The 54,203-nt window shown below is 73.2% G+C and carries 56 protein-coding genes; 26 read left to right on the plus strand and 30 right to left on the minus strand.

What is annotated here, in order from left to right; all coding sequences use genetic code 11:
• Window positions 1-107 precede the first annotated feature (107 nt).
• From AB0B29_RS31160 to AB0B29_RS31170, 3 genes are all read right to left on the minus strand, one after another.
• Entirely contained in the window at window positions 108-1,046 is a 939-nt protein-coding gene (locus AB0B29_RS31160) for a hypothetical protein (protein ID WP_362244960.1), read from the minus strand.
• A 178-nt stretch (window positions 1,047-1,224) separates the two neighbouring features.
• Entirely contained in the window at window positions 1,225-1,710 is a 486-nt protein-coding gene (locus AB0B29_RS31165; protein WP_362244962.1) for a DUF4913 domain-containing protein, read from the minus strand.
• A gap of 43 nt (window positions 1,711-1,753) precedes the next feature.
• A complete protein-coding gene (locus AB0B29_RS31170; RefSeq protein WP_362244964.1) occupies window positions 1,754-2,788 on the minus strand; it encodes a C40 family peptidase in 1,035 nt (344 codons plus the stop codon).
• 134 nt (window positions 2,789-2,922) lie between these two features.
• On the opposite strand from AB0B29_RS31170, the gene AB0B29_RS31175 reads away from it, so the two are divergent.
• Both AB0B29_RS31175 and AB0B29_RS31180 read left to right on the plus strand, forming a co-directional pair.
• Entirely contained in the window at window positions 2,923-3,315 is a 393-nt protein-coding gene (locus tag AB0B29_RS31175; protein WP_362244966.1) for a hypothetical protein, read from the plus strand.
• Window positions 3,312-4,589: a DUF418 domain-containing protein gene (locus AB0B29_RS31180; protein WP_362244968.1), complete on the plus strand. Its 1,278-nt coding sequence runs from the start codon at window positions 3,312-3,314 to the stop codon at window positions 4,587-4,589. The genes AB0B29_RS31175 and AB0B29_RS31180 overlap by 4 nt, the downstream gene beginning before the upstream one ends.
• Here AB0B29_RS31180 and AB0B29_RS31185 read toward each other — a convergent pair.
• The 8 genes from AB0B29_RS31185 to AB0B29_RS31220 all read right to left on the minus strand — a co-directional run bounded on the left by AB0B29_RS31185 (window position 4,495) and on the right by AB0B29_RS31220 (window position 12,990).
• On the minus strand, window positions 4,495-6,300 hold the full coding sequence (locus AB0B29_RS31185) for a type IV secretory system conjugative DNA transfer family protein (RefSeq protein ID WP_436845921.1): 1,806 nt from the start codon (window positions 6,298-6,300) through the stop codon (window positions 4,495-4,497). The two genes, AB0B29_RS31180 and AB0B29_RS31185, sit on opposite strands and share 95 nt — an antisense overlap.
• Complete coding sequence (locus AB0B29_RS31190; protein WP_436845930.1) at window positions 6,297-7,802, minus strand: ATP/GTP-binding protein; 1,506 nt, start codon at window positions 7,800-7,802, stop codon at window positions 6,297-6,299. Before AB0B29_RS31190 ends, AB0B29_RS31185 begins: the two co-directional genes overlap by 4 nt.
• A 308-nt stretch (window positions 7,803-8,110) precedes the next feature.
• Window positions 8,111-9,604 (minus strand): SCO6880 family protein, encoded by a 1,494-nt coding sequence (locus AB0B29_RS31195; RefSeq protein WP_362244972.1) that lies wholly within the window; start codon window positions 9,602-9,604, stop codon window positions 8,111-8,113.
• Window positions 9,605-9,789: 185 nt separating this feature from the next.
• Complete coding sequence (locus tag AB0B29_RS31200; RefSeq protein ID WP_362244973.1) at window positions 9,790-11,013, minus strand: hypothetical protein; 1,224 nt, start codon at window positions 11,011-11,013, stop codon at window positions 9,790-9,792.
• 1 nt (window position 11,014) lies between these two features.
• On the minus strand, window positions 11,015-11,851 hold the full coding sequence (locus AB0B29_RS31205) for a hypothetical protein (protein ID WP_362244975.1): 837 nt from the start codon (window positions 11,849-11,851) through the stop codon (window positions 11,015-11,017).
• Window positions 11,852-11,874: 23 nt separating this feature from the next.
• On the minus strand, window positions 11,875-12,159 hold the full coding sequence (locus AB0B29_RS31210; protein WP_362244977.1) for a hypothetical protein: 285 nt from the start codon (window positions 12,157-12,159) through the stop codon (window positions 11,875-11,877).
• 85 nt (window positions 12,160-12,244) lie between these two features.
• A complete protein-coding gene (locus tag AB0B29_RS31215; protein ID WP_362244979.1) occupies window positions 12,245-12,535 on the minus strand; it encodes a hypothetical protein in 291 nt (96 codons plus the stop codon).
• Entirely contained in the window at window positions 12,532-12,990 is a 459-nt protein-coding gene (locus AB0B29_RS31220) for a DUF6668 family protein (protein WP_362244981.1), read from the minus strand. Before AB0B29_RS31220 ends, AB0B29_RS31215 begins: the two co-directional genes overlap by 4 nt.
• 557 nt (window positions 12,991-13,547) lie before the next feature.
• Here AB0B29_RS31220 and AB0B29_RS31225 point away from each other — a divergent pair.
• From AB0B29_RS31225 to AB0B29_RS31235, 3 genes are all read left to right on the plus strand, one after another.
• Window positions 13,548-14,384, plus strand: coding sequence for a transglycosylase SLT domain-containing protein (locus tag AB0B29_RS31225; protein ID WP_362244983.1), 837 nt, complete (start codon window positions 13,548-13,550; stop codon window positions 14,382-14,384).
• Window positions 14,385-14,405: 21 nt separating this feature from the next.
• On the plus strand, window positions 14,406-15,317 hold the full coding sequence (locus tag AB0B29_RS31230; RefSeq protein WP_362244985.1) for a hypothetical protein: 912 nt from the start codon (window positions 14,406-14,408) through the stop codon (window positions 15,315-15,317).
• 142 nt (window positions 15,318-15,459) lie between these two features.
• A complete protein-coding gene (locus AB0B29_RS31235; RefSeq protein ID WP_362244987.1) occupies window positions 15,460-16,005 on the plus strand; it encodes a sigma-70 family RNA polymerase sigma factor in 546 nt (181 codons plus the stop codon).
• Window positions 16,006-16,058: 53 nt separating this feature from the next.
• Here the strand turns inward: AB0B29_RS31235 and AB0B29_RS31240 are convergent, their stop codons facing one another.
• The 5 genes from AB0B29_RS31240 to AB0B29_RS31260 all read right to left on the minus strand — a co-directional run bounded on the left by AB0B29_RS31240 (window position 16,059) and on the right by AB0B29_RS31260 (window position 20,066).
• Complete coding sequence (locus tag AB0B29_RS31240) at window positions 16,059-16,484, minus strand: acyl-CoA thioesterase (RefSeq protein ID WP_362244989.1); 426 nt, start codon at window positions 16,482-16,484, stop codon at window positions 16,059-16,061.
• A gap of 79 nt (window positions 16,485-16,563) precedes the next feature.
• On the minus strand, window positions 16,564-17,199 hold the full coding sequence (locus AB0B29_RS31245) for a hypothetical protein (protein ID WP_362244991.1): 636 nt from the start codon (window positions 17,197-17,199) through the stop codon (window positions 16,564-16,566).
• Window positions 17,200-17,259: 60 nt separating this feature from the next.
• The gene (locus tag AB0B29_RS31250; protein ID WP_362244993.1) at window positions 17,260-18,153 is read right to left on the minus strand and encodes a cytochrome c oxidase assembly protein; all 894 of its coding nucleotides are present in this window, start codon (window positions 18,151-18,153) and stop codon (window positions 17,260-17,262) included.
• Window positions 18,153-18,716 carry a DUF2243 domain-containing protein gene (locus AB0B29_RS31255; protein ID WP_362244995.1) on the minus strand — a complete coding sequence of 188 codons (564 nt, stop codon included), beginning with the start codon at window positions 18,714-18,716 and terminating at the stop codon, window positions 18,153-18,155. The genes AB0B29_RS31250 and AB0B29_RS31255 overlap by 1 nt, the downstream gene beginning before the upstream one ends.
• Window positions 18,717-18,857: 141 nt before the next feature.
• The gene (locus AB0B29_RS31260; RefSeq protein WP_362244997.1) at window positions 18,858-20,066 is read right to left on the minus strand and encodes a pyridoxal phosphate-dependent aminotransferase; all 1,209 of its coding nucleotides are present in this window, start codon (window positions 20,064-20,066) and stop codon (window positions 18,858-18,860) included.
• Between the two features lie 85 nt (window positions 20,067-20,151).
• On the opposite strand from AB0B29_RS31260, the gene AB0B29_RS31265 reads away from it, so the two are divergent.
• Window positions 20,152-20,808, plus strand: coding sequence for a winged helix-turn-helix transcriptional regulator (locus AB0B29_RS31265; RefSeq protein ID WP_362244999.1), 657 nt, complete (start codon window positions 20,152-20,154; stop codon window positions 20,806-20,808).
• 52 nt (window positions 20,809-20,860) lie between these two features.
• On the opposite strand, the gene AB0B29_RS31270 is transcribed toward AB0B29_RS31265, so the two are convergent.
• From AB0B29_RS31270 to AB0B29_RS31280, 3 genes are read right to left on the minus strand one after another with little or no spacing between them, the layout of a single operon-like run.
• Window positions 20,861-21,652 carry a hypothetical protein gene (locus tag AB0B29_RS31270; RefSeq protein WP_362245001.1) on the minus strand — a complete coding sequence of 264 codons (792 nt, stop codon included), beginning with the start codon at window positions 21,650-21,652 and terminating at the stop codon, window positions 20,861-20,863.
• The gene (locus AB0B29_RS31275; protein ID WP_362245003.1) at window positions 21,652-22,917 is read right to left on the minus strand and encodes a VWA domain-containing protein; all 1,266 of its coding nucleotides are present in this window, start codon (window positions 22,915-22,917) and stop codon (window positions 21,652-21,654) included. Before AB0B29_RS31275 ends, AB0B29_RS31270 begins: the two co-directional genes overlap by 1 nt.
• Window positions 22,918-22,961: 44 nt before the next feature.
• Window positions 22,962-24,455: an IucA/IucC family protein gene (locus AB0B29_RS31280; protein WP_362245005.1), complete on the minus strand. Its 1,494-nt coding sequence runs from the start codon at window positions 24,453-24,455 to the stop codon at window positions 22,962-22,964.
• A gap of 101 nt (window positions 24,456-24,556) precedes the next feature.
• Here AB0B29_RS31280 and AB0B29_RS31285 point away from each other — a divergent pair, with 101 nt between their 5' ends.
• Together AB0B29_RS31285 and AB0B29_RS31290 are read left to right on the plus strand one after the other, a co-directional pair.
• On the plus strand, window positions 24,557-26,092 hold the full coding sequence (locus AB0B29_RS31285; RefSeq protein ID WP_436845923.1) for an IucA/IucC family protein: 1,536 nt from the start codon (window positions 24,557-24,559) through the stop codon (window positions 26,090-26,092).
• 68 nt (window positions 26,093-26,160) lie between these two features.
• The gene (locus tag AB0B29_RS31290) at window positions 26,161-26,532 is read left to right on the plus strand and encodes a (2Fe-2S) ferredoxin domain-containing protein (protein WP_362245007.1); all 372 of its coding nucleotides are present in this window, start codon (window positions 26,161-26,163) and stop codon (window positions 26,530-26,532) included.
• 87 nt (window positions 26,533-26,619) lie between these two features.
• Here AB0B29_RS31290 and AB0B29_RS31295 read toward each other — a convergent pair whose 3' ends face one another.
• The 3 genes from AB0B29_RS31295 to AB0B29_RS31305 form a co-directional block, all read right to left on the minus strand.
• On the minus strand, window positions 26,620-27,039 hold the full coding sequence (locus AB0B29_RS31295; protein WP_362245009.1) for a universal stress protein: 420 nt from the start codon (window positions 27,037-27,039) through the stop codon (window positions 26,620-26,622).
• Between the two features lie 2 nt (window positions 27,040-27,041).
• The gene (locus AB0B29_RS31300) at window positions 27,042-28,541 is read right to left on the minus strand and encodes an APC family permease (protein ID WP_362245011.1); all 1,500 of its coding nucleotides are present in this window, start codon (window positions 28,539-28,541) and stop codon (window positions 27,042-27,044) included.
• Window positions 28,542-28,853: 312 nt separating this feature from the next.
• Window positions 28,854-29,654, minus strand: coding sequence for an AfsR/SARP family transcriptional regulator (locus AB0B29_RS31305; RefSeq protein WP_362245013.1), 801 nt, complete (start codon window positions 29,652-29,654; stop codon window positions 28,854-28,856).
• Window positions 29,655-30,032: 378 nt separating this feature from the next.
• Here AB0B29_RS31305 and AB0B29_RS31310 point away from each other — a divergent pair, with 378 nt between their 5' ends.
• From AB0B29_RS31310 to AB0B29_RS31335, 6 genes are all read left to right on the plus strand, one after another.
• Window positions 30,033-30,902, plus strand: coding sequence for an alpha/beta fold hydrolase (locus AB0B29_RS31310; protein ID WP_362245015.1), 870 nt, complete (start codon window positions 30,033-30,035; stop codon window positions 30,900-30,902).
• Window positions 30,899-32,179, plus strand: coding sequence for an NAD(P)/FAD-dependent oxidoreductase (locus tag AB0B29_RS31315; protein WP_362245017.1), 1,281 nt, complete (start codon window positions 30,899-30,901; stop codon window positions 32,177-32,179). Before AB0B29_RS31310 ends, AB0B29_RS31315 begins: the two co-directional genes overlap by 4 nt.
• Before the next feature lie 83 nt (window positions 32,180-32,262).
• Window positions 32,263-32,538 (plus strand): acyl carrier protein, encoded by a 276-nt coding sequence (locus AB0B29_RS31320; RefSeq protein ID WP_362245019.1) that lies wholly within the window; start codon window positions 32,263-32,265, stop codon window positions 32,536-32,538.
• A complete protein-coding gene (locus AB0B29_RS31325; protein WP_362245021.1) occupies window positions 32,531-33,754 on the plus strand; it encodes a beta-ketoacyl-[acyl-carrier-protein] synthase family protein in 1,224 nt (407 codons plus the stop codon). Before AB0B29_RS31320 ends, AB0B29_RS31325 begins: the two co-directional genes overlap by 8 nt.
• Complete coding sequence (locus AB0B29_RS31330; protein ID WP_362245023.1) at window positions 33,751-34,893, plus strand: beta-ketoacyl synthase N-terminal-like domain-containing protein; 1,143 nt, start codon at window positions 33,751-33,753, stop codon at window positions 34,891-34,893. The genes AB0B29_RS31325 and AB0B29_RS31330 overlap by 4 nt, the downstream gene beginning before the upstream one ends.
• 102 nt (window positions 34,894-34,995) lie before the next feature.
• Entirely contained in the window at window positions 34,996-35,592 is a 597-nt protein-coding gene (locus tag AB0B29_RS31335) for an RNA polymerase sigma factor (RefSeq protein WP_362245025.1), read from the plus strand.
• A 131-nt stretch (window positions 35,593-35,723) separates the two neighbouring features.
• Here the strand turns inward: AB0B29_RS31335 and AB0B29_RS31340 are convergent, their stop codons facing one another.
• The 4 genes from AB0B29_RS31340 to AB0B29_RS31355 all read right to left on the minus strand — a co-directional run bounded on the left by AB0B29_RS31340 (window position 35,724) and on the right by AB0B29_RS31355 (window position 38,113).
• Entirely contained in the window at window positions 35,724-35,900 is a 177-nt protein-coding gene (locus AB0B29_RS31340) for a hypothetical protein (protein WP_362245027.1), read from the minus strand.
• Window positions 35,901-35,911: 11 nt separating this feature from the next.
• Window positions 35,912-36,622, minus strand: coding sequence for a 4'-phosphopantetheinyl transferase family protein (locus AB0B29_RS31345; RefSeq protein WP_362245029.1), 711 nt, complete (start codon window positions 36,620-36,622; stop codon window positions 35,912-35,914).
• Entirely contained in the window at window positions 36,619-37,365 is a 747-nt protein-coding gene (fabG, locus tag AB0B29_RS31350) for a 3-oxoacyl-ACP reductase FabG (protein WP_362245321.1), read from the minus strand. The genes AB0B29_RS31345 and fabG overlap by 4 nt, the downstream gene beginning before the upstream one ends.
• Before the next feature lie 172 nt (window positions 37,366-37,537).
• A complete protein-coding gene (locus AB0B29_RS31355) occupies window positions 37,538-38,113 on the minus strand; it encodes a TetR/AcrR family transcriptional regulator (protein ID WP_362245031.1) in 576 nt (191 codons plus the stop codon).
• Between the two features lie 463 nt (window positions 38,114-38,576).
• On the opposite strand from AB0B29_RS31355, the gene AB0B29_RS31360 reads away from it, so the two are divergent.
• From AB0B29_RS31360 to AB0B29_RS31400, 9 genes are all read left to right on the plus strand, one after another.
• Window positions 38,577-39,068 (plus strand): ester cyclase, encoded by a 492-nt coding sequence (locus AB0B29_RS31360; RefSeq protein ID WP_362245033.1) that lies wholly within the window; start codon window positions 38,577-38,579, stop codon window positions 39,066-39,068.
• Between the two features lie 42 nt (window positions 39,069-39,110).
• Entirely contained in the window at window positions 39,111-40,175 is a 1,065-nt protein-coding gene (locus tag AB0B29_RS31365; RefSeq protein ID WP_362245035.1) for a 3-oxoacyl-[acyl-carrier-protein] synthase III C-terminal domain-containing protein, read from the plus strand.
• A gap of 46 nt (window positions 40,176-40,221) precedes the next feature.
• On the plus strand, window positions 40,222-41,337 hold the full coding sequence (locus AB0B29_RS31370; protein ID WP_362245037.1) for an AMP-binding protein: 1,116 nt from the start codon (window positions 40,222-40,224) through the stop codon (window positions 41,335-41,337).
• Window positions 41,338-41,339: 2 nt separating this feature from the next.
• Complete coding sequence (locus AB0B29_RS31375; protein WP_362245039.1) at window positions 41,340-42,713, plus strand: aldehyde dehydrogenase family protein; 1,374 nt, start codon at window positions 41,340-41,342, stop codon at window positions 42,711-42,713.
• Between the two features lie 49 nt (window positions 42,714-42,762).
• Window positions 42,763-44,193 (plus strand): MFS transporter, encoded by a 1,431-nt coding sequence (locus tag AB0B29_RS31380; protein ID WP_362245041.1) that lies wholly within the window; start codon window positions 42,763-42,765, stop codon window positions 44,191-44,193.
• 12 nt (window positions 44,194-44,205) lie between these two features.
• The gene (locus AB0B29_RS31385) at window positions 44,206-44,637 is read left to right on the plus strand and encodes a hypothetical protein (RefSeq protein WP_362245043.1); all 432 of its coding nucleotides are present in this window, start codon (window positions 44,206-44,208) and stop codon (window positions 44,635-44,637) included.
• 38 nt (window positions 44,638-44,675) lie between these two features.
• The gene (locus AB0B29_RS31390) at window positions 44,676-45,737 is read left to right on the plus strand and encodes a ketoacyl-ACP synthase III family protein (RefSeq protein ID WP_362245045.1); all 1,062 of its coding nucleotides are present in this window, start codon (window positions 44,676-44,678) and stop codon (window positions 45,735-45,737) included.
• Window positions 45,734-46,945 carry a beta-ketoacyl-[acyl-carrier-protein] synthase family protein gene (locus AB0B29_RS31395; protein WP_362245047.1) on the plus strand — a complete coding sequence of 404 codons (1,212 nt, stop codon included), beginning with the start codon at window positions 45,734-45,736 and terminating at the stop codon, window positions 46,943-46,945. The genes AB0B29_RS31390 and AB0B29_RS31395 overlap by 4 nt, the downstream gene beginning before the upstream one ends.
• Before the next feature lie 94 nt (window positions 46,946-47,039).
• On the plus strand, window positions 47,040-47,426 hold the full coding sequence (locus tag AB0B29_RS31400) for a nuclear transport factor 2 family protein (RefSeq protein ID WP_362245049.1): 387 nt from the start codon (window positions 47,040-47,042) through the stop codon (window positions 47,424-47,426).
• A 24-nt stretch (window positions 47,427-47,450) separates the two neighbouring features.
• Here AB0B29_RS31400 and AB0B29_RS31405 read toward each other — a convergent pair whose 3' ends face one another.
• Both AB0B29_RS31405 and AB0B29_RS31410 read right to left on the minus strand, forming a co-directional pair.
• Window positions 47,451-47,999 (minus strand): DUF1360 domain-containing protein, encoded by a 549-nt coding sequence (locus tag AB0B29_RS31405; protein ID WP_362245051.1) that lies wholly within the window; start codon window positions 47,997-47,999, stop codon window positions 47,451-47,453.
• Window positions 47,977-48,909, minus strand: a complete 933-nt coding sequence (locus AB0B29_RS31410) for a Rieske 2Fe-2S domain-containing protein (protein ID WP_362245323.1) — start codon at window positions 48,907-48,909, stop codon at window positions 47,977-47,979. Before AB0B29_RS31410 ends, AB0B29_RS31405 begins: the two co-directional genes overlap by 23 nt.
• Window positions 48,910-49,100: 191 nt before the next feature.
• Here AB0B29_RS31410 and AB0B29_RS31415 point away from each other — a divergent pair, with 191 nt between their 5' ends.
• From AB0B29_RS31415 to AB0B29_RS31425, 3 genes are all read left to right on the plus strand, one after another.
• Window positions 49,101-50,372 (plus strand): cytochrome P450, encoded by a 1,272-nt coding sequence (locus AB0B29_RS31415; protein WP_362245053.1) that lies wholly within the window; start codon window positions 49,101-49,103, stop codon window positions 50,370-50,372.
• A gap of 125 nt (window positions 50,373-50,497) precedes the next feature.
• On the plus strand, window positions 50,498-51,412 hold the full coding sequence (locus AB0B29_RS31420; RefSeq protein ID WP_362245055.1) for a HipA family kinase: 915 nt from the start codon (window positions 50,498-50,500) through the stop codon (window positions 51,410-51,412).
• Complete coding sequence (locus AB0B29_RS31425) at window positions 51,409-51,729, plus strand: SelT/SelW/SelH family protein (RefSeq protein WP_362245057.1); 321 nt, start codon at window positions 51,409-51,411, stop codon at window positions 51,727-51,729. The genes AB0B29_RS31420 and AB0B29_RS31425 overlap by 4 nt, the downstream gene beginning before the upstream one ends.
• A gap of 7 nt (window positions 51,730-51,736) precedes the next feature.
• On the opposite strand, the gene aceB is transcribed toward AB0B29_RS31425, so the two are convergent.
• Window positions 51,737-53,362, minus strand: coding sequence for a malate synthase A (gene aceB, locus AB0B29_RS31430; RefSeq protein ID WP_362245059.1), 1,626 nt, complete (start codon window positions 53,360-53,362; stop codon window positions 51,737-51,739).
• Between the two features lie 208 nt (window positions 53,363-53,570).
• Complete coding sequence (locus AB0B29_RS31435; RefSeq protein WP_362245061.1) at window positions 53,571-54,185, minus strand: nucleotidyltransferase family protein; 615 nt, start codon at window positions 54,183-54,185, stop codon at window positions 53,571-53,573.
• Window positions 54,186-54,203 lie beyond the last annotated feature (18 nt).

Consider the following 54,203-nt stretch of genomic DNA (forward strand, 5'->3'; position numbering starts at 1 on the left):
GCCGGCGTGCACCGGGCCGGCGTGCACCGGGCCGGCGTGCACCGGGCCGGCGTGCACCGGGCCGGCGTGCACCGGGCCGGCGTGCACCGGGCCGGTGGTGCGTGTGCCTAGCGGCCGCGGCCGACCGGCTTCTTGCCCTGGGCCTTCTTGGACACCTGTGCATCCGTGGGCTGCCGGCTGCTGCGGCCGGTGGAGGTGCCGACGGCCGGACTGTAGTTCCCGGCCGGGGCGTTGTTGACCGGTGCGGTGTTGGCCGCAGTGTTGCCGGCGGGTGTGTTGGTGGCCGGCGCCGACAGGGACGAGCTGGAGGACGGCGGCGCCGGGACGGGCGTGAACCCGGGCGGATACTGCCCCGGCTGGTTGCCGAGCACCGGGTTGTGGTGCATCCCGTACATCTCGTAGCCGGGGTCGTCCGCGACCCGGCCCGGGTCGGTGTGGGCATGGTGCACGATGTCGGCCGCCGTGGCCCCGCCGGCCACCCACGAACCCGCTCCGCCGACCATCTTGGTGGTCGCCGACTCCTGGTCGGCCACGGCGGCGTAGGTGTTCAGCGCCGTGGACGCCAGCCGGCCGAGGCTCGCGCTGACCTGGACGGGGTCCACGTGGCCGCCCGCCCGGTGCTGCTGGACCTGGCCGTAGAGCTCGTAGCCGGCCACCCCCGCCTGCGCGGCGATGCCGACGCCGTTCACGATCGTGGCGGCCCGGCCGGACGTGAACTGCGAGGCGCCCTGGACGATCGTCGGCGTGACGTCGACCAGTGCCTTCACGATGCGGGACTTGTTCTCCGCGACCCACGCGGCGGCACTCTTGCTCCACCGCGCGACCTGCCGGCCCTGCGGCTGGTCCGTGTTGACCGCGTAGAACTGCCGGGCTGTCTGGTCGTACACGCCGGTGCCCGCACCGGTGAACAGCGCGGGCGCGTCGTCCGGGACCGCCGCGCTGGAGACCCGGGCCCGCGCCCGCCGTCCGTCGTCGGAGATCCTTACGGACGAGTAGGAACTGGCGTTGGAATTGGCGCTGTCGTCCGAGTGTTCGGATCCTGCCATGTCACCCTTCCTTCCGGGAGGTGAGCGCTCCCTGGGGAGCCTGTGACGGCGCCGGGACCGGCACCGCCGACCGGATGGCTGCACCGATCGCGAACACAACGCGGCAGCGGGGGTGGACGGTTCATCCCCTTCGCCCCGCACGCGCCGCGCCGGACCCGGGCGTTCGCCCGGCGGCCCGTCATGACCACGGGGACGGCGGCGGGGGAGGCGGCGGCGGTCCGAAGGGATCCATGGTCTCGACGGTGGGTGCCGCCTTCGGCCGGTGCATGCCGGGCTTGCAGCCCGCGAACGGGCCCTGCGGGTCGCGCAGGCTGTCCATGACCGACGACAGGTGGTCGCGGTGCCAGACGGCCGGTCCGGTCATGTCGGAGCCGGGCCCGGTCAGATCGCCCCAGGCGAGCCACAGGCCGTGCAACCGGGCCACGGCCTCGGGGTGTTCCCACCAGACGGAGCACCAGGGGGACTGGGAGCTGACCTCCCTGCCGTAGACCGGCAGCAGCACGTGGTGCGTCCACAGGGTCAGTTGGCGCAGCGTCTGCGCGTACGCGGGTCCGTCCAGGTAGAGGATGAAGCGCGGCGGGCTGGGCGACTCCCCGCCGGGTGCGGGGGAGGACGTGTCGGCCCGGCCCCCGGCGGCCGAGGGGGATGTCTGAGTGGTGGACATGGCAATCTCCTGCTGAGGGGTGGACTCGGAGGACCTCGGGTGGTCAGGCGTCGGGCCGCACCACCCCGAGGATCTCCATCGACCCGGCCGGCGCCACGGTCACGTGCCGCCCCGGGCGGGGAGCGTGGATCATCCGGCCGCCTCCGATGTAGAGGGAGACGTGGCTCGCGTCGGCGTTGTAGATGATCAGGTCACCGGGACGCATCCTCGTCACCGGGACGCGGGGCAGCCGCCGCCACTGCTCCTGCGAGGTCCGCGGGATCGGAACACCCGCCTTCAGCCACGCCTGTGAGGTCAGGCCGGAGCAGTCGTAGGAGCCGGGACCCTCGGCGCCCCAGACGTACGGCTTGCCGAGCTCACGCCGGGCGAAGGCGACGGCCTCGCGGCCCGCGGGGCCGCCCTCGGTGCCGGCGTCGTCGAGGACACCCGTGCGCACCCAGTCCGCCTGCGCCTCGTCGGCGGCCCTGCGCTCCAGCGCGGCCAGTTCCCGGCGCTGTGTGCTCTCCAGCCGCGACTCCACCTTCCGGGCCTCGTCGATGCGCGACAGGATCGTCCTGCGGTGGGAGCCGAGGGAACCGCGGTTCCTCCGCAGCCGCCCCAGCTCCGCGCCCGCCGCGTCGCTGCGGGTGCGCAGTTCCTCCTGCGTCGTGGTCAGGCTGCCGACCGTCCGCCGGGTGGCCAGCTGCGCCTGCCGGGCCAGGGACGCGTTGTCCAGCGCGCGTTCCGGATCGCGGGCGAGGGCGAACTGCACTTCGGCGGGGACACCGCCCCCGCGGTACTGGGAGCGGGCCGCCGCCCCGGCCAGTGCGGTCAGACGGCTCAGTTTCCGCTCGGCCGCGGCCACTTGGGCCCGGAGCGTACCGAGGCGCTTCTCCTGCCGGGCGACCCTGCCGTCCAGCGCGTTGTACTTCTCCGTGGCGACCTCCGCCCGGTGGTAGAGGCGGTCGAGTTCGGCGCGCACCTCGGGAAGGGTCTGCGGTTCGGCGCCGGCGGGCGGATGGAGCGTCGCCGTCAGGGCCAGGGCCAGCGTGACGACGGCCGCCGTCCGGCGGCCGTGCGCGCCCGGGTTCTGTGTCATGCGGTTCGTGGCTCCTTCGTGGTCACGGGGGCACCCGCACAACGGACCCGTGCCCCGTGGAGGTTCAAGGACGGTGTGAACCGGGAGGCCCCCGTGGGCCGTTGTGCCCACAGGGCGTCGGCGAAGGGGTTGATGTGAACGCACAGGTGGTGCTGCTCGCGCTGTGCACGGGGCTCGGCCTCGGCTTCCTGCTGGCCGCGGTCCGGGCGCTGGCGACGGCCGCCTCCCTGTGGGCGCGCGGACGGCGCGTGACGGGACGGGTGACGGCGCGCGCGTCGACGGACCGCGGGCGCGGCGGGCTGGTGGTGTTCTCCGACCACCTGGGCAGGGACTTCGTCCTCGATCCCGGGCCGCTCGGGCCGTTCTGCGGAGTGCCGCCGGTCGGCGGCAGCGTGCCGGTCGTGCATGCGCGCGAGCGCCCCGCCCGGGCCAGGCTGTGGACGACCCGGCATCTGCTGGCGCCGTCGTTCGGGTGGTTCCTGTCCGCCACCGTGGCGTTCGGCACCGGGCTCGTGACGGCGGGATGAGCCCGTCCCGCGCCCGGCGGATCGACGAACTCGACGTGCTGCGCGGGTTCGCCCTGTCCGGCATCCTGGTGGTCAACGCCCTGCTGATGGCGGGCCCGTACACGGTCTTCGGAGGGGGGCCCGGATCCTCGGGGGCGGACCGCGTCGCAGCGTGGGCGGTGACCGCCCTGGTCACGGCCAAGTTCTACGTCCTGTTCTCCTTCCTCTTCGGCTACAGCTTCGCCCTCCAGGCCCGGTCCGCGCGCCGGGCCGGTGCCGCCTTCGCGCCCCGTCACCTGCGGCGCACGGCGGGCCTGTTCGTCCTGGGCGCGGCGCACGCGGTCCTGCTGTACCCCGGGGACGTCCTGACGACGTACGCCGTCCTCGCTCTCGTGCTGTACGGGCTGAGCGGGCTCGGCGTCCGGGCGCTGCTGCGGGTGGCGGCCGCCCTGCTGCTGCTCCTGGCGGCCCTGCTGCTCGGGTACGGGCTGCTGACCGTCGCCCTCACCGAATCGGTCACCGCCACCTCCTGCACACCCGGGGACGCCGCGCGGGCCGCCGCCTACCGGGGTGACGCCGCCTCGGTTGTGGGCACGCATCTGCGTGACCTGCCGGCCGCGCTCGGCGCCGATCTGCTGTACGCGCCCGCGATGCTGGCCGCGTTCCTGGGCGGGCTGGCCGCGGCGAAGTCCCGGCTGGCCGAGCGACGCGGAAAGGACCGCGCGTGGCTGCGGCGGACCGCCCTGCGCCTGCTCCCGCTCGGTCTCGGCGGTGCCGTGGTCGCCGCCTGCTGCGCGAGCGGGCCGCTGGACGGCCGCTGGTTCCTCGTCGGGCAGGCGGTCACCGTCCTGACCGCCCCGGCGCTCGCCGCGTCGTACGCCTGCGGTCTGCTTCTGCTGCTCACGGGCCGGACCAAAACCCGCCGGCGGGCGGTGGCCGGTGTGCTCTCCGCCGCGGGGCGCACGGCCCTCACCCACTACCTCACCCAGTCACTCGTCCTCGCCTGCGTCTTCTCCGGGTACGGACTGGGCCTGTACGACCGGGCCGGCACGGTCACGGTCCTGACCGGCTGCGTCCTGCTCTACGCCGCCCAGCTCGCGCTCGGCGCACGGCTGTCGGCGCGGACGCGGTACGGGCCGGCCGAGTGGGTGCTGCGCGCCGTGACGCTGGCCCGGCGCCCCGAAGGCCCGCCGCGGACGGTCACGAAACCCGCTTGGACAGCGGCACCCCCCGCGTCCCGGCCGGACCCGCGGCGGAGCGCGGAGCCGGGAGACGGCGTGCGGCCCGCTCCGTGATGGCCGCCGTCTCCGCCTTGGCCGCCGCCGAGATCCCCGCCGTGCCGGGCTCCTTGTACCAGGGGCGCAGCCGGATCAGCGCGGGCTTGACGCCGGTGGCGAGCAGCAGGGCCGTGCCCTTGGGCAGAGCACGGATGCGGTCCGGCGGCAGGACGGCCTCCTGGCGGTAGGAGTACGACCGGGACGTGCCCTCCTTGCCGCGCGAGACGGTGGGGGTGCGGACGTCGTGCTGGCCGACGAGCGTGGAGATCTTCTGCACGAAGTCGGCGTCGTCCAGACCCGCGCCGAGGAGTTTGACCGTCGCCGCGCTCCACAGCGCGTCCATGCCGACCTCGCCCCAGACCCGGGCACCCTGGCGGTAACTCTGCAGCAGCGTGACGACGTTGATGCCACGGGAGCCGAAGTGCGAGTACAGGTCGGGCAGATCGGAGATGCGGCAGACGTTGGCCGCCTCGTCGAGGACCGCGGTCAGCGGCGGATCCAGCCGGCCGCCCATGCGCTCGGCGGCGACCACCCCGGCCCGCATCGTCGCGTCAGCGAGCCCGGCGATCACGCCGGCCGCGGAACCGCCGCCGTCCTTGGAGAGCAGGTAGAGCGTGTCCCGGCCGAGGACATGCAGGTCGGGGCGGAACTCCGGCAGCCGCGGGTCGGGCGAGACCCAGGCGAGGATCTCCGGGTCGAGCAGGCAGGAGACCGTCTGGCGGGCGGTCTCGTAGATGCCGTCCCGGGTCTCGACCGCACCGCGGACGGTGCCCTGCAACTGCTCGGCCATCGCCACGAGCCCGGCGTCGCGCAGCAGGTCGACCGGGGTGCGGTCGGCGGGGTCGGCGAGCCAGCCGAGCAGTTCGGGCAGATGGGTCCCGCTGCGGGCCGCCGCCAGGAAGAGCGCGGTGAGGGTGTTCTGGGCGGCCGAGATCCAGAAGTCCTTCTTCGCCGTGTCGTCGTTGACGGACGCCACGAAGTGACCGGCCATGCGGCGGGCGCCCTCGATGGTGTGGCACTCGCCGAGCAGGTCCCACCACAGGGCCCGCGGGGTGTGCGCGATCCCCTGCGGGTCGAACGTCCAGACCGTGCCCGCCTTCTCGCGTTCGGCGCGGGTGACGGCGTACACGTCCGACTTGTTGGACGTGAGCAGGACCGCGCCCTGGGCGCGCAGCACCCGGGGGACCGCGATGCCGGTGGACTTGCCGGCCCGCGGCGCCATCAGGTCGAGCTCCACGTCCTCGTGACTGCTGCGCAACTCCGGCCCGTTCGGCATGAGGTCGCCCAGGAGGTTGCCGGTCTCGTCCGGGTGGAGCCGGTCACGGCCCTCCAGGGTGGGACGCAGTTCGCGGGCGCGGGCCTCGATGCCCCTGGGGCACATCCCGGCGAGTTCACGCCGCCCGGCCAGGCCCTTGGTGCGGCCGGCCCGGCCCAGCAGAGAGCGCGTCAGCAGGGCGGCGGGCAGGGCGAGGAGCGTCAGCAGCCCGAGCATGCCTCCGTAGAGCGCCGCGGCCGGTGTCCCGGGCCACAGGCCGCCGGGCCCGCCGGTGACCAGCCGCGTCACGGTGGACAGGGCGAACGGCGGGCCCTGCCAGCCGTTGCCCGTCAGCCCCGACCCGAGGGTCCCGCCGGACCAGACGACGGTGAACATGACCAGACCGGTCCCGGCGAGCGCCACGATCGCCCACGGCAGCTGCTCGTGCGCGCTGCCGGTGCCCGGAGCCCTCACGCGCCCCACCTCCCCGCGTCGCCCCCGGGCGCCGGGCCCTCGGGCGGGCCGGGCAGCGCGTACGCCCCCTCCCGGGCGGCCCGGGCCACCTGCGCGGCGGTGTGGGCGAGTTCCTGCTCGACGGCCCGCTCGACGGTCTGCTCGTTCGCCGTCCACCGGGTGTTGGTGTCGTGCAGCCTGCGTTCGGCGTCGGTGATCGCGACCTTGATCGGGATGCCGGGGCGCCCGCCGACCTTGATGAGGAAACGGCCCCGGCCGGGTGGCTCCTCGTGCTCACCCGAGACCCCCCAGCCGGGCGGGGACGACCACGACGACACGAGCTCGATCTCGCGCCGGGACAGCCCCACCACCTTGCCGAGGTCCTCCATCTCCGCCTTCGGCAGCCCCGCGCACACCACCATGCCCGCCCGCTCCACGAACCCGCGGGCCTTGGCCCGGTCCGCGTCGGTGCCGAGGGCCTCGGCGTCCTTGAGCGTGTGGGTGATCTTGGCGTCCCCCAGACCGAGGGAGCGGTTCAGCCGTGTCAGCGCGTCGATGCGGTCGACGATGCCGGACGCGGCGCGCAGCGGGCGCCACAACTCGTCGAGCACCGTGAAGAACCAGCGCCGCGGCTCCAGACCGGCGTCCGCGAGCGCGTGCGAGGCGGCCACCGTGCCCAGCCCGTCGGACCAGGCGGCGAGCATCGCGGCGGCGGTCAGCTGGGTGTCGGCCTCACCGATGCCCGAGATGTCGATGCACACCGCCGGTGCGGCCGGGTCGATGCGCGTGGAGGTCTCGGAGGCGAACGTGTCGCCCAGCGGACCGTCGAGGATGCCCAGCAGGGAGCGGTGCAGCGGGTCGACGGCGTCCCGGTAGCGGGCGTCGTCGCCCCGGTCGAGGGTGACCGCGCGCACCCGGTCGGGGCCCTCGGCGAGCACCCTGAGCACGTCCGGCAGCAGCACCGTACGGCCCTGCGGGGTACGTTCGCGCAGGTGGTGCAGGACCGCGGAGAGCACCGACTGCTCGTGGTCGTCCATCGGCCGGCCGCGCACGATGGTGATCAGCGCGGCCACCATGTTCAGCACCCGGCCGTGCGTCTCGGCCTTCAGCACCTCGCCCGCCTCGCCGCCGATCCGGGCCGCCGCCGCGCCCATGGCGCCCGGGTCGAGGACGTTGATGCCACCCCGGCCGCGGCCGATGGAGATCACCTGGCCGCCCAGGGCGCGGACCGTGTCGGCGTAGTCGGGCTTGAGGTCACCGAGGACCAGCGGGACGACCCCGGTGGCGGACAGACCGATCAGCATGCGGTTGACGAGCGTGGACTTGCCCAGGCCCGGCATGCCGAGCATGAACAGCGAGGGGTTGGAGATGTAGCGGGCCCGGGTGAACCAGTTCAACGGGTCGCCGCAGACCGTCGCCCCGGTGAACAGGTGCTGCCCCAGCGGCACGCCCGTCATGGGCGAGCCGGAACCCGCGGCGAACGGCCACATGCCGCACGCCTGCACGGTGGTGGCCCGCCACATGGTCGGCGGGTCCAGGTAACCGACCCGCCCGCCCCCGGGCCCGTACCAGCCACGCGGCGGCACGAACAGCTCGCGCGCCCGCGAACCCCCGCTCCCCTTCCGGCCCTTGGGGTTCTTCCCGCCCTTCGGGGCCTTCCGGCCCGTGCGGCCCCCGCTCCGCCCGCCGCCGTCCTCGCCCGCCCCCTCGCCGCGCCCGGGTGCGGCCGGCCGGGCGGCACCCGCTCCTGCGCGCAGCGCGCCCAGTTCCTCGCGCGCCCGCAACTCGGCCAGCCGGTCGGCCTGTTCGGCCCGCCTCTCCTCGCGGCGGCTCACAGCGCCTCCTGCAGTTCGTGGGGGATCAGGGTCTGCTCCCACGGGAGGATCCCGGCGGGCAGCGTGCAGCTGAACGCCGCCGCCTGCATCCGGTCCGCGGGCCGCATCAGCACCCGGGAGGCGGCCGTCAGGTTGCGCACGGTGACGCTCGCGTCGGCGAGCTGCTCCATGGTGTCGACGGTGACCGTCAGCATGAGGGAGAACTCCACGAGCCCGGCGCCCGACGCCTCCTCGGCCGCCGTCTGCTCCGCCGCCCGCATCTCCGAGGCCGCGCGGGCCTGCACCATGCCCCGGCCCGACGTCGCCATGAACTGGGCGCTGCGCCGGTCCGCCTCGACGATCCGGGCCGAGGTGGCCGGGTCGATCGGCCGGTACACCAGAGCGACCCGCTTGCGGCGGGTGCCGGGCGCCGCCTCCAGCATGCCCCGGAGCACCGAGGACCGGACGGTGCCGCGCGGCGCCAGCGTCATCAGCCAGGTCCGGGAGATCCCCGAGTCGTGCTGGTAGCTGCCCACGGTCTCGACGGCGGCCGCGGGGCCGGCGTCCTCCCATTCCAGGCCCGTGCCGCCGTGCCGGGCGCGGGCATCGAGGACGTCGGGGGCGACCGCCGGGTCGTAGGCCACCCGTACGACCTCCGCGATCCGTTCCGCCGACAGCGGGGAGGCCGCTCCGCCGCCCGCCGCCACCAGGCCGCTGAGCAGGCCGGGGATGCGGATGGCGAGGTCGGTGATCACGTCCTCCTTCTTCCGCCGCTGGTTGGCGGGCACGCCGTAGGTGAGGCTGACGTACGTGTGCATCTCGGAGGACGCGGTGGGATACCGCTCGACGACCTCCTCCATCACGGCCCGGGCCGCCGCCGGCGCGTTCGCCCGGATGCGGGGCAGCACCTCGTGGGCGAGCCGGGTGCCGGGGTCGGGGGCCGTCTCCACGATCACCGACGCGCCGCGCAGGCCGGGCTCGTGGGCCAGCCGGGCCAGCCACTCGCCCCACAGCGCGACCCAGACGTCCACCTGGTCGGGGTCGACGAGCGCACCGCCGTCGGGGTCGCAGCCGAGCACGATCGTGTAGAGGTTGCGGCTCGGGTGGTGCAGCACGCCGAAGGGGCGGTCGTAGGCGTCCCGGCCCTCGGTCGCGGTCACCTTGTTGAGCAGGCCCGGCGGACGGAACCGGCCGCCGGGCCGGGCGGACAGCGGCCCGGAGACGTACAGGTGCGCCCCCTTGGCCTTGCGCCGCCGCCAGCCGATGCGCAGGGCCATCAACTGGTAGACGTTGCGGCCGTCCTGGGTGCGGATGGCGAGCGGGACCAGGAGCACCGCGATGGGGGTGAACACCACCATCGCCGCGTACAGCGAGATCAGTGACGCGAGCAGCGTGAGGACGAGCCCGCCGAAGACACCGAAGGTGCCGACGAGACCGAGCGGGCCGAGCCCGGGACGCCGGGGGCGGCGCCAGTTCCCGTAGGTCGGGTGGGTGACGGCTTCCGTGGACATGGGGGTCCGTTTTCCCTTCGTGGAGTGCGCCGGCGTGGTGCGGTGACGGGCCGGGGCACGGGTGGAACGGCTGTGGAGGGCCGGGACCGCCGGGCTCCGCGGGGGGATCGGGAGCCCGGCGGCCGTTCGGGGTGGAGCGGGACGGACGGTCCGGCAGGTACGCAGGACCGTCCGTCCCGCAGGGGTCAGGTGTTGTGCCCCTTGTCCGGGTCGGCACCCTCCAGCGAGCCGGAGGCGGTACGGCCGGCGATCTGTGCCGCCGTCACCGCCGCCCCGACGGCGACACCGACCGGACCGCCCGCCGCCGCGGCGGCCCGGCCCGCGCCCGCGGCCGCCCCGCCCCCGCCGGCACCCCCGCCCGCCCCGGCGCCCGAGGCGCCCGGGCGACCCGCGCCGGGCGCACCCGGCGCGCCGGAGGTTCCGGACGAGCCCTGGGAACCGCCCGAGCCGCCCGAACCGGATGCCCCCGACGCGCCGCGCGGGCCGCTCTGCCCGCCGCCGCCACTGCCGCCGCTGGTTCCGAGCGAGCGGGCCCCGGATGCCAGGGACCCGCCGACCGTGGACATCGCCCCGGACATCGCGGACGCCCCGCCGAGTGCGGCGGTGGCCGGCACGACGAGCTTCAGCAGGGCAGGCAGGGCGACGGCGGACAGCAGCATCACGCCGATACCGGCGATGCGTTCGTTGATGTCGCTGCCGCCGTCCCGACCCGAGCTGATCATGGCCGAACCCGCGTACAGCACCAGCCCGGCCGCCGGTTTGTACAACAGCCAGGCGATCATCCAGCCGAGGTGCTTGCGCCACCAGCCGCCGCCCCAGTCCGTCATCGAGGCGGCGGCGGCCAGCGGAAGCGTGCCCAGCAGCAGGATCATGACGCCGAGGCGGATGTAGAGCAGGATCGTATGGATGATCCCGGCGATCAGCAGCAGGAAGGCGAGCACCAGCAGCAGGAACGACTCGATGCCGTTGCCGTCGGAGCAGGCGCCCACGGCGCTCAGCTGCTTCTCCGCACCCGCGTTGAACAGATAGGTGGAGTAGTCGTCCGACAGGGCGGCGGCGGCCGTGACCACGGTGGTGGCGGCACCCGAGACCAGGACGACCCGCAGGATGCCCTTCAGCGCGGTCGTGCCGGCGTTCCCGCGCCGCTCGATCGCCATCCGGGCCGACGCGAACAACAGCGAGCCGACCGCCAGGTACACCACGATCCACTGGGTCTGGCTGTTGATGTCCTGGGCGGTGGTGGTCCCCGAGAGGGTCGGGATGCCGGTGGTCAGGGCCCCGAACACCGCGATGGCACCCGCGAGTACGGCGTTGGCCACGCCCTCGACGATGGTCCCGATGGGGTCGCCGAGGAAGCTGAAGAAGCCGACCGCGATGTCGACGATGGGATTACCGGTCGGGCACGCCACGTCAAACCCCCCAGATCAGATGGCCGTTGGTTCCCTGGACCGCCTTCACCGGGGTGTGCAGGGCACCGTTGCCGGACGGCTGGACCTTCCAGTCCCCGCCGCTCCAGCGCAGGGCGACCGAGGTCGTGGCGTAGCCCTGACCGGTCTTGAGCAGCAGCTCCACCGTCGCCGCCGAGCCGGAGTAGGCGGGCACCGAGAAACCGGCGTAGGAGGCGGTGGACGAGCCGCCGGACCCGGCGTCCGGGCGGGAGCCGGAGGCGGATCCGCTGTCCGGGCGGGAGCCGGTGTCCGTGGTGCTGCCCGGGGCGTCGTCCCGGACGGTGGACCGCTTGAAGACGAACAGGTCCCGCCCCGGGCCGGCCACCACCTGCTCCTGCGCGATGGTCCGCCAGTCGGGGCCGCTCATGTGCGAGGGAATGATGTGGGCCGCCAGTACGGCCCCGATCGGCGTGTGCGCGAAGCACCACCACACGGGGCCCTGGGTCAGGGTCGGACCGGCCGACGCCGAGACGGGCACGCGCGTCACGCCGAGGGCGCGCCAGTCGACGTCGTCCGGCGGGGCCGTGGGCATGACGGCGCCGTTGCGGTCGTCGGTGCGGCACCCGTCGGGCCGGCCGTCCTTCATGGCCGGGGAACCGGACAGCGGTCCCTTCGACGGCGGGCTGCTCGCGCCGTCGTCCGCGGTGCCCCGGCCCGCCGTCAGGGCGACGATCCCGCTCAGCAGGACGACGACGCCGAGGAACGCCGCCGACACCTGCCAGCCGCGCTGCTTCCAGTACGGCTCCGACGGATCGGACCGGTACCGGCGTTGCTCCCGGTACTCCCTGCGCGTGAACATCTCGATCGTCCCGTCGTCCGTGCCTATTTGAAGACGAAGCCGACCAGCGGACCGGCCGTGGCGACCAGGACGCAGCCGCCGAGCACCATGCCGAGCCGGCTCATGTGTTCGGAACTCTCGCCGCGCTTGAGGGAGATGGCCATCATCGTGCCGGTGATCAGCACCCCGGCGACGCCGGCGGCGGTGCCCGCCCAGGCGGCTATGCCGAGCACGGTGTTGACCTTGGTGGTGAGCGCGCCGGGGGCGTTGCTCTTCGGCTGGGGCACACCGGCGGCGAGCAGGTGGGTGGTTTCGAGGAGCAGGGACATGGGATCTCCGGGTGGTCGGCGCCGCGCGTGAGCGGCGGGCGCGGGGAAGCGGGTGAGTGAGTGGTGCGGAGGGGGTGCCCGGCCCTCAGTGGAGGGACAGGTCACCGAGGAACGCGACGAGCGGACCGGCCGTCGTGGCGAGCAGGCAGGCCAGGGTGACGAAGAAGAAGCCGCGGAAGTACGTGCCGCCCTCGCCCGGTTCGCCGCGCCGCAGCTGGATCGCCATCTGCATGCCGACGATGAGCAGGCCGGCGACGCCCGCGGCCGAGGCGCACCAGGCGAGGACACCGAGGATGGCGCCCGCGTCGGGGCTCGGGGTGTAGGCGGCGAGCCGCCCGCCGAAGGGCAGGGCGCGGCTCGTGAGGGGGGAGGTCATGCTTCGGTTCCTTCGCCGTCTGCGCCCACCAGGTCGGCGAGCACGCTGAGTTGCCGGGGCAGGCGCGCGGGTTGACCGCCCACGCGCCAGGCCGGGATCCACGGCACGCGCTGCACCCGGGCGACCGAGCGGACGACCCGGATGCGGCGCAGCAGGCCGAGGGGGAGCCGCCCGGGGGCGTCGGCGACGAGGACGACACCCAGCAGGTCGATCCCCTGCGGGGCCTTGCCGTCCCGCAGCGCGCCCAACGCCCGTGACACGGCGCGCAGTCCGCGCGCGCTCGTCCGGCCGACCAGCAGGACCCGGCGCGGCTCACCCCGCGCGGGCTCCGGCCAGCGCGCGCCCACGTCGACCCCGCCGAGCGCTTCGGCGAGCGAGGTGGCACCGGCCCCGCCGTGGGCCTTGACCCACGCGATCTCCTCCCGTGACCTCCCGCGCGCCGGGGCACGCCGCACCGGGTCGCCCCAGGGAGCCTCGCCGCCATCGGTGGCCGGGGCGGAGGTCCGCGGAGCGGAGACGGCCGGGCCCCGGCGAGTGGCCCGCCCCGGCGCCGTGCCGGATCCCGGCAGTCGGTCGGGGACCGAGCCCCCGGGGGTGGCCTGCCCCGGCCCTCTGCCAGGCCCCGGTGAGGTGCCCGGCCCCGGCGCGGAACCTGGGCGGGGCGCCCGCGCGGCGTTCGGAGCCGTCGTGGTCGCATGACCCGTCGACGGCGCCGGGCCCTGCCCCGCGCTCGGCGGGACGCCCGTGCCGGAGGTACCGCCGGCGGGGGCCGCCGGCCGTCCGGGCTTCGGTCCCCGGACCCATGACTGGGGGTTCGACGGCGTCGCCTCAGGAGTGCTCATGTGCGGTCAGCCCTCCTTCTCCGCCGGCGCTTCGGCTGTGCTGTGTCATCTGATGTCCACGGGTTTGAACTGAATTGCTCCCGGGCCCGTTTCGATCTCCCGAGCCCGTCGACAGCACAACGGGCCGTCCAGCCGTCGCGGTTCAAGGCAAGAGGAAGAAGGCGGGCCCCATGAGTGCGGGCACGGGAGAAAGCGGGGAGGGCGGCGCCTCCACCGCCGTCCGGAACACCATCGCCGCCGGCACCGGCTGCGGCTGCCTGCTGTCGCCGCTCGCGCTGCTCGGCACCCTGGTCGTGATCGTCATCATCGGCGGCTTCGGCGTCCTGCTGGCGCCGCTCATCGCGTTGATCCTTCTGTTCTCGGGCGGCGGAGACGGTTCCGCCGGTGCGGACGACGCGGACGAGGTGATCGCCGTCTTCAACGGCGACGGTGGCGGTGAGCTGGACTCCTCGACGGTGCCTGAGGACCTGGTGGAGCCGATCGAGGAGGCCGGTGAGCTGTGCGGGGCGGTCGGCCCGGTCGTCATCGCCTCGCAGCTCGAGCGGGAGTCCGGCTTCAACCGGGAACTGGTCGGCGAGAACGGCGAGGAGGGCATCTCCCAACTGCCGCCCGAGGTCTTCGAGAAGTACGGCGAGGACGACGACGACAACGACAAGACCTCCGCCTTCGACGCCGAGGACTCGATCATGGCCCAGGGGCGTCATCTGTGCGATCTGGCCGGTCAGGCCCAGCGGATGATCGACGCGAACGAGGCCACCGGCAGCGTCCTGGACCTCGCGCTGGCCGGCTACCACGTGGGGATGGACGCCGTGCGCGCTGCCAAGGGGGTGCCGCAGACGAACGAGGCGCAGGGCTACGTCCTCGCCGTCCGGGCCCAGTTCGCCAAGTACGCGGGTGTGGCCGCCCCGCCTCCCGGCGCCACACCGGGAGTCACTCCGGGCATCACACCGGGAACGGACCCGGACCCCAGCGCTTCCCCGTCCGCGTCCGCCGCTTCCGGCGTCTGAGCGTCAGGAGGACTCCCAGTCATGACCCGCTTCGCGGTGCGCATCCCGGGTGAGGGACTCGCCGAGATCAACGGCGAGATCCTGGTCGTCGAGGAGGGCGGGTCCGTGCACGAGGCCGTGTTGGACCGCCTGCAACGGCACGCGCAGGAACGCGCCGCCGCGGTCGAGGCCACGGTGAACGACGGCTTCTCGGACGCCCACTTCGTGCTCCAGGTGGCACCCGACGGCTCCAGCCGCCTCCTCGATGCGATGGAGGGGGGTGAGGCGATGAGCCAAGCCCCCGAACCGGCGTCCCCCGTTCCCACCCCCGCCCCCGTTCCCACCCCCGCCTCCGCTCCCGCCTCGGCCTCCGCTCCCGCCTCGGCCCCCGCTCCCGCCCCCGTCTCGGCCGTCGCCGCGGCGGTCGCCCGGGCCAGGGCCGCAGCGACGGCACCCCCCGCACCTCTCCCACCCCCCGTTCCCGCCCCGCCTCCGCAGCCGTCCCGCCCCCTTCCGCCGGAACTCGCCGCCCGGGTCGCGCACATCAACGCGCTGACGGCCACGGGCCGGATCGAGGAGGCGTCCGCCGTGGTGACCGCCCTGCGTGAGGAGCTGACCCGGTCGGCGTGCACGGAGCACCCGGACGCGCTGGAGGCACGGGCCATGGAGGCGTACCTGGCGCACCTGCGCGGAGACCACAGGGAGGCGACCGTCCTGGCCCTCTCGGTGGCCCGGATTCTGTGCGGCGCCGGTGACCCCGGGGCCCCGGCGGCGATCGCACGGGCGGCGGCCGCCTGGCAGCGCCTGGAGGACGGCAGGGCGGCGGTCGTCCACGGCGGCGAACTGCTGCACATGTGGGACCGGTTGCGCGTCGGCGGCCGCCTCGCGCCGGCGGACGAACGACTGGCCCGCCGGGTGCGCGCCCGGGTGGAGTCGCTGTCGGCCCGCGTGTGACCGGACCCGCGATGTACGAGCCGTGGACCGCGCGTCAAACGAGCGTGGAACGCCCCTGACCACACTCCGTCGCACCGGAGGCCCCGATTCCAGCCGACTTGGCGGGACGGGCCGCCCCAAGCGGCAGGAGCAGGAGCACACCATGAACGTGACGGTGATCGGGTCCGCGAGCGCGGTGTCGCCCGAGGAGCGGGCGCTGAGGGACCTCTACCTGGAGCACGGTCCGGCCCTCTACGCGTACGTGCTGCGCATGCTGGGCGGGGACACCCACCGCACGGAGGACGTCCTTCAGGAGACGCTGCTGCGCTGCTGGAACAAGCAGACGCTCGCCGACGGCGAGGGCATGGCCGTACGCCCCTGGATGTTCCGCATCGCGCGCAACATCGTGATCGACGCACACCGGACGAAGATGGCCCGCCCGCAGGAGATAGGCGGCGCCGACTGGCTGGCCGAACTGGGCACCGACGCCGACGACATCGAACGCATGCTGTCGTCCATCGTGCTGCACGACGCCCTGCGGGCCCTGACACCGGCCCACCGCGAGGCCCTGGAGGCCACCTTCTTCGCCGACCGCACCACGCACCAGGCGGCCACCGCGCTGGGCGTCCCCCAGGGCACGGTGAAGTCCCGCGTCTACTACGCCCTGCGTAGCCTCAGAGCGGCCCTGGAGGAACGCGGTGTGCGCTGACCGGCCGGGCCGCGCGACCGCCCGCACGCCCGCAGTGGATGCGGCCCACGGCCCTACGCGAGTCCGAACAGCCCCGGATCCGACGCCAGCTTCTTGAAGACCTCCGCGGGATCCGCGACCAGCCGGCGCTGCTCCAGGTCCAGGATGCCGCCGACCGCCGTGATCTCCGCGGCCACCGTGCCGTCGGCCTTCACGACGGTCTGCTCGATCCGGAACGTCTTGCCGCCGCCCCACTCGAAGGCGCACGTCACCTCGACCTCGTCGCCCGCGAGCAGCTCGCGCTTGTAGCGGATGGTCGTCTCCAGGGCGACCGGGCCCACGCCGCTGCCGATGAGGGCGGACTGGCTGATCCCCGCGGCCTGGAGCAACGACCAGCGGGCGTGCTCCGCGTAGTTCAGATAGACCGCCTGGTTGAGGTGCCCCTGCACGTCCGTCTCGTATCCACGGACGGTCACTGGGACGGAATACGGCTTGCTCACGGCTTCCCCTTCTCGCACCGGATCTCTCCCACCGGACTCTCGTGCACCGCGCACCGATCCACCGATCTTGGCATGCTCATCACGCCCGGCGGGGCGAAGCCAGCAGATACCGTCTCCCGGTGCGCGGCTCACGGTGCTCGCTCACCTGCCAGCCTGCCCCCTCCAGGGTGGCCGCGCAGGCCCGCAGTGCCTCGCCGTCCGGCTCGTGGACGGCGACGGCCTCCGGCTGGGGGGTCTCCCGCACACGATAGCCCCCGCCCTCCTGGCCCGCGGGAGCGTGACCGGCCGCCTCCAGGGCCAGCGCCGCGGCGCGCACCAGATGCGTACGCTCCCAGCCGCACGGCCGGTCCACGTCCCCGCCCGGGTTGGTCATGCGGCGCAGCTCCAGCAGCCCCTGCCAGGCACTGTGCACCTCACGGCGCCGGGCGGGACCGGCCTCGAGAGTGGCCTCCTCGCCGCCGGCGCGTGCGGCGAAGACGCCCGTCGACGCGGGGGCCTGAGCGGACCCGGCCGTCTCGGGCACCTGGGTGATGCCCTGCCGCACCCGGTGCCCTTCCGGAGTCAGGAAGTGATCGTGCGGTGGCCGGGGGTGGCGGAACGCGAGACCCCGCTTCACCAGTGCCGCGAGCTGCGACTCCGTGCCACGCAGCCGCCCGGTGACGGGATCGGCGGCGTCGATGACACGCCGCTGTGCGACGGTCGGCGGTCGGGTCACGGCGTGCTCCTCTCCGGTCTCGGGCAGGCCCGGGGGCTTCACGGCCCACCTGCTCGAAGGCTACGACCCGCCACTGACATCCCGGGCCGGGACGACTCCCCGCCCCACACCCCGCCCCGCCGCACTCCGGCCCGTCGCACCCCGCCCCGCCGCACTCCGGCCCGTCGCGCGCCGGGGCTCGGGCCGCCAGGTGGCGACCAGCGCGGCGGCCAGCAGCAGCTCGGCCAGGTCGCCGCCGTAGTACATGACCTCCGCGCCGCCCTGCACCTGGTCGATCGGCGCGTGGATGTCCACCCAGAAGCCGCCGTACATCAACTGCGCGATCACGGCGTGCGCCGCGATCGCGACGCCGAGGTAGACCAGCCGGGCCCTGACCCCCGGCCGGGCGGGGGCCGGGTCGGGGCCGGCGATGGCGTGGGCGAACAGGCATCCGGAGAGCAGGAAGTGTGCGTGCAGCAGCCAGTGCGCCGCCGGGGCGGCCGTGATCGCGTCGTACAGGGGGGTGAAATACAGCACCGCGAGGCCGCCCGTGGAGAGCGCCAGCGCGACGGCCGGACGGGCGAGCAGGCGGGCGGGCGGACTGTGCAGCACCGCGGTCAGCCGTCGGCCCCCGGTGGCGGGCAGGGTGCGCAGCAGGAGCGTCACGGGAGCGGCCAGGACCAGGGCGAGCGGCGCGTACATGCCGATGAGCAGGTGCTGGACCATGTGCCCGCGGAAGTCCTCGTGGGCGAAGGGGGCCACGGGCGGCAGCAGCGCGATGCCGAGCAGGAGCATCCCGACCAGGAACCAGCCGGTCCGCCACCGGCTCCAGCCGATGACCGGATTGCGGCGGCATGCCCGGCGGACGAGCAGCACGTAGACACCGCATGCGGCGAGCAGCAGCAGCGCCGGCGGCAGCCAGTCCGGGGTGCCGCCGCCCGCCGCGTGCCCGTGCCCGTGCAGATGGTGGCCCATCAGCCGCGCGGGCCCTCATGCCGGCCGGCCGCCGCACCCGGGCCGACGGACCGGCCGCTGCGCCGCAGCAGATGGCCGCCGGCGACCAGCAGGGCGCCCAGGACGAGGAAGCCGATGTCCCACCACACCTGGCCCGCCCCGGCGTGGACGTGGTGGATGCCGAGGACGTGGTGGTCCAGCACGCCCTCCACGAGGTTGAACAGGCCCCAACCGACGAGCATCCAGCCCCACAGCACCCGGGAGGTCCACACCCGCAGCCGGTCGTGGGTGACCCGCGCGTACAGCACGGACAGCCCGAGCAGGACCGCGAGCCAGCACACGGTGTGGAAGACGCCGTCCCACAGGGTGTTCATCTCCAGACCGGAGACGGTGTGGGGGTCGTAGTACTTCACCCCGATGCGGTCCTGGTTGGTGCTGGAGAGCATGTGGTGCCACTGCAGCAACTGGTGCAGCAGGATGCCGTCGGCGAACCCGCCCATCCCGACCCCGAGCACGATGCCGGGCAACCGGAGGTCTGCCGGTCGTGGGGTGCCGACCCGGGCTTCGCCTTGCGTGGTGGCCATCACTCGTCTCCGCTCCTGCCTTGGGGGAAGGACCGAAGACGACGTTCCCTTCTGTACGGCGCTCACGCCCTGCGCTCTGCCCCCATCCGGCTCAAAGACCCTTTCCGGTCCCCGCGCAGGTCGGCGGGAAACGCTCGGCGTCTACTGGCGGTATCCGCCGAGGAACCGCCCGATCCGGCCGATCGCCGCCTCCAGGTCCTCCGCGTGCGGCAGGGTGAGGATGCGGAAGTGGTCCGGTGACGGCCAGTTGAAGCCGGTGCCCTGGACCACCTGGATCTTCTCCCGCAGCAGCAGGTCCAGCACGAACCGTTCGTCGTCGTGGATCCTGTGCACCTTGGGGTCCAGGCGCGGGAAGGCGTACAGCGCGCCCTTCGGCTTCACGCAGGTCACGCCCGGGATCTCGTTGAGCATCCGCCAGGCCACGTCCCGCTGCTCCAGCAGCCGCCCGCCCGGTGCGGTGAGCTCGCGGATGGACTGCCGGCCGCCGAGCGCGGCCTGGATGGCGTACTGCGCGGGCGCGTTGGCGCACAGCCGCATGGAGGCCAGCATGGTGAGGCCCTCCAGGTAGTCCTTGGCGTGCTGCCTCGGGCCCGTCACCACCAGCCAGCCGGAGCGGAAGCCCGCCACGCGGTAGGTCTTGGACAGCCCGCAGAAGGTGAGGACCACCAGGTCGGGGGCGAGCGCGGCGGCCGAGTGGTGCACGGCGGCGTCATAGAGGATCTGGTCGTAGATCTCGTCGGCGAAGACCATGAGGCCGTGCCGCCGGGCGAGGTCGCAGATGCCCTCGACGATCTCCTTGGGGTAGACCGCGCCGGTGGGGTTGTTCGGGTTGATGATCACGACCGCCTTGGTGCGGTCGGTGATCTTCGACGCCATGTCGTCGAGGTCGGGGTACCAGTCGGCCTGCTCGTCGCACAGGTAGTGGACGGCCTTGCCGCCCGCGAGGGTCGTCACCGCCGTCCAGAGGGGGAAGTCCGGGGCGGGGACGAGGATCTCGTCGCCGTCCTCGATGAGCGCCTGGACGGCCATCGACACCAGTTCCGATACGCCGTTGCCGAGGAAGACGTCGTCGACGTCGACCTCCAGGCCGAGCGTCTGGTAGCGCTGGGCGACGGCCCGGCGGGCGGAGAGGATGCCGCGCGAGTCGGTGTAGCCGTGCGCCTGCGGCAGCATCCGGATCATGTCCTGGAGGATCTCGTCCGGGGCCTCGAAGCCGAACAGCGCCGGATTGCCGGTGTTCAGGCGCAGCACGCTGTGCCCCGCCTCCTCCAGTGCGTTGGCGTGCTCGATGACCGGCCCGCGGATCTCGTAACAGACCTCGCTGAGCTTGCTCGACTGCCGGAACTCCATGCGCCGCTCTCCTCTGCCGATCGTGTTGCTTGGTTTTACCAAGTGCGCGCTTGGAAAGTCCAACAACTTGTCTAGACTGCGTCGCATGCCACCTCGCCGAAGCTACGACCAGTACTGCTCCGCAGCCCGCGCGCTCGACGCCGTCGGTGACCGCTGGACCCTGCTGATCGTCCGGGAGCTGCTCGCCGGTCCCCGCCGCTACACCGACCTGCACGCGGACCTGCCCGGCGTCAGCACCGACGTCCTCGCCTCGCGCCTGAAGGACATGGAGCGCGACGGCCTCGCGACCCGGCGCCGGCTGCCGCCGCCGGGGGCGGCGTACGTGTACGAAGTCACGCCTCGTGGGCGTGAGTTGCTGCCCGTGCTGCAGGCGCTGGGGGAGTGGGGGCAGGCCGAACTCGGGGAGCGCCGGCCGACGGACGCGGTCCGGGCCCACTGGTTCGCGCTGCCCCTGCTGCGCCTGCTGGACGGCGAGGGGCTCGTCGAAGTCCGCCTGGAGGAAGGCCTGTTCCATCTGTACGCCGGTGCCGAGGAGGGTCCCGTGTACGGCGACGGGCCCGCCCCGGGGGAGCCGGACGCGCGGCTGGTCCTGGACACCGCCACGTGCACGGCTCTCGGCCGGGGGGAGCTGGGTCTGGCCCGGGCCGTGGGGGAGGGCCGGGTCGAGGTCGGCGGCGAGGGAACCCTGGCCAAGGAGCTGCGGGAGGAAGGAGAGAAGGCCCGCACGGGGCGGGCCTTCTGAGAGCCGATTGATCAGGTGATGACCGATCAGGGGCGGGTCGGATGAGGCCCGGTCAGGCGCCCGGTGGTACCCGGGACGGCCTGCCCGTGCCGCGCGTCAGCGCGTACCCGCCGACACCCGCCAGGGCGGCCAGGACCCCGCCGATCGCGGTCCACACCCACCGGTCCGACCACCAGCCGGACGCCCAGCCGTCCTCGGGTTCGAGACCGGCCAGCACCGCCGCGTCCTCCCGCTCCTCCGCGGGCTTCGAGGCGATTCCCGGCACCAGGGGCTCGGCGAGCGAGCCGTCCACCGCCGCGGATCCGCCGATGTCCTTGGAGTCCACCCGTATCCCGGTGTCGACCGGGAGACCGAGGTCGGCGGTGGCGACGCCGGTGGCCGTCAGCCGGACGTAGTAGGTGCCCGGCAGGGGGTCGTTCGCCCACGTCTCCGACCAGGCCCGGACCGTGCGCAGGACGCAGGCCAGCTTCACGGAGGACGTGTCGGCTGCCGCGGTGCGTGTCTGCGCCCCGTACTGGCAGGCCTGACGGCGGCGCAGACCGTCGTAGACGTCGATCTGCCAGGTCTGCGAAGCGTGGGTCTCCGGCAGCTTCACCGTCGCCTCGACCGTGGGGCGCTGCCCGGTGTCGGCGGGGAACGACCAGTACAGGTAGTCACCCGTGGAGCCGCTCGCCGTGGCCCGCTGCCCCTGCTCGATCTCCGTCGCCGTGCGGAACGACGTGCCGGCCTGCGTGGGTGCCGACGCCTCGTCCTGCGACGGGCTCGGCGAGGCGTCGGCCGCGGCCGGGCCGGCCGCCACTCCGAGGGCGAGCAACGCCGCGCTCAACGCTCGTACCACTCGCATCAGTTGGTCCTCCAGACCGCGACCCGCCAGCGCGACAGCCAGCCCCAGACGAGACCGGCGAGGAAGCCGGTGAGGATCAGCACGCCGAGCAGCCACCAGCCGCGGCCGAGGCCGAAGGCGGCCACGTCGCCCGCCTGGTTCGGGGCGTCCACGACGTCCACCGTCAGCTCCAGCGGCAGACCGGGCGTGGTCTTCACGCCGGAGGCCGCCGAGAAGGAGTGCGAGACGGCGAGGCAGACCGCCTCGGCGGGCGCGTCCTCGTCGTCGCTCTCGGCCTTCGGGTAGCGCAGGCCCGTCGAGATCACGTCGGTGCGGCCGTTGCCCGCCGCCTCGCCGCGCACGATCTCGCGGCCCGTGGACGTCACGGCCCGCATCAGCACGCCGTAGCCGGGGTTCACGGCCCGGTCCGCGGCGACGCTCACCGAGGCGCGCAGCTCCTGACCCGGCCGCACGCCCACCCGGTAGAAGCGCTGCTGCCCGAACTCCTCGCGGTCGGTGTACAGGCCCGACTTCAGCGTCGGCGCAGCGGCGCACCGGTCGGCACCCTCGGCCGCCACCGGCGTCACCACCGGATCCGCCGCCCGGTCCACCAACTGGTTCACCCGGTCGGTGAGTTCGTCCTGGTGCTCGACCGAGGTGTAGGTGCCGCCCGTTGCTTCGGCGATGCAGCTCAGCTGCCGGCTCAGCTTGGCGGTCGGCACCAGGCCCAGGGTGTCGATGGTCAGGCCGATGCCCTTGGCCGCGATCTCGCGGGCCACCTCGCACGGGTCCAGCGGGGCGCAGGTGTCCTCGCCGTCGCTGATCAGCACGATGCGCTTGGAGCCGTCGCCGCCGTCCAGGTCACCGGCCGCCTTCAGCAGGGCCGGGCCGATCGGCGTCCAGCCCGTCGGGGTGAGGGTGGCGACGGCCGTCTTGGCCTCGGTGCGGTCGAGCGGGCCGACCGGGTAGAGCTGCGCGGTGTCCTTGCACCCCGTCTTGCGGTCGTTGCCCGGGTAGTTCGCGCCGAGGGTGCGGATACCGAGTTCGACCTCCTCGGGCGTCGCGTCGAGCACCTCGTTGAACGCCTGCTTCGCGGCGGCCATCCGAGACTGGCCGTCGATGTCCCGGGCCCGCATCGAGCCGCTCACATCGAGGACGAGGTCGACCTTGGGGGCGCCCTGGCCCGTGGGTTCGCCGGCGGCCGCCCCGGCCGGGAAGGCGAGCCCGGCCGTCAGCGCGGCGAGCAGGGCGCAGGCCCCTGCCGCCAGCCGTGTTCTTGTGATCATCGCCGGATCCTATTGATCACCCCGCTCCGGTTCCAAAACGGTCTTCATCGCAAGGGGTTGGGCAGTTCCGCCCACTGGTCCCCGGGCGTCTGCGGCGAGAGCCGCATCAGTGTCAGCGCCTTCGTGGGCAGCGGATCCGCGCACAGCGCCGCGAGGTCGGGGGTGCGCGGCAGGTCCCGTACGGCCGTCTCCAGCGCCGCTCCGAGGGCCGGACCCGACCCGGCCGTGCCGGCCAGTGCGCCCGCCACGAGCGAGCCGAACAGCTTGCGGCGGAGCGCACGTTCGTCGTCCGTGACCATACGGGCGGGCAGTTCGGGCACCGTGATGCCGTGCCGGGCCAGGCGGGCCGGGCTGACGCGGATGTCGGCCAGATCGCGGTAGACCAGCCGCAGCGGCTCTCCCGTCGCGGAGAGGATCACCAGGAGGTTCTGGCCGTGCGCCTCCAGGGCCACGCCCAGCTCCAGCAGCCGCAGCCCGACGGTGAGCGTGAGCCGTGCGAAACCGGCCAGCCAGGCGGGGGAGTGCGTGAGGCCGGTGGTGGCGAGCGCCGCCACCGGCAGGACCCGTTCACCGCTGCCCGCGTACGTCTGCGGCGACTCCCGCAGCACGGCCGCGAAGTCCGGGGAACCGGCCGCCGCCGCACCCAGTGTGCGGGTGACGTGCAGCAGACCGTCCGCACGCGCCGCCGGCGTGCCCGCGAAGTCCGACAGCACCGCCGAGGCGGCGACCGAGGGCAGGGAGATGTCCCGCACCGAGGACGTCAGCCGGGCGCTCAGCGAGGTCTTCACCTGCGGCCCGCCGGGCAGCGCCAGCGTCCGCAGGGACATCAGCGGATGCGCGGGGAGCCGCTCCTCGCAGGTGCGCTTCAGCACATGCGCCGCCTGCCACGGATGCACCGGCAGCACCACCCGCCCCCCGTCCCGCATATCGTCCGGCCACACGCCCGTCACCAGGCACTCCTCCGCCCGCACCGGCACCAGCCCCAGCTCCACGACGGGCCGGTGCTCGGGCCCGTAGGCCAGCTGCTCGGCCACCGAGAAGCCGGGCCTTGACCGGCACGTCGGATGGAAGGGGTGTCCGTCGACGATCCGCTGCTCCCACTCCCAGTCGCTCTCCGGCCACTCCTCCCGGCCCCCCTCCTGCCCCGCCCGCGACAACGCCAACGAGGCGACACTGTGACCGAGTTCGGCGGCGAAGGTGTCGGAGTGCGGTACGGCGAGGTCCGTCATCAGCCGCGCCGGATCCGCGTACGCCGCCTCGTCCAGCCGTACGACGGTGACGTACGCGCCGGTCGCGTACGGATCCGGCCGGGGGCCGTGCAGCCGGCGGCCGTCGGACAGGGACAGCGTCAGACCGTTCCGCGCCTGCTCCCGGCCCGCGACCCAGGGCAGCGGCTCGTGGGCGAGACCGCGCCACAGCCGGGACAGCACGGCCGCCCGCGCGCCGGGCAGGGCGGCCTCGTACCGGGGCACGAGCCCGGGCCGTACCACGGACAGCTCGTCGGCGACCTCGGCCTCGGCGGTGGGGGGACGGTGCACGGGCGGGCTCCTCGGGTACGAATAGGGGCGTCACAGCGGAACGGCGACGACCGACATACTGATCATCTCCGCCCGGCACGCTGGAACGACCATAGGGACGAGTGGAACGCGTGGACCTCATGCCCCCGCCCGCCGACGACGACTCGGCCCACGGTGACGACCCGGCCACCGGAGCCCTCGCCGACGCGTACGCTGCCGTGCCCCTGCTGAACTGCCTGCTGCGGGAGGTCGCCCGGCCGGTGCGCCGGGAGGGCGACCGTCGCGTCCACCGGCTGCCCGGCACGGGCCGGCTGCTGCGGGTGCGCGGAACGCGGCGGCCCGCCGAACCGGAGATCGAGGCCGCGGGCGCCTGGCACCGCGTCGGCCACACCGAGCTGGTCAAGCTCGTCGCCGAGGAGCTGCGCCGGCACACCGGGCTGTCCAACCACGAACTGCCCACCGAGATGCTCGACAGCCGCGACGCCGTGGCCGCCCTGCTCGCTGCCCGGGCCCGGGCCACGCCGCCCGACGATCCCTACCTGCGCTCCGAGCAGTCCCTCCTGACCGGCCACACCCACCACCCGGCCCCCAAGGCGCGCGGGGGCGGCCCCACGGTCCGCTGGCTGCCGTACGCGCCCGAGGCGTACGCCCGTTTCCCTCTCGTGCTGCTCGGCCTGCGCGAGGACACCGTCGTCGAGGAGGGCGACACCTCCGCCCTGGACGGCCTCGGCACGGCCCCGCCCGGCTACCGGCTGCTCCCGGCCCACCCCTGGCAGCTCGAGCTGACCGCGCGGGAGCTCGGCGGAGCCTTCGCGGACGGCAGGCTGATCCGGCTCGGCACCACCGCCTCCGATGCCTGGCCCACGGCCGCGATCCGCACGCTCTACACGCCCGAGCCAGATCTCTTCCTCAAGTTCAGCCTGGACGTGCGCATCACCAACGACATCCGCCGTCTGTGGCGCCACGACCTGCTCGCCCTGCGCAGGACGGACGCGGCCGTGTGCGCCGCCTTCGAGACGTCCGGCGGCCCCTCGGCCTGGCTCGGCGACCGCGGCTACCGCACCGCCGACTTCGCCTTCGAGGCCCTGGCCGTCCTCGTCCGCGACGGCTTCGCCGACCGCCTGCTGCCCGGCGCGGTCCCGGTGCTCGCCGCCGCTCTCGTCGAGGGCTTCGACGGCAGCCCGCTCGACCGCGCCGCCGACCCGGGGGCCTGGTGGGCGGCGTACCTGGCCCAGGTCGTGCCGCCGGTGCTGACGGCGTTCGCCGAGCACGGTGTCGTCATCGAAGCCCATCTGCAGAACACGCTGGTCGCCGTGGACGCCGACGGGCTGCCGGTGCAGGCGCTGTACCGGGACGCCGAGGGCGTGAAGCTGCTGCCGGACGTGACGCGGCAGGCCGGCTGGGAGCGGCTGGTGTACTGCCTGGTCGTCAACCACCTCATCGAGATCGCAGGCGCCCTCACCGAACGGCACCCCGGTTTCGACCCCTGGCCCGCCACCCGGCGCGAACTCGCCCGTCACGACCTCCCCGAGATCCCCGCCCTGCTCACCTCGCCGGCCCTCCCCGCGAAGACCAACCTGCTGCTGCGCTGGACCGGCGCGGACGGTGCCGACGCCCGCTACGGCCCGCTGCCCAACCCGCTCAGGGAAGGGACCTGACGCGCCGGGCCCGGCGTCCGCGTGACATGATCATCGCCACGCGCAGAGGCAGAGAGGGAGGGAGCGGTATGTCCGCGACGCCGAACGCAGGGCTTCCCTGCCGCATCGTCGTCTGCCGGGACTGCTGCTGCGGCACCCGCAAGATCAGAGGCGTCGATCACGCCGCCCAGACCGACCGCCTGCGCGAGGCCGCGCCGGTGCGCGTCTCCGACTGCCTCGACGTCTGCGACCAGGCCAACGTCATCGTCGTCCAGCCCTCCGCCGAGGGCCGGGCCGCCGGAGGCCGTCCGGTGTGGCTGGGCCTGGTCAACGACCCGGCCGCCACCGAGGACGTCGTCTCCTGGGTGCGGGCGGGCGGCCCCGGCGTCGCGCCGGTGCCCGAGATCCTCGACCTGTACGTCTTCAGCCCGCACAAGAAACGCGCCGCCGGCGGCTCATGAAGCAGGGCGTGGGACACGGGCCGCATGACACGGTCCGCCGTATGACATGACACGGGCCGCGCACGAAACGGCCGGCGTGTCAGTGCCTCATGACCGCGTCGCCGGCACACAGAGCACCGGCACGCCGGACAGGTGCAGCAGCTTGTGCGGGGTCGAGCCCAGCAACGCCCCGCGCACCGGGCTCTCGCCCCACGTGCCCACCACGATGACCCGGGCGCCATGACGGGCCGCCGCCTCGATCAGCGCCTGTGCGGGCCGCTCGTCGATGAGCTCCACCGACGTCCGCACCCCGGCCTCGTCGGCCACCCGCAGCGCATGGGCGAGCGCGGTGGAGCCGGCCTCGCGGACGGCCTCGTGATGAGCGCCGTACTCCTCACCCGTGACACCGGGGGCGGCGACGCCGTAGACGATCACCAGTGGTTCGTCGTACGCGGTCGCCACCTCGATGGCGACGCTCAGGGCGCTCAGGGCGCCCGGGGACTCGTCGTAGCCGAGGACCACCGACATCTTCAGGACTCCTTGCCGTCGACGAGCGCCGGGTCGACCACGCTCGGGTGTTCCGACCAGAAGGCGGGCGCCGTCAGCCGCCACACGACCATGAGGACCACGCCGGCGACGACGATGCCGATGCCGATGACGAGCGGCGGGCCGAGCCCGAACCACGAGACGCCGCTGTAGGAGTTCTCGGGGTCGGACATGTCCGCCACGGATTCCACCAGCAGCCACGCCAGCAGCCCCGCACCGATCAGCGGTCCGAGCCCGATCAGGAAGAAGTTGCGGGCGCTGCGGGTCAGCTGGCGGCGGTAGTAGACCGCACAGGCCAGACCCGTGAGCGCGTAGTAGAACGCGATCAGCAGCGACAGGGCGGTGAGGGAGTCGAAGAGGGCGTTCTCGCTGATGTGGAACAGGACGAGGTACCAGACGATGGCGATGGCCGCGACCCACCAGGTGCTCACGTCGGGGGTGCGGAAGCGCGGGTGGATGCGGCCGAACTGCGCGGGCAGCGCGTACCGGCGTGCCATGGACAGCCCGGTGCGCGAGGCCGGGATGATCGTCGTCTGTGTGGAGGCCAGCGCGGACGTCGACACCGCCAGCAGCACCACCCAGTCCCAGTCTCCCATCGCCTCCTCGGCGAGCAGCGCGAAGATGAACTCCTCCTCCGCCGCGTTCTCGGCGAGGTAGGCCGTGCCCGCGTAGGCCACGACCGCGAAGGCGACCGCGACATAGGTCACCAGCAGCAGCACCGTCGACCAGACGGCCGCCTTGCCGGGGGCGGTGGCCGAGTCCTCCACCTCCTCGGTGAGGTTGACCGCGGACTCCCACCCCCAGTAGATGAACACGCCCAGCAGCAGGGACGCGGTCAGGGACGCCCCGCCGGCTCCGAAGGGGTCGAGCCAGCTGAACTCCGGGGAGATGGCGTCGAGGGTGCCGGTGTCGGCGTAGACGCGGTAGAGCGCCACCACGGCGAAGGCGAGCAGACAGGCGACCTGCGCCAGGATGAGGACGTTCTGCACCTTGGCCGACAGCTCGGTGCCGATCACGCAGACGGCCGTCATCACCAGGATGAGCAGCACCGTCAGCAGCTGGCGCACCACGTCGTTGGCGGCCCAGCCGTCCAGGCCGACGGCGAGCAGGAAGAACGTCACGGCCACGTCGGCGAGCGATCCGACGACCAGGACGCCCGTCATCGTGATGGCCCAGCCGCCGAGCCAGCCCGCCCACGGCCCCATGGCCCGGGTGACCCAGGAGAACGTCGTGCCGCAGTCCTGGTCGACCTTGTTGAGGTAGTAGAACGCCGAGGCGATCAGCAGCATGGGCACGAACGACGCGAGCATGACGCCGGGGGCGTAGATGCCGACCAGTGCCACGACGGGGCCGATCACCGCCGCCACGGAGTACGCGGGGGAGGTGGCGTTGAGTCCGATGACCAGCGCGTCGACGAACCCGATCGCGTCGGGCTTCAGACTCACTTCCTCGGGCGGGCCCGGGTCCGTGGTGTCCTTGGCCATGCTCCCTCGCTCCCGTTGTGTGTGCGTCCATACAACAGGCACTTTCGGGGGGCTTTGGCTATTTATGTCCTTTCAGGACTTCATGTCGTTCTCCGGCCGCGGGCGATCGCCGAACGACTCGTCGTCGCCCGCCGGACGGGCGGACCGGGCCGTCCGGAGCGGTGCCCCTACGGCCCGGCACGCCGCGCTCCCGTGACACAGAGCCCCGGCACCCGCCGCCGGATGCACCCGCACCCCGGACGCGTCCACGGCCGGCCGCACTCCCGGACGCGTCCACGGCCGGCCGCGCCCGGGGTGCGGTCTGCCGTGGGCCTACGCCGTCCTGCGGTCCTGCGCGGGAGTCCAGCCGTGGTGGAGGGAGCGGTCCGCGGCGAGGATCGCGCGCTGGAGGGCCTGGATGCCGGGGGAGGGTTCCAGGCCGAGTTCCTTCACGAGCTGGTGGCGCAGATCGCGGTAGACCCGAAGGGCCTGGACGCGCCGCCCGACGCGGTAGAGGGCGAGCATCAGGTGGGCGTGGAGCTGTTCGTTCGTCCGGTCGGCAGCCGCCTGGGCGACCAGCTCACCCAGCAGTTCGTAGTGCCGGCCCAGGCGCAACTCCGCCGCGACGCATCGTTCGTAGGCGGCCTTGCGGCGCTCCTCCAGCTCGGTGCGGCGCAGCTCCAGCAGGGGGCCTGCCTCCAGGTTGGACAGCACCGTGCCCTTCCAGAGCGCGAGGGCGCGCCGGAACTGGGCGGAGGCCGCCACGTCGTCACCCGCGGCCGCGGCCCGGTGCCCGCGCTCGGTCAGCCGCCCGAACTCGTCCTGGTCGCTGCTCCAGGTGTGCGGGGTCAGGATGTATCCGCCCGGCCGGGTCCTGAGGACCGACTTGGGGTCCGTGCCGGGCGCGGCGGCGGTGAGTGTCTCGCGGATCTTGCTGACGTAGGTGTGGATCGCGGCGTTGGCCGTGCGGGGCACGCGGCCGGGCCAGAGCTCGCGTATGCAGTCGTCCAGCGCGACCGTGCGGCCCTTTTCGACGGCCAGCAGGGCGAGCAGCTTGGCGGGCTTGGCCGCGGTGGGCGTGAGTCTTCTGCCCGATATGCGTGCTTCGAATGGTCCGAGAATGCAAATGTCCATGGTGCCCCCCGTTTTGATTAGTGGTTACTTACCACTTAGTCGAGCCTAGAAATCCGCTTGTTGGCTGTCAACGACGATCGGCCGGGTGACCAAGTCTTGACTCTGGCCGCACTGTGGCATTGCCCGCTTCCCGCCCGGGCCGGTTTCCCCGCCCTTGACTCCTTCTTGGCACGGCCGGGTGAACTTCCGGAAAACCACACTCATCTGGCACACCCTTCAAGTGGAGCTGCTGCTTCCGCAGGGGGTTCCAAAGCCGTTCTAAAGCGTGGCTCCACGATCACGCTACGCAACTCCCGCACCGGCGAGCGGACTTCGTAGCTTTGGCCGCGTCCGATCCCGCCGGGACGCCTCCCGGGACCCGCTCTAGGAGTGATGCGAGTGCTGTTGGCAGACCACGGCTCACCGAAAGGTGGGGCATGGCGGCTGGTCACCGAGCGTGTGGTGGGCAGCGAGCCGTTACGCGTGCTGGAGCGGCCCTCGACCTCTCCCGGCGCGCCGGCCCTCGTGCTGGTGCACGGCTTCGAGGACGGCCCCGACACCTGGTCGCCCCTGGCCCGGCGACTCCCCCCGCACCTGCGTCTCTACGCCCTCCAACTGCCCTGGTCCTCCGGTTCGTCCCACCGCTGGGCGGACGAGGGCGGACCGGCTCTCTGGCTGGAAAAGGCCCTTGCCCTGGTGCCGGACCGGCCGGAAACGATCGTCGCCCACTCGTTCGGCGCGACGACCCTGCTGGACCTGCTCGCCCGCCGGCCGGCCTTCCACCAGCCGCCCGCCGTCCTCGTCGCCCCGGTCTACCGGCCGCACGACCGGCCCCTGGACCCGGAGTTCTACGCGGAGGCCCTGCGGCGCTTCCGCGGTGTGCTCGGCGAGGGGCTGCGCGCCCGGCTCGGACGGCGCGCCGCCACCGTGCCCGCGGACATCGTCGAGGCGATGACCGGCAAGGTCCGCGAGCGCGTGGAACCGCAGGGCTTCCTGCAGTTCTACGCCGCCCTCGCCCGCACGGCCGACCTCCCGCTGCACCGGATCACCTCCCCGGTGCGCCTGGTCAGCGGTCAGCACGACCCGTCCGCGCCGCCGGAGGCGGTGCGCGAACTCCTGCGGCGCCTCCCCGCGGCCGAGGCCACGCAGGACCCGTCCTTCGGGCACTTCTGCCAGGTCCAGGCGCCGGAGGCGGTCGCGGCGCACATCGTCGAATTCCTCGGCCGGCTCGGCCTGTACGAGCCCGACACGGAGGCACTCAGCGCATGACCCTGCAGAAACGTTCCTACGACGTCGTCATCAGCGGAGCCAGTATCGCGGGCACCACCGCCGCCATCCTGCTGGCCCGGCGCGGAGCCCGGGTCGCCCTGCTGGAGCGCCGCTCCGACCCCGCCGCCCACAAGGTGCTGTGCACCCACTACCTGCAGCCGTGCGCCTACCCGGTGCTCGCCGACCTCGACCTGATCGGGGAACTGGAGAAGGCGGGCGCGGTACGCAACGAGGCCCGCTGGTACACCCGTTGGGGCTGGATCGAACCCAAGGCGTCCCCCGGCGGCCCGGAGCTGCCGTACGCCTACAACGTGCGGCGCAGCACGCTCGACCCGATGATGCGCGGCCGTGCGGCCGAGACCCCCGGCGTCGACCTGCTGCTCGGGCACGCCGTGACCGGTCTGGTGAAGGAGGACGGCCGTGCGGTGGGCGTGCGCGTCACCCACCGGGACGAGGGCGAGAGCGAGATCCGCGCCCGGCTCGTCGTCGGCGCCGACGGCAAGGACTCGGCCGTCGCCCGGCTCGCGGGCGTGCCCGGCCGCACCCACGTCAACGGCCGCTTCAGCTACTTCGCGCACTTCCGGGACCTCCCGCTCAAGGACGGCATCACCCACTCCTGGTTCCTGGAGCCGGACATGGCCTACGCCATGCCCAACGACGACGGCGTGACGGTGGTCGCCGTCATCCCCGACAAGAAGCGCCTCCCCGCCTTCCGCGACGATCTCGAGGGCAGCTTCCTGCAGTTCGTCCGGGACCTGCCGCAGGCACCGCCGATCGACCTCGCCCAGCGCATCACCAAGATCACCGGCACGGTCAACTACCCCCTGCACAGCAGGCGTCCGACCGCGCCCGGTGTCGCCCTCATCGGCGACGCCGCCCTGTGCGGCGACCCACTCTGGGGCGTCGGCTGCGGCTGGGCCCTGCAGTCCGGGCAGTGGCTCGCCGAGACGGTGGGTGACGCGGTGACCGGACGCGGGGACCTCTCCGCGGCCCTCGACGCCTACCGGCGCCGGCACCGCAAGGCCCTGGCCGGGCACCAGCACCTCGCGGCCGACTACGCCAAGTCCCGTCCGTTCAACCCCTTCGAGCGGCTGATGTTCTCGGCCGCGGCCCGCGACGAGGACATGGCCCGGCACATGCACATGTTCGCCTCCCGCCTCATCGGCCCGCTGCGGTTCCTCAACCCGGTGGCCCTGGCCCGGGCTTCCGCGGTCAACCTCCGCCACCGCGGCACCGCCGCCCGCCCGGCGATGGCCGACGCGGGCCCGCTGCGCTGACCCCCGCCGCCCGCCCGGGCCCGGTCCGTCACGACGCCTTCCGCACGCACCACACCACGCTCCTGTCACGAAAGGCAGCCATCATGACCAGCACCGCTTCCGTCCTCACCGCCGAGCAGGACGCAGTCCTCCGCGCGATCGTCATCGAGGTCCTGGAGCTGGAGCCCGAGGAGCTCACCGACACCAGCAGCTTCATCGACGACCACGACGCCGACTCGCTGCTCGCCATCGAGATCCTCGCCCGCATCGAGAAGGACCTCGGCGTCACCATTCCGCAGGACGACCTGACCGAGATGACCAACCTCGACGGAGTGCGCGCCGTGGTGTCCCGAAGCCTGAAGGAGACCCGCGATGTCTGAGCGCGGCGCACGCCGGGTGGTCGTCACCGGCCTCGGCGCGGTGAGCAGCGCGGGCATCGGAGCGGACGCGTTCACCGCGTCCATCCGGGCCGGGCGACGGACCACCTCTCCCGTACGGTCCTTCGACCCCAGCGGCTTCCCGCACGTCCACGCCGGTGAGGTCCACGACTTCGACCCCCGCCGGTGGCTGGAGCGCATCGACCCCGCGCACTGGGGCCGCAGCGGCCAGTTCGCGGCCTCGGCCGCCCGGCTCGCGGTCCAGGACGCGGGACTGGCCGCCGACGACCTGGCCCGCACCCGGGCCGGCTCGGTGATGGGCACCACGAGCGGCGAGTCCGCCGTCATCGAGGAACTCGTCGGTGCCTGGGCCGCCGACGGCCTCAAGGCCCTGCCATCGGATGTGGTCGGCTCGGTGCCGGCCGGCCGGATCGCCGCCGCCGTCAACAGCGAACTCGGCCTGACCGGTGAGGCGCTGACCCTGGCCACCGCCTGCTCGGCGAGCAACTACGCCCTGGGCTACGCGTTCGACATGGTCGCCGACGGCGACGCCGAGTACATGCTGGCGGGCGGCGCGGACTCGCTCAACCGCTGGGCGCACGCCGGGTTCTACCGGCTCGGCGCCCTCGCCGAGGAGGTCTGCCGCCCCTTCGACGCCGACCGCAGCGGCATCCTCACCGCCGAGGGCGGGGTCGCGCTGCTCCTCGAACCGTACGAGCGGGCCGTGGCGCGCGGCGCCCGGATCTACGCCGAGGTGCTGGGCTACAGCGTGAACTGCGATGCCGAGCACATGGTGCACCCCGACCCGACCAGCATCGCGGCCTGCATCCGCGCGGCCCATCGCAGCGCCGGGGTCGAGCCCGGGCAGATCGACTACATCTGCGCCCACGGCACCGGCACCCGCACCAACGACGCCACCGAAGTCGCCGCCGCGCGCGAGGTGTTCGGGGACCGGCTCCCGCCGATCAGCTCCATCAAGTCCATGATCGGCCACACCATGGGAGCGGCCAGCGGCTTCGGCGCGCTCATCTGCTGCCGGGCGCTGTACGACGGCTTCCTTCCGCCCACCGCGGGTGTGGAGCGCACCGACCCCGACCTCGGCCCGGGCGTCGATCCGATCCCCGGCCGGGCCCGCACGGCACGGCCGCGGATCGTCGAGAACCACGGCTTCGCCTTCGGCGGCAACAACGCCATCACGATCCTCGGGAGGGTCGCATGACCTCGGCCGCAGCCCTTTCGGCCCCCCTGGCCGCCGGCCCGCTGCCGCCGGCCGCGCTCCTCGCCGTCACCGCGGTCGGCGCGGTGAGCGCCGCGGGTATCGGACTGGAGGCACTCGGACGCGCGGTCGCCGAGGGCCTCGCCGGACACGCCGACCCCGCGGGGCTGAGCGAGGAGAGCCTGCCGCCCCGCCCGGTGCGGGTCGTCCCCGATCTGCCGGTGGCCGAGCTGATCGGCCGCAAGGGCACCCGGCATCTGGACCGGACGACCAAACTGGCCCTGGTGGCCTGCCGGTTGACGCTCGACACCTACCCCGGGCAGGCCGGGGAGCGTTCGGGAGTCGTCCTGGGCACCAGCACCGGCAGCATCCGCAGCTCCAGCGAGTTCTCCATGGAGACCCTGCGTCAGGAGCGGCCGTATCTGGTCAACCCCAGCCTCTTCCCGAACACGGTGATGAACTGCGCGGCCGGCCAGCTCGCCATCCGGCACGGACTGCACGGCGTGAACGCCACGATCGCGGGCGGCCATCTCTCCGGCGTCCAGTCCCTCAGGTACGCGCGCAACGCCCTGCGTCAGGGACACGCCGACCGCATCCTGGTCGGCGGCGTGGAGGAGTTCTGCGCGCAGAGCGCCTGGGGCTGGCACCTGTCCGGCGCGCTCGGTGTCGACGCGCCCGTGGGGGAGGGCGCCGCCATGCTGATGGTCGAGCAGGAGGCGACGGCCTCCGACGCCGGCCGTCCGGTGCTCGCCCGGATCCTCGCCTGCGAGACGGGATACGGCGCCCCCGGCCGGCTGGCCGACGCGCTCGCCTCGGTCGTCACCGCTGCCCTGGAGCGCTGCGGCCGGCGGCCCGAGGAGGTCGGCGCGGTGTCGTACGGCGCCACCGGCCTCACGGGGCTGGAGCGCATCGAGGAACGCGCGGTGCGGGCGGCTCTGGGCGGACGGACACCCGGCCGCGGCGTCCGTGTGAAGGAGTCGGTCGGCGAGTGCTTCGGCGCCGCGGGGGTGCTGCAGATCGCCGGACTGCTCGGCGTGTGGCGGCACACCACCGCACCGGCCGGCGAACTCGCCCTGGTCACCGCCGTGGCCCGGGACGGCAACGTCGGCTGCGCGGTCCTGGAGTCGGGCGCCCCCGTCTGACGTACCGCAGATCCCTCGAAGGGTGCCGTGCCGTGGCACGGCACCCCGCCGCCCGGCGAAGGCGGCCTCGTCGCCCGACGGCTGGAAGGAAACACCGCTCCCGTGCCGCGTACCTGTGACGCCCCGCGCACCGCCCCCGCCTCGCCCGCCGAACTCGTCGCCGACTGCCTTTCGGGAGACCAGCGGGCGTGGGCGGCGCTCGTCGAGCAGTACTCACCCCTGGTGTGGACGGTGGCCCGCTCGCACCGCCTCGACCCCACCGACTGCGAGGAGGTGTACCAGCTCACCTGGCTGCGGGTGTACCAGAGTCTGGCCCGGCTGCACTCCCCGCACCGCTTCCCCGCCTGGATCACGACCTGCGCCCGGCGGGAGAGCCTCAGGCAATACCGCAAGGCGGGCCGGTACGTGCCGGTCGGCGACGGCTCGGTCCTGGACCGTCCCGCCGCGGAGCACGGACCCGAGGGTGCCCTGCTCTCGCGGGAGCGCCGCTCCGAGGTCCTCGTCGCACTGTCCGGCCTGCCCGCCCGGGACCGCGCTCTGCTGTCCTTGCTCAGCGCGGACCCCGCGCCCGGCTACGACGAGGTGAGCCGCCGGCTGGGCATCGCCCGCGGCTCCGTGGGGCCGCTGCGAGCCCGCGCCCTGCGCCGCCTCGCCGACCGGCTCAGCGCCCAGGACGCCCCGACCCCCGCGAAGGTGTGACCCCGTCACCGCCTGCGCGGTCTTCGGCCCCGGGGGGCGGCCTGTGCCGGGGCGTGGCGTCCGGGGCCGGCCGGCTCGCCGCAGCCGCGGAACTGATGCCGCCTCGCGGCCGACACCGAGGTGGGACCCCGTCAGGTCTCCCGCATGTCCGGCCCCGGGGGCGGCCTGCGCCGGGGCGTGGCGTCCGGAGCAGCCCAGTTCGCCACCTCCGTCTGCAGGCGCCGCGGGACCTCCCCGACTGCCTGCCGCACCATCGTCGTCAGCCACTCCTCGTCCGCGGAGAGGTCCGGCTCGCCGCCGTGCCGCATCGCGCGCCTCCTCACAGGCGGGTCGTCCTCGCCACCGCCGACACCGTCAGCGTGCCGCTGAGCAACGGGCCCGCAGCACCGTGGCGGACGGCCGCGGCGGCGACGAATCCGCCCGGCGCGTCGAGGTCCAGCAGTGTCCACGCGGGGTCGTCCGAGCCGGGCCGGCCGTCCACGCCGTGGGCGATGCCCGTGCCGAGCCCCTTCAGGTAGGCCTCCTTGCGCACCCACGTCCGCAGGAACGCGCCCGGGCGTTCGGCCTCGGGGAGCGCGTCGAGGACCTGTCGTTCGCCGGGGTGCAGCCAGCCGCCGACGGTCCGCTCGAGTCCCGGCCGGGCCGGTGCCGCCTCCAGATCGACTCCCACGGGGGCGGCCGCGAACGCGTACAGGACGGCGGTTCCGGAATGCGTCATGGAGAACTCCGGGCCGGTACCGCCGCGCACCCGGGGCCGGCCGTGCCCGGCGGCCCCGCAGCGCGGGCACGGCGCACGCTCGAAGACCACCTCGCCGGGACCGGTGCCCAGATATCGGGCGCACAGGAGCCGCAGCCCGGCGTGGGCCAGCACGAAACGGTTCCGGCTCTCCGGCTCGCGCAGCCGCTCGGCGCGCGCCGACTCGGCCGCGTCGAGCACCGAGCCGGCCCGCCCCGGGGACGCGCCCGGCGGCACCGGCAGCCACCACACGTGCAGCTCGCCGGGCCGTGGGCGGGCACGCGCCGGGGTCACAGGGCCACGCCGCCGTCGACCTGGAGGATCTGCCCGGTGATGTAGCCGGCCTTGTCCGACATCAGGAACGCAGTGAGGTCGGCGACTTCCTGCGCGGTGCCGAAGCGGCGCAACGGAACCGCGGCGACGGCCTCCTTGCGCGCCTTGTCGCTCATCTCATCGGTCATGTCGGTGTCGATGAACCCGGGGGCCACGGCGTTGACCCGGACGCCCTGCCGGGCCAGCTCCTTGGCGAGGGTGCGGGTCAGGCTGTTCACTCCGCCCTTGGACGCCGAGTAGTTGGCCTGGGTGGCATGACCGTAGACACCGGCCACGGACGAGATGTTGACGATGACGCCCGCCCGCCGCTTGAGCATGCCGAAGCCGACCGTACGGCAGAAGTGGAAGGTGCCCGTGAGATTGGTGTCGATGACCGCCCCCCAGTCCTCGACCGGCATCATCACCAGATGGCTGTCCCGGACGATGCCCGCGGAGTTCACGAGGCCGTACACGGGCCCGAGTTCGTGCTCCGCCTGCTTGACGAACGTCTCCACGGCCTGGTGGTCGGCGACGTCGCACGGCGCGTGGAAGCAGGCCGCTCCCTGCGCGCGGACGAGTTCGGCCGTCTCCTCCGCGGCGGCGGAACGGCTGCGGCCGCAGAAGGCGATGTCGTACCCCTCGGCGGCGAGCTGGACGGCGACGGCGCGTCCGATGCTGCGCGAGCCCCCCGAGACGATGACGACACGGCGCTGACTGTCCTGCATGGCCACGGTTCCCTCCACGTACGGTTCCCTCGACGGGGCCGCTCAGGCCCCCTGCGGTCCGGTCACCGGGGGACGTCCTGTCAGGGTGTCGTCCCGCCGGCCCCCGTACAGAGGCCGCGGAGAGGGCGGTGGATACACCGCGCGGGCAGGGATGGGCGAAAACCGTGCGCGCTCACGCCTCCGGGTCGGGCACGGTCCCCAGAGCGGCGAAGACCGATGCGTCGATGACGGTGTAGGCGTCCTCCACCCACTGCTCGTCCATACCTGCGGCCGGCTTGGCACCGATCATCGTCAGGTCGTTCAGGAGCAGGCCCAGCGCCATGTAGATCTTCATCTGCACCGGATCCACGCCGGCCCGCTTGGCCAGCTGCTGCCACTGGTCGCCGTAACACTCCCGGACCGCCTCGCGCACCTCGTCGTTGGCGCACGCCGCGAAGGCCTGGACCTGGATCAGCACATCGGGATTGTTCTCCAGGTTCGACCGGTACTGGTTTCCCATCGCCACCAGCGCGTTCACACCGGACAGTCCTTCGGCCGCGTCGAGCATCCGGGCCGTCGACTGCGCGAAGGAAATGCGCACGCACTCGGTGAACAATTTCGTCTTGCTGCCGAATAGCCGGAAAACGTACGGCTGCGTCACACCCGCCGCCTTGGCGATCACATCGACAGGGGTGCCGAAGAGTCCCGTGCGGGAGAACTCCAGCATGGCGACCTCGAGAATCTGGGCTCGTCGCTGCGCTGCTGACATGCGGATTTTTTGCATAGTTCATTGTGTCACATCCGCGCGTACGGCTCCCCGGCTTGGGTCACACGTCGGCACCGGCTCCGCGCCCGGCTCGCCGGCGGGCGGTGGCGCGGACATGTTGGATGCTAGCGCTAACTAACCTGCTGCGTATGAGCTCAAGTACCTGTTCGGAGCGGCTAGTCAGTTGTATGCACCTACTTACTTAGGGGTTGCGGCGAAGGTCGGGCTGGGCTATGGTCGATGCTGCCGGGGGCAGGCCGTCGCCGCCCGCCGGGGTCACACGGCCGCGGCAGGGCGTTCCCGGGAGGCGTGAGCTGGGGGATCGAAATGGCCGACGAGCGTGAATGCGCCGAAATCCCGAGGAATTCACCCCGGAAATCCGTCTTCCCGTCACGAGACGCGCAAGGCGTCATGTGACTTACGCGGCCGTCAACCCGTTCGTGCGATGCGCAGGGGGAGAAGAACGATGCGACCCACACCAGGCTCGGCAGGAAATGAGCCGACCGACCTCGGGCAGAAGATCTGGGAATTCTGGACGGGACTGTGGAACGGCACCGGGGGGTCCGACCCGGCCGATTTCATCGCCGACGACGTGAGCGTGCACCTGCCGGTCTTCGGGATGCCGCCCTCGGCGTCGTTGACCACCCGGGACGACGTCACGCGCTGGATCGAGGGTTTCCGGAGCTGCTACCGCCCGGGCGCACGGTTCGCCGCCGAACTCGGACCCTGGCTCGTCGGCGAGGAGTACGTCGTGGCCCGCTGGCGCTTCACCGGGACATGGCAGGGCGGCGTCCCCGCCACGGCCACCGCACCGCCCGGCACCGAGGTGTCCCTCTGCGGCGTCGACATCCTGCGGCTCGAGAACCGGCGCATCGCCGAGTACTGGCTCAGCGACGACCAGCTCGACCTGTACGGCCAGCTCGGCGCGACGATCCCGGCGGGGGCCCGAGCCCGATGAACACAACGGCCTTCGCAACCGGAGCACGACAGGAGCAGTCGCATGCCGTCGCCGGCTGAGCCGGGCGCCTTCGTGATCGGCAGCGCCGTCGTGCTCCCACCGGCGACGGAGTCCGCCGAGGACGCCGTGCGATCGGGGCGCATCACCGAGTCCGAACGCGAGCGGCTGGGCGTGACGCGGGTCCATGTCGCCGACGAGCCGGCGCCGTTACTCGCCGCGGCGGCGGCACGCGCCGCCGCCACCAGGGCGGGCGCCGCACCCGACCAGGTCGCGCACCTGCTGCACGCCCACACCTACTACCAGGGGCACGACTTCTGGTCTCCCGCCCACTTCGTCGCACACGAGGCCGGGTTCGAGGCCTGCGTCCCGATGTCCGTCGGGCAGATGTGCAACGGCGGAGCCGCCGCACTCGGCATCGCCGTCGAACGGGTCCGCTCCGCGGCCCCCGGAGAACCGGCCCTGAACGTGGTGACCACGGCGGACACCTTCGGCGGAGACGGTTTCGACCGGTGGGCCGGCGACTACGACACCGTGTACGGGGACGGAGCCACCTGCGTGATCCTTTCCCCGCGGGCCGACCGCGGGACCGGGCCCGCCCTCGGCGTACTCGCCCTGGACTCGCGCGCCCGGCCGCAGTTCGAGGCCATGTACCGCGAGGGCGACGCCTTCGGCACCACGCCCCACGCCCTGCGGGCGGCCGTCGACGTGAAGGCCACCAAACGCGCCTTCTTCCAACGCTCAGGCGGGACCGCCGAGTTCCGTGACGCAGCGGTCAAGACCATCGGCGAACTGGTCGCCGGGGTCATCGAACGAGCCGGTGTCCGCATCGGCGACGTGGCCGCGACCATGCTTCCCCGGCTGAGCCCCAAGGTGCTCGACCTCATGTACTCCGAGGCCATCGATCCCCGGCTCGCGCCGACGCTGCACTGCGAGCGCGACACGACCGGCCATCTCGGCGCGGGCGACTTCCTCGCGAACCTGGACCACCTGCGGCGCACCGGCATCGTCGCCGACGGGCAGTACGCCCTCGTCGTCGGGGGCGGCGGCGGCTTCACCTGGTCGGCCGCGCTCGTGCAAAAGCTCGGTCCCTCTGCCCCGCGCCCCTGATCCCCCATCCTCTCCACCCCGCACCACCCTCTTGAAAGGACCCGTGATGTCTGACCCCGGCGCCCGCGACTGGTCGATCCTGGATGTCGATCCGCTGCAGCAGACCGTCACCGATGCCGACGCGTACGTGCGCACGCTCATGCAGTGGCACTTCGGGCCGGAGACGGGGTCGCCGTTCTGGCTGAAGCGCAAGGCCACCCTGGACTTCGACCCGCTCACCGACGTGAAGTCCGCCGACGATCTCGCCCTGTTCCCCAACGTCGTCGACGAGTTCCGCGACATCCCCGCCGAGGAGATCGTCCCGCGTGGCCTCGGCGAGTCGCCGAAGATCGCGGCCGTCTTCGAGAGCGGCGGCACGACGGGCCGGCCCAAGCGGTTCGTCATGTTCGAGGACTGGTTCACCCGCTACCTGGCCTGGGCGGGCCGCAAGGCCGCGTCGGGTCTCGGCGGTTCGGGCATCAACCTGCTCGCCACGACGCCGTCCGGCCCGCACATGATCGGCGAGGTCACCGTCCGGCAGTCGCACGCCCTGGGGGGCAAGCGGTTCAGCATCGACATCGACCCGCGCTGGGTCAAGAAACTCATCGAGCGCGGCCAGACCGACGAGCTGCGCGCCTACGTCGACCACCTCGTCGACCAGACAGCCGACATCCTCGCGACCCAGGACATCGGGATGATCCAGACCATCCCGATCCTGCTGACGAAGATCGCCGAACGTCCCGAACTCGTCGAGCTCGTCCGCTCCAAGGTCAAGCGCATCGCCTGGGGCGGGGCGCACATGGACCCGGACACCCGCGCCATCCTGCGCGAGGAGGTGTTCCCCGGCATTCCGATCGTCGGCGGCTACGGCAGCACGACGATCCTCAGCGTCGCCGTGGAGCGCAAGGAGGAACAGCCCTCGGGCCTCGCGACCTTCGACCCGTTCTCCCCGTACGTGTTCTTCCGGGTCGTCGACCCCGGGACGGGCCTGCCCGTTCCCTACGGCGAGCGCGGGCAGATCGTCATGAACCACATCACCAAGTTCGCGCTCGTCCCCAACAACCTGGAACGCGACACCGCGATCCGGGTCCCGGCCGAGGACGGCCACATCGGTGACGCGGTGGCCGACGTCGCGCCGGTGCAGACCTTCGAGGGCACGCGCGTCACCGAAGGGGTCTACTGACGATGACCGCCTCCGAAGGCACCCCCGTGTTCGCCCACGTCGACGCGATCACCGACGCTGGCGAGTACCGGGCCCGGGTGAGCAAACCGCTCCGCCTGCCGGACGGCCGCGAGATCGGCTCCGTCAGCGAAGTCCCCCGGCTCTACGTCACCCGCGCGTTCGCCCGGCTGGCCCAGGCCCCGGTGCTGCCCTACGCGAGGCGGCTGGAGATGCTCGCCAAAGCGGCCGACCTGTTCGAGAACGCCGTGCTCGAAGGGCAGTCGGTCGACGACTACCTCGACCTGGTGAGCCTGTGCGCCGGAGTGCCGCGCGCCATCGCGCACGCCTCGGTCGCCGCCATCGCCCGGACGCTGCGCGCCCTGCCGGACACCCTCGCGCAGGAGATCCCGCGGGGCGCCGTCACCGACCTCGACGACCCCCGGCTGCGCGAGGGCGCGGCGTACTGGGCGCGCCGAGGGCGGACGCTGGCGGTCCACGCCTCCGGCAACACCCCGGGCGTGCACAGCCTGTGGCCCAGCGCCCTGGCCCTCGGTTACGCGGTGGCGGTCCGGCCGTCGAGCCGCGAGCCGTTCACCCCGCAGCGTCTCGTGCGCGCGTTCCGGGAGGCGGGCCTCACCTCGCACGTGGCCCTGCTGCCCACCGACCACGACGTCGCCGACGTCCTGGTCGAACAGGCCGACCGGGCGCTGGTCTACGGCGGGCAGTCGGTCGTGGACAAGTACGCCGCGAACCCGGCCGTGCTCACCCAGGGGCCCGGACGGTCGAAGACGGTCGTCACCGACGACGTCGACTGGCACGAGCACCTGGACACGATCGCCGCCTCGGTCGCGGGCCTCGGCGGCGCTGCCTGCACCTGCACCACCGCGGTGCTCGTCGAGGGCGACACGGCGACGGCGCACGCCTTCGCCGCCGCGCTCGCCGGCCGGCTCGCCGAGGCCGAGACCGGCAAGCTCCGCATCGAGCTGCCCGAGGAGACGGCCCGTCAACTCGCCGACCACGTCGATCAGGCCGGGAAGGGCACCACCCCCTACGGCCGGGACGACATCGTCGAGACGGTCCGGCCCGGAACGGCGGTGCTGCACCCGGTCGTGCGGGTCGCCCCCGACGCCGGGGCCCCCGTGCTGGGCGTGGAACTGCCCTTCCCCTGCGTCTGGGTCGCGCCGTTCCGCCGGGCCGACGGGATCGCGCCGCTGGCCGGCTCCCTGGTCGTCGCCGCGATCACCGAGGACATGGAGTTCGCGCGGCGGCTGCTCGACGAGCCGGGCATCGCCAACGTCTACCTCGGCTCCCACACCACGACCTGGATGAAGCCCGGGGTGCCGCACGACGGCTACCTGTCCGAACACCTCATGAGGACCAAGGGCGTCATCCGCTGACCTCGCCGCTGTGGAACCCCCCACCCGAACGCGACCGAAAGAACCTGTCATGAGCGCCGACACGCCCACCACCGCCCCCGCCGCCCCGGTGGACACAACGGCCGACCGCCGCCGGGGGATCGTCTTCGCCGTCCTGGCTTGCGGATTCGTGCTGACCAGCCTCGACATGATGATCGTGAACGTCGCCTTCCCGGCGATCGAGCAAGACTTCCCCGGCCACGGCAACGCCGTCCTCAGCTGGACGCTGAACGCCTACACGATCCTCTACGCCGCCGCCCTGATCCCCGCCGGCCGGCTGGCCGACCACCTCGGCCGCAAGCAGACGTTCCTCGGCGGGCTGGTGCTCTTCACCCTCGCCAGCGGACTGTGCGCGCTCGCGCCCACCCTGCCGGTACTCATCGCGGCACGGGCCCTGCAAGCACTCGGTGCCGCCGCCCTCACCCCGACCTCCATGGGCCTGCTGCTGCAGGTGAACCCGCCCGAACTGCAGCAGCGCGCGATCCGCAGCTGGACCGCGGCCGGCGGCATCGCGGCGGCCATGGCACCGGTCGTCGGCGGCCTGCTCGTCCAGTACGACTGGCGGCTGATCTTCCTCATCAACGTGCCCATCGGCGCCCTGGCCGTCGCTGTCGGGGTGCGTGTGCTGCCTTCCTCGGCACGGCGCTCCTCGGCGCCGAGCCCCGATCTGATCGGCGCCCTGGCCGTCGCGCTCTTCGTCGGTGCCCTCGTCTTCGCGCTCGTCGAGGCACCGGACGCCGGATGGGCCTCGGTGACCACGCTGTCGGCCTTCGCCGGCTCGGCCGTGATGCTCGCCGTCGCCGTCGTCCGGAACCTGCGGCACGCCTCGCCGGTCGTCCCGCGCGAACTGCTCACGCTGCCGGTCTACGTCCGGACGAACATCGCGGCGTTCGTCTACAGCGCCGCCTTCGCGGTGATGCTGCTGTCGGTCGTGCTGTGGACCCAGAACGTGCGCGGCTACTCCGCCATCGAGACCGGTCTGGCCATCGCGCCGGGAACCGTGCTGATGCCGCTCTTCGCCATGTTCACCGGGCGGATGGCCCGGAGCATCGGCCTGGCCGGCACCGCGGCTCTGGGCTGCCTCGTACTCGGCCTCGGCATGGTCTGGTGGACGGTCACCGCCCCGACGGACCTGCCCTACGTGGTGGCGATCATGCCCGGTTCCGTACTCACCTCCATCGGCACGATCGTGGCCATGGCGGCGTTCGCCGGCCGGGTCTCCACCACCATCCCGGAGTCCTTCTACGCCTCGGGCTCCGCCGTGCACACCATGGCCAAGCAGATGGGCATCGCGATCGGCGTCGCCCTGCTCCTCGTCATCCACGACAGCGCCACCCACCGCGGGACGTCACCGGTTCCGGCCCTGCGCGAAGCGTGGATCGTCGCCGCCGTCCTCACCGTCGTCGCGGCCGGGACCGCCCTGGCCGGCTCGCGCCGGACGGCCACCACACCCACCGACTAGGGAGAACGTCAGATGCTCACGCTGGACACGTCCGTCGCGGACAAGATCTGGGAAAACTGGCTGCGCATGTGGAACGAGGACTCCGACATCGCCCACGACATCATCTCCCCGGCCGGATACGTGCTGCACCTGCCCGATGCCACGGCCACCATCGACCCGTCCACGATCTCGGGCCCCGCGGAGATGTCGAAATGGGTCGCCGGATTCACCGGCAAATTCGAGGGGCTCCGGTACACGACGGACTTCGGGCCGTTCGTCGACGAGGACGAGCGCCGTTTCGCCTACCGCTGGATCGGCACCGGCAGATGGACCGGGGCCACGGGCTGGCCGCACGACATCCCGGGCCAGGAGGCGATCTTCGTCGGGGTCGACATCTTCCAGGTCGACGAGTCGCTGCAGATCACCGAGTGCTGGTCGCAGGGCGCCGTCACCAGGACGACCTGAGCCCACCCGCAGCCATCCCAGACCACGAGGAGCATCCCATGGCACCGCATTCAGGCACCGCCGAGCCGATCCTCGGTATCCGGGCAGCGCGCTGCTGGTTCCCGGAGAAGACCCGCAGACCCGCCGACGAGGTGCGGATCGGCAACCTCACCCCCGAACAGGCGGCCCGGCAGGGTGACGTCACCCTGCACATCGCCCGCTCGTGGGAGACCGAGTCCGCGCCCGCGATGGCCGTGGCGGCCGGCCGCGCGGCACTGACGGCGTCGGGCGTGCCCGCCGACGGCGTCTCACTGCTGGCCTACGCGTGGACGAACTACCAGGGCAACCCCTTCTTCACGGCCGGACACTGCGTCGCCGAGGGGCTGGGCCTGCCGCGCTCGTGTGCGCCGGTCGGCATCCAACAGGCCTGCAATGGCGCGGCGATGGCCTTCTCCCTGGCCGCCGGCCAGCTGCGGATGGACGAGCACACCCACGCGCTGATCGTCGCGGCGGACCGCTTCGGCGCCCCAGCCGTCGACCACTGGCGCAGCCACATCATGCTGGCCTACGGCGACGGCGCCTCGGCCGCCGTCGTCGGACGGCCCGAACCCGGCGACGCCTTCCACCTCCTGGCCGTCGAGCACGTGGCCGCACCGGAGTTGTGGCGCACCCGCGACGACTACGACGGCTTCGGCCCTCAGCCGGCGCTGGCACCGCCGTACATCAACGCGATGCCCACCGAGAAGTTCTCCGACGAGGGCGGACGGCCCCGGCTGCGCGCGGTGTCCCACGCGTGCATCACCGAGGCCGTGGACACCGCCCTGGAACGCGCCCGGCTGGCGCCCGGCGACCCGCGGATCGCCCGGGTGCTCGCGCCGCGGCTCAGCGACAAGGTGCGCGAGCTGATGATCGGGCCGATCGAGGAGAAGTACAGCGACCGGATCGTCTGCCACTACGCCGCCTCGGGCCACCTCGGCGCGGGCGACTTCCTCGCCAACATCGCCGAGGCCGAGACGGCGGGGGACCTCGCGCCCGGCGACATCGTCCTCGTCCTCGGGGCCGGCGGCGGCTACTCCTACACGTGCGCCGTGCTCCAGGTGCCGCTGGAGCGTGCGGCATGACGCGCCTGGCGATCACCGGGATGGGGTTCACCCTCGCGGGCGGTGTGCGCACCGCGGACGACTTCTGGGGGCGCGTGCGGGCCGGCAAGTCGGCGCTCACACCCCAGTCGGCCTACCACGACCGCGGTGTGCCGACCGTGATGGCGGGACAGCTCACCCACGACCCGGTGGTCGAGGGACTCGATCCCGCCCACGCGAGCAAGTACTCGCGCGAGATCCTCGCGGCCCTCGCCAGCATCGACGAGGCGCTCGGCGACGCCGGGGTCGGTGACTTCGATCCGCACCGCGCCGGCGTCATCGCGTCGTCGTCACGAGGCCCGCTGCACTGGTGGGAACGCGACTTCGCCGCAGCGTCCGGCATCGGACGGGTCCTCGGCGGTCTGCCGGGTGCCCCCGCGAGCATCGCGGCCATCCGCACCGGAGTCCAGGGTTACGTCTCCACCGTGTCGTCGGCCTGCGTCGGCGGCACCCACGCCCTGCGGTCCGCGGCGGCGGAACTCCGCTCCGACGAAGCCGACGTCATGATCGTCGTCGGGCACGAGTTCCCGCTCACGCCCAACCTGCTGCGGGTGTACACCGACCCCAGGTCACGCGTGCTGAGTCTCGGAACGACCGCCGCGGACTCGATCCGTCCCTATGACGTGAACCGGGACGGCACGGCTCTCGGGGAGGGAGCCGTGGCCCTTGTCCTCGAGCGGGAGGCCGACGCGGTGGCCCGCGGCGCGCACATCTACGCGTTCGTGCTGGCGACGGGCGTCGCCAACGAGGCGGCCCACCCGACCACCATGGAGCTGTCGGGCGAGAAGACCGCGGCACTGGCCGAGCGGGTCATCAAGAGGTCGGACCTGTCGATCGGCGACATCGGGTACGTCTGCGGTCACGGCACGGGTACCCGGACCAACGACATCGCCGAGAGCCGGGCGGTCCGGCGCGTCTTCGGCGAGGACACCGATGTGCCGCTGACATCGGTGAAACCCATCTTCGGGCACCTGTTCGGGGCTTCCGCGCTGGTCAACGTCGCCGCGACGGCCTCCATGCTCGACGCGCAGACGATCGCGCCGACGGCCAACAGCGCCGAGGCCGACGCCGAGTGCGGACTCGACTCGGTCTTCGGCGGCGCCCGCGACGCCGACCTTCCGGCGGCGCTGTCCTTCGCGTTCGCGCTGGGCAGCCAGTCCTCGGTGGTGGCCCTGGAGGCGGCGCGATGACCGCGCCGCCCGCCGGGACCGCCCACCTGGCGACCATCGGCCACGCCTAGGTGGCGAAGGCTCGTGAAGCAGAATTCCTGGTAAGGACGCAGCAATGATCGAACTGAAGAAGCTCGACCTCTGGAACGACATGTGGAACGGGGCGCTCGCCAACGCGGACGAGATCTGCTCCCCGGACTTCACGATCTACTTCGGCCGTGACGCCTCGACGCATGACGGGGACGACATCACCGGACCCGCACAGCTGAAGCCCTTCGTGCGCGCATTCCGGGAGTCGCTGGACGACGACCTGGAATTCACCCTGGTCCGCACCTTCGTGCAGCCCGGCGCGGACTTCGCGGTGTCGTTGTGGAACCTGCGGGTCGGCCCGGACCGGACGGTCGGCGGAATCGACGTCTTCGAGTTCGACGACGCCGGCCGCATCCGCAAGGTGCACTCCGTGACGGGGCAACGCGCCATCACCGAGACGCCGTCGCCCTAGGTGCGCTGTCCCGGGGCCGCGGGGTCAGTCGCCGGTCGTCCTGTCGAGCAGCGCGCCGTACGCGAGCTGCAGTGCGTCCGCCCCGGCCAGGGCGGTGAGCGTGCCCATGGCCGTACGGGTCGCGCGCGGCCAGAGCAACCGGCCGGCGGTCAGCGCCGAGGCGACCCAGACGCTCATGCAGAACGGGCAGGTCGCGAGCTCCCCGACGGTGTGCCTGCCCTGCTCGGGCTGAGCCTCCTCCTGCAGCTCGGCCGGTCCCTGCGGTCCGACGTAGCGGGTGAACGGGGCCCGCAGCGGGCTGGTCACCGACGCCTTGGTGAGGAGCCGGCTGAGCCGGAAGGTGGCCACCGAGGTCAGGACCACGTCCCAGGGCTCGGGCCGCTCCGGCACCGGGCGCCCGCGGCGCCGTACCACCGTGGCCCACGCCGCCGTGAACACCGTGAATCCGGCCATGGCCGCGGTGTAGCCGCCCAGCGGCCGGTCGTGACCTGCCGCGTAGTCCCGGCGCGTGCGCCGCAGCGCTCCGTGCAGCCGGCGCGCGAGTTGGCTGTCAGTCCCTGTCGCCGTGCCCATGGGCGGCCCCCGATCGCATCGCGTTCCTCCGCCCGGCCGGCTCCCCGCCGTTCCGGTGACGCAGCCGCACCTCGACATGGCCTTCGGCGACCCGTGTCTCGAACGAGGGCTGGGGGGCGGTGGCCGGCCCGCGCACGTTCCAGCCGTCGGAGAGCCGGAAGACGCTGCCGTGCCACGGGCACCGCACACATCCGTCGGCGACGGTGCCCTCGGACAGCGGCCCCGCGAGGTGGCTGCACCGGTCGGCGAGCGCGTGGATCGCCCCGCCGGTCTCGCGCACCACCAGCACCGGCACGTCGTCCACGCTGCGCCGCACCGCCTCACCGGCCGGGAACTCGGACACGGCCCCGATCCGGTGCCAGCCCTCGGAGACGACGTTCGGGACCTCCTCGGCGTGGTTCGCGCCGGAGGCCTGCCGGTAGGCCAGGTGGCCGCCCAGCATGCCGCCGATCCCGACCGCGGTCAGCCCCAGGAATCCGTACGCCCGGCCCGCTCCTTCGCGCCCCTTGACCCGGCAGGCGAGCGAGGCGGCGTACAGGCCGACGGCCGCCGTGTTGGACAGGGCGTGCGCGAGTCCGACGCGCTGCTGCGGGCGGTGCAGCTCCGCCCAGTCCACCCAGCCTGACAGGGCCGCGGGGGCGGCGGCGCCCAGTCCGACCCCGACCAGCAGCCGTGACTCGCGCGAGCGGCCGGGGCGCAGGTCCAGGACCGCCGCCGACAGCCAGCTCCCGATCGGCACCTGCACCAGCAGCGGATGCAGCGGGTGTCCCAGCCACCTGCCGTGCAGCAGGTCCCGGCCGCGTCCCAGGGGCAGTGCCCGCACGCCCTTGCGGAGCGTCTCTATCACCGCATCGGCCCTGGCCTCCCGCTCCAGGCGGTCCAGCAGCCACAGGACCCGGTTCTGACGCATCAGCCGGCGAGATGAGATTGCGCTCATGCTCCGCCGGGTCCCCACCCCCAGCGGCGGCAAACGGCCCGCGCCCCGGCAACGTCCCTGGTCGGCCGGCCCGGTGACCGCGCGCCGCCGGCCGTCCGCCCGGGCACCGCCCGTACCCGGCGCGTCGCGTTTCCCAGGCAGGGCCGGCGGGCACCCGCCGCGCCATGAATCCGGGTCGCAGTCCACTGATCGCCGACAGCTCTCTCGCTCTCCTCGCCAAGGGGTACGCATGGCTGCCCGACCGGAGGCGCCGCACCTCCGCCCCGCTCGTGCGCGCCCGGCTCATGGGACAGCCGGTCGTCGCCCTGCACGGCCCCGAGGCGGTGCGGTTCTTCTACGACGAGCGGCACGTGGAGCGCAGCTCGGCGCTGCCCGGGCCGGTGCTGAGCACGCTGTTCGGGCACGGAGCCGTGCACACCCTGGACGGGCGGGACCACCGTGTGCGCAAGGAGATGTTCCTGTCCCTGCTCACCGGTGCGGAGGCGGTCGCCGGCCTGGTGGACCGTGTCGCCGCGGAGTGGGACGAGGCGGTGGAGTCGTGGTCCGGCCGCCGGGTCGTGCTGTTCGACGAGACGAGCCGCGTGCTCGCCCGGGGCGTGTGCCAGTGGGCCGGGATCGTCGTCGAGGACGCAGGGCCACTGGCCCGGGACCTGGTCGCCATGGTCGACGGTTTCGCCACGCCGGGCCCACGCCACTGGCGGGCTCGCCGCGCACGGGCCCGCTGCGAGGCCTGGCTGGGACGTCTGGTCGAGGACGTGCGGGCGGGGAGCGCCACCGCGCCGGCCGGCTCGGCCCTGGAGGGGATCGCCCGGCACCGGGACGCCGAGGGCCGGCTCCTCGCCCCGCACACGGCCGCGGTCGAACTGCTCAACGTCATCCGCCCGACCGTCGCGGTGTGCTGGTTCGTCACCTACGCCGGGCACGCACTGCGCCTCAGGCCCGAGCTGCGGGACCGCCTGACCGGCGACGACCCCGCCCACGCCGTGGCGTTCGCCCATGAGCTGCGGCGCTTCTACCCCTTCGCGCCCTTCCTCGGCGGCCGGGCCGTCACCGACCTGGAGTGGCGCGGCGAGCCCATCCGGTCCGGCACGCTGATCCTGCTCGACCTCTACGGGCAGAACCACGACCCCGCCCTCTGGGACGATCCGTACACCTTCGAGCCCCGCCGGTTCCTCGAGCGGCCTCCGACGGGCGACGACCTGATCCCCCAGGGCGGCGGCGACCGGACCACCGGCCACCGCTGCCCTGGTGAGGACGTCACGATCGCGCTGCTGCGCGCCCTCGTGCCGCGGCTGGCCCGTCTGGAGTACGAGGTGCCCGACCAGGACCTGCGGATCCCGCTGAACCGTGTGCCGGCCCGGGTCCGCAGCGGCTTCGTCATGGACGCCGTCAAGGCGCCCGCACCCGCTCCCGCGGCCACGCCCGCGGCGCCCTGAGGCCGGCCGCGATCCGTGGGCGCCCCTGCCCCGGCCGCGATCCGCCGGCGGACGGGGACGCCGGGTGCCCGTCACGCCTGGCTACCATGGTCCCTTCGGATTCTGCCCCCGGGGAGCCCAGGACCATGCTGCGAGAGGTCACCGCGACCCGCTACGTCGAACCCCTGTGGTCCGGCGGCTCCGTACCCGGCGTCGTCGAGGCGGACGACCTCGGCACGTACGTCGTCAAGTTCACCGGCTCCGCCCAGGGCCGCAAGGCGCTCGTCGCCGAGGTCATCGTGGGAGAACTGGCCCGCGCCCTCGGCCTGCGCTTCCCCGAGCTGGTCCTGGTGCGCTTCGACCCGGTGATCGCCGACCACGAGCCGCACCAGGAGGTGCGGGGTCTGCACGCGGCCAGCGCGGGCGTCAACCTCGGCATGGACCACCTGCCGGGCGCCCGGGACTTCACCCCGGAGATCGCCCGGGTCTTCCCCGTCGATCCGCTGGAGGCGGGGCGGATCGTCTGGCTCGACGCGCTGACCGTGAACGTCGACCGCACGGTCCACAGTTCCAACCTGATGGTCTGGCCCACGCTCGGCGTCGCACCCCCGCGCCTGTGGCTGATCGACCACGGCGCCGCCCTGGTCTTCCACCACCGCTGGGACGCCACCGACCCGGCCAAGGCCTACGACTTCCGGCACCACGCCCTCGGCCACCACGGCCCCGACGTCCGGGCGGCCGACGCCGAACTGGCGCCCCGGGTCACCCGGGAACTGTTGCGGCGGATCCTCGCCGAGGTCCCGGACGCCTGGCTCGCGGACGAGCCGGGCTTCGCCGACGCGGACGAGGTGCGCGAGGCCTACGTCACGTACCTCCACGCGCGCGTGCGGGCCTCCGCGGCCTGGCTGCCCACCGACTTCCCCAGCAGGGACGAACTCGCCGCCGAGGAGGCCCTGCGCGCGGCGAAGAACCAGCAAGGACGCCCCGCGTGGCTCAGGCAGGTGCCCGACCTGCACGGCAAGCCCGCGGCCGAGCAGGATTGGTCGGTGCACCTCGGATGACGGACGTTCAGCGTGTCGGGATCGACGTGGCGGGGGACTCCCCGGGCGCCTCGCGGCGGGTCGAGATCGAGTACTGCACCCAGTGCCGCTGGCTGCCCCGCGCGGCCTGGCTGGCGCAGGAGCTGCTCACGACCTTCGAGGCCGAACTGACGGAACTGGCCCTGAAGCCCGGCACCGGCGGGGTGTTCGTGGTCCGCGTGGGCGACGAGGTCGTCTGGGACCGGCGCGAGCAGGGATTCCCGGAGCCCACGGCCGTGAAGCGGGCCGTACGCGACCGAGTGGCCCCGGGAAAGACCCTGGGCCACTCGGAGCGGTAGCGGACGTTCAGCCCTTGAGCTGCTCGTACGCCGGGAGCGTCAGGAAGTCGGCGTAGTCCTCGTCGAGGGAGACCTTCAGCAGCAGGTCGTGGGCCTGCTGCCAGTTGCCGGCCGCGAAGGCCTCGTCGCCGATCTCGGCCCGGATGTTCGCCAGTTCCTCGGCGGCGACCTTGCGGGCCAGGTCGGCGGTGACCTGCTCGCCGTTGTCGAGGACGACCTCCGCGTTGATCCACTGCCAGATCTGGGAGCGGGAGATCTCCGCGGTGGCCGCGTCCTCCATCAGGTTGAAGATGGCGACCGCGCCGAGGCCGCGCAGCCAGGCCTCGATGTAACGGATGCCGACCTGCACGGCGTTGACCAGGCCCGCGTACGTCGGCTTGGCGTCGAGGGAGTCGACGGCGATCAGGTCGGCCGCCTTGACGTCGACGTCCTCACGCAGCCGGTCCTTCTGGTGGGGCTTGTCGCCGAGGACCTTGTCGAACGACTCCATGGCGATCGGCACCAGGTCGGGGTGGGCGACCCAGGAGCCGTCGAAGCCGTCGTTCGCCTCGCGGTCCTTGTCGGCGCGGACCTTCTCGAAGGCGACCTTGTTGACCTCGGCGTCCCGGCGGGACGGGATGAAGGCCGCCATGCCGCCGATGGCGTGGGCGCCGCGCTTGTGGCAGGTGCGGACGAGCAGTTCGGTGTACGCGCGCATGAACGGGGCCGTCATCGTCACGGCGTTGCGGTCCGGCAGGACGAACTTGGCACCACCGTCACGGAAGTTCTTGACGATGGAGAACAGGTAGTCCCAGCGGCCGGCGTTCAGCCCGGAGGCATGGTCGCGCAGCTCGTAGAGGATCTCCTCCATCTCGTACGCGGCGGTGATCGTCTCGATGAGGACGGTCGCGCGGACCGTGCCCTGCGGGATGCCGCAGTACTCCTGGGCGAAGACGAAGACCTCGTTCCACAAGCGGGCCTCCAGGTGGGACTCCGTCTTGGGGAGGTAGAAGTACGGGCCCTTGCCGAGGTCCAGCAGGCGCTGGGCGTTGTGGAAGAAGTACAGGCCGAAGTCGACCAGGGCGCCGGGCACGGGCGTGCCGTCGGCGTCGACGAGATGACGCTCGTTCAAGTGCCAGCCGCGCGGGCGCATCACGACCGTGGCGAGCTCCTCGTTCGCCTTCAGCGCGTACGACTTGCCGGACCCCGGGTCGGTGAAGTCGATGTTCCGGGTGTAGGCGTCGCTCAGGTTCAGCTGGCCGCCGATCACGTTCTCCCAGGTGGGTGCGGAGGCGTCCTCGAAGTCGGCGAGCCACACCCGGGCGCCCGAGTTGAGGGCGTTGATGGTCATCTTGCGGTCGGTGGGACCGGTGATCTCGACCCGGCGGTCGTTCAACGCGTCCGGGGCCGGGGCGACCTTCCAGGAGTCGTCGGCGCGGATCGCGGCGGTCTCCGGAAGGAAGTCGAGGGTGGAGGTGCGGGCGATCTCGGCGCGGCGCTCGGCGCGACGGGCGAGGAGTTCGTCACGCCGGGGCGTGAACCGCCGGTGCAGCTCGGCCACGAAGGCGAGCGCCGCTTCGGTGAGGACCTCCTCCTGCCGGGGCAGGGGCTCGGCGTCGACGATGGCCAGCGGGGACGGCGCTGGAGCGGACATGAACGGTCACTTCCTTCAGCGAGCTGTGAAGACGAGCCGGCGTGCTCGGCACCGGGTGCCAGTCTTCCCGAATACGGCGTTCCGCGCCCTCAGACCCCTCAGGCGCTTCTGAACAGTGGATACTAGTTTCCTCATGGTGGAAGTTCAATCGTCTGTTGATGTCGAGAATCTCTGAGTCGAGGCAAGGTGGCGCTCCGTGCCACGCCGTTCACTCCAGGTGGGCCAGATCGGCTTCGGTGTCGATGTCGAACGGCCGGGCCACGTCCCCGCACTCGACGAGGGCGATCGCCTGCCGGTGCTCCTTCAGGTACGCGCGTGCCCCCCGGTCCCCGATGGCGGTCGCGGTGATGCCCGCCCAGTGGGCGGCACCGAACAGCACCGGGTGGCCGCGCACGCCGTCGTACGCGGCGCAGACGAGCGTCTCCTCGCCCTCGTACGCCGCGAGGACCCGGGTCACCGCCGCGGGTCCGATACCGGGCTGGTCCACGAGCGACACCAGGGCCGCCCGGGCGCCCGTGCCGGCGAGTGAGTCGAGCCCGGCGCGCAGGGAACTCCCCATGCCCTGTGCCCAGTCGGGGTTGTCGACCAGGGTGCAGCCCGGCAGCGAGGCCCGTGCGCGCACGTCCTCGGCCTGTGCGCCCAGGACGACGTGGACGGTCGCGCAGCCGCCCTCCCGCAGCACCCGCACCGCGTGCTCCACCAGGGGCCGCCCGCGGTGCGGGAGCAGCGCCTTGGGACGCCCGCCGAGCCGCCGGCCGCCTCCGGCCGCGAGCAGCAGTCCCGCAACCGCCTGTGCCCCGCCCGTCGTCTCCCGTGTCGTCATGGCTCCTGCATACCGCAC

Origin of the sequence: Streptomyces tibetensis, assembly GCF_040647715.1 — a bacterium.
Lineage (GTDB): Bacteria > Actinomycetota > Actinomycetes > Streptomycetales > Streptomycetaceae > Streptomyces > Streptomyces tibetensis_A.

What these genes read in the sequence shown, in the direction of transcription:
- AB0B29_RS31195 (WP_362244972.1), bottom strand. Translation starts at nt 9,604, where the DNA reads ATGTCCACGGAAGCCGTCACCCACCCGACCTACGGGAACTGGCGCCGC.
- AB0B29_RS31375 (WP_362245039.1), top strand. Translation starts at nt 41,340, where the DNA reads ATGACCGCCTCCGAAGGCACCCCCGTGTTCGCCCACGTCGACGCGATC.
- AB0B29_RS31415 (WP_362245053.1), top strand. Translation starts at nt 49,101, where the DNA reads ATGAATCCGGGTCGCAGTCCACTGATCGCCGACAGCTCTCTCGCTCTC.
- AB0B29_RS31210 (WP_362244977.1), bottom strand. Translation starts at nt 12,159, where the DNA reads ATGTCCCTGCTCCTCGAAACCACCCACCTGCTCGCCGCCGGTGTGCCC.
- AB0B29_RS31315 (WP_362245017.1), top strand. Translation starts at nt 30,899, where the DNA reads ATGACCCTGCAGAAACGTTCCTACGACGTCGTCATCAGCGGAGCCAGT.
- aceB (WP_362245059.1), bottom strand. Translation starts at nt 53,362, where the DNA reads ATGTCCGCTCCAGCGCCGTCCCCGCTGGCCATCGTCGACGCCGAGCCC.
- AB0B29_RS31265 (WP_362244999.1), top strand. Translation starts at nt 20,152, where the DNA reads ATGCCACCTCGCCGAAGCTACGACCAGTACTGCTCCGCAGCCCGCGCG.
- fabG (WP_362245321.1), bottom strand. Translation starts at nt 37,365, where the DNA reads ATGCAGGACAGTCAGCGCCGTGTCGTCATCGTCTCGGGGGGCTCGCGC.
- AB0B29_RS31360 (WP_362245033.1), top strand. Translation starts at nt 38,577, where the DNA reads ATGCGACCCACACCAGGCTCGGCAGGAAATGAGCCGACCGACCTCGGG.
- AB0B29_RS31205 (WP_362244975.1), bottom strand. Translation starts at nt 11,851, where the DNA reads ATGTTCACGCGCAGGGAGTACCGGGAGCAACGCCGGTACCGGTCCGAT.
- AB0B29_RS31235 (WP_362244987.1), top strand. Translation starts at nt 15,460, where the DNA reads ATGAACGTGACGGTGATCGGGTCCGCGAGCGCGGTGTCGCCCGAGGAG.
- AB0B29_RS31410 (WP_362245323.1), bottom strand. Translation starts at nt 48,909, where the DNA reads ATGCGTCAGAACCGGGTCCTGTGGCTGCTGGACCGCCTGGAGCGGGAG.
- AB0B29_RS31355 (WP_362245031.1), bottom strand. Translation starts at nt 38,113, where the DNA reads ATGTCAGCAGCGCAGCGACGAGCCCAGATTCTCGAGGTCGCCATGCTG.
- AB0B29_RS31330 (WP_362245023.1), top strand. Translation starts at nt 33,751, where the DNA reads ATGACCTCGGCCGCAGCCCTTTCGGCCCCCCTGGCCGCCGGCCCGCTG.
- AB0B29_RS31300 (WP_362245011.1), bottom strand. Translation starts at nt 28,541, where the DNA reads ATGGCCAAGGACACCACGGACCCGGGCCCGCCCGAGGAAGTGAGTCTG.
- AB0B29_RS31400 (WP_362245049.1), top strand. Translation starts at nt 47,040, where the DNA reads ATGATCGAACTGAAGAAGCTCGACCTCTGGAACGACATGTGGAACGGG.
- AB0B29_RS31370 (WP_362245037.1), top strand. Translation starts at nt 40,222, where the DNA reads ATGTCTGACCCCGGCGCCCGCGACTGGTCGATCCTGGATGTCGATCCG.
- AB0B29_RS31215 (WP_362244979.1), bottom strand. Translation starts at nt 12,535, where the DNA reads ATGACCTCCCCCCTCACGAGCCGCGCCCTGCCCTTCGGCGGGCGGCTC.
- AB0B29_RS31405 (WP_362245051.1), bottom strand. Translation starts at nt 47,999, where the DNA reads ATGGGCACGGCGACAGGGACTGACAGCCAACTCGCGCGCCGGCTGCAC.
- AB0B29_RS31395 (WP_362245047.1), top strand. Translation starts at nt 45,734, where the DNA reads ATGACGCGCCTGGCGATCACCGGGATGGGGTTCACCCTCGCGGGCGGT.
- AB0B29_RS31255 (WP_362244995.1), bottom strand. Translation starts at nt 18,716, where the DNA reads ATGGCCACCACGCAAGGCGAAGCCCGGGTCGGCACCCCACGACCGGCA.
- AB0B29_RS31250 (WP_362244993.1), bottom strand. Translation starts at nt 18,153, where the DNA reads ATGGGCCACCATCTGCACGGGCACGGGCACGCGGCGGGCGGCGGCACC.
- AB0B29_RS31165 (WP_362244962.1), bottom strand. Translation starts at nt 1,710, where the DNA reads ATGTCCACCACTCAGACATCCCCCTCGGCCGCCGGGGGCCGGGCCGAC.
- AB0B29_RS31295 (WP_362245009.1), bottom strand. Translation starts at nt 27,039, where the DNA reads ATGTCGGTGGTCCTCGGCTACGACGAGTCCCCGGGCGCCCTGAGCGCC.
- AB0B29_RS31290 (WP_362245007.1), top strand. Translation starts at nt 26,161, where the DNA reads ATGTCCGCGACGCCGAACGCAGGGCTTCCCTGCCGCATCGTCGTCTGC.
- AB0B29_RS31225 (WP_362244983.1), top strand. Translation starts at nt 13,548, where the DNA reads ATGAGTGCGGGCACGGGAGAAAGCGGGGAGGGCGGCGCCTCCACCGCC.
- AB0B29_RS31390 (WP_362245045.1), top strand. Translation starts at nt 44,676, where the DNA reads ATGGCACCGCATTCAGGCACCGCCGAGCCGATCCTCGGTATCCGGGCA.
- AB0B29_RS31435 (WP_362245061.1), bottom strand. Translation starts at nt 54,185, where the DNA reads ATGACGACACGGGAGACGACGGGCGGGGCACAGGCGGTTGCGGGACTG.
- AB0B29_RS31275 (WP_362245003.1), bottom strand. Translation starts at nt 22,917, where the DNA reads ATGATCACAAGAACACGGCTGGCGGCAGGGGCCTGCGCCCTGCTCGCC.
- AB0B29_RS31230 (WP_362244985.1), top strand. Translation starts at nt 14,406, where the DNA reads ATGACCCGCTTCGCGGTGCGCATCCCGGGTGAGGGACTCGCCGAGATC.
- AB0B29_RS31190 (WP_436845930.1), bottom strand. Translation starts at nt 7,802, where the DNA reads ATGTGGCGGGCCACCACCGTGCAGGCGTGCGGCATGTGGCCGTTCGCC.
- AB0B29_RS31340 (WP_362245027.1), bottom strand. Translation starts at nt 35,900, where the DNA reads ATGCGGCACGGCGGCGAGCCGGACCTCTCCGCGGACGAGGAGTGGCTG.
- AB0B29_RS31160 (WP_362244960.1), bottom strand. Translation starts at nt 1,046, where the DNA reads ATGGCAGGATCCGAACACTCGGACGACAGCGCCAATTCCAACGCCAGT.
- AB0B29_RS31320 (WP_362245019.1), top strand. Translation starts at nt 32,263, where the DNA reads ATGACCAGCACCGCTTCCGTCCTCACCGCCGAGCAGGACGCAGTCCTC.
- AB0B29_RS31380 (WP_362245041.1), top strand. Translation starts at nt 42,763, where the DNA reads ATGAGCGCCGACACGCCCACCACCGCCCCCGCCGCCCCGGTGGACACA.
- AB0B29_RS31260 (WP_362244997.1), bottom strand. Translation starts at nt 20,066, where the DNA reads ATGGAGTTCCGGCAGTCGAGCAAGCTCAGCGAGGTCTGTTACGAGATC.
- AB0B29_RS31325 (WP_362245021.1), top strand. Translation starts at nt 32,531, where the DNA reads ATGTCTGAGCGCGGCGCACGCCGGGTGGTCGTCACCGGCCTCGGCGCG.
- AB0B29_RS31425 (WP_362245057.1), top strand. Translation starts at nt 51,409, where the DNA reads ATGACGGACGTTCAGCGTGTCGGGATCGACGTGGCGGGGGACTCCCCG.
- AB0B29_RS31270 (WP_362245001.1), bottom strand. Translation starts at nt 21,652, where the DNA reads ATGCGAGTGGTACGAGCGTTGAGCGCGGCGTTGCTCGCCCTCGGAGTG.
- AB0B29_RS31170 (WP_362244964.1), bottom strand. Translation starts at nt 2,788, where the DNA reads ATGACACAGAACCCGGGCGCGCACGGCCGCCGGACGGCGGCCGTCGTC.
- AB0B29_RS31180 (WP_362244968.1), top strand. Translation starts at nt 3,312, where the DNA reads ATGAGCCCGTCCCGCGCCCGGCGGATCGACGAACTCGACGTGCTGCGC.
- AB0B29_RS31305 (WP_362245013.1), bottom strand. Translation starts at nt 29,654, where the DNA reads ATGGACATTTGCATTCTCGGACCATTCGAAGCACGCATATCGGGCAGA.
- AB0B29_RS31365 (WP_362245035.1), top strand. Translation starts at nt 39,111, where the DNA reads ATGCCGTCGCCGGCTGAGCCGGGCGCCTTCGTGATCGGCAGCGCCGTC.
- AB0B29_RS31420 (WP_362245055.1), top strand. Translation starts at nt 50,498, where the DNA reads ATGCTGCGAGAGGTCACCGCGACCCGCTACGTCGAACCCCTGTGGTCC.
- AB0B29_RS31385 (WP_362245043.1), top strand. Translation starts at nt 44,206, where the DNA reads ATGCTCACGCTGGACACGTCCGTCGCGGACAAGATCTGGGAAAACTGG.